We start from the raw sequence: 55,788 nt of genomic DNA, 5'->3' as shown, positions 1-55,788 counted from the left end.
GACCAGCAGTTCACGCCGCAGCCCTTTGGCACACCGGCGCAAAACACTGTCGTGACCCGTGATTTCGTTCCACAAGTGCGCGTCACACAGGATGAAATCGGCACGGGCGAAGGGCCGAACCTGTTTGTTTATGCCCTGTCCACGCGCCACAATGTTGGCGAACAACGCCATACGCGCCGCCACCCGTTGCGCTGGCAGCGTTGGGAAGCGGCCTGTTCGCAATTCGCAACGCAGGATCTGGCGCAGGACGCATTCCTGATGGCAGGGGGTCCGGAACGTGACCCCAACCATCTGGACCCTGACGGCGACGGATTTGCCTGTTGGTGGGACCCAAGGCCCTTCCGTCAGGCCGCAACCTCTGTGCGTGCACGCCAGTAGCGCGCGATGGGCGCGCAGTGGCACCCTTCACCGAATTTCGGACCGCGCCGCAATGGATTGCGCCCTGAACTTCTTGTGTTGCATTACACCGGGATGGCCAGCACAGATGCCGCGTTGGCGCGGCTGTGCGACCCTGCATTCGAAGTGTCTGCCCATTACCTGATTTCACCCGAAGGGCATATTATCCAGATGGTGGCCGAAGATCAGCGTGCATGGCATGCCGGGGCCGGGCAGTGGTGCGGCAAGGGGGACATCAATTCCCGCTCTGTCGGGGTTGAGCTTGCAAATCGTGGGGATGGCCCGTTTCCCAACCCGCAAATGACCGCGCTTGAGGGGCTGATGCGGCAGGTCATGGCGCGTTGGGGGATTGCGGCGGTGAATGTGATTGCCCATTCCGACATGGCCCCCGACCGCAAGGAAGACCCCGGCGCGCGGTTTGACTGGCGGCGTCTGGCCCTGCAGGGGCTGGCGCTGTGGCCAGAGGGGCTTGGGCAGGACCGCCCACTTGACGAAAGCCTTGATGCGATTGGTTACCCAAATGCGCTCGCTGACAAGCGCCTGCAGGCGTTTCGCTTGCGGTTTCGCCCGTGGGGTCAGGGGCCGGAATCCGCGCAGGACCGGATGCGCGCAGCGGCTGTGGCGGAAGGGGTTTTCGCGGCGCGGTGTCAGGCGACCGACAGTGCGGGCCAGTCGGCGCAATAGCGGGGCGGCGCCTATGGGGCCGCGGCTGATGTGGTGATGGCCTTTTGCGGAGATTGGGAATGTCCCAAGGCGCGGAATCAAGGGCGTAGCCCGCCGCGCCATCGGCGGGCCGTCCCGCGGCCTGCCGATGACCTGAAGGCGTGCCAAGCGCTTGAAGTCAGGAATATGCCGCGTGGATAAACTGCATCCCTATAACGCCGGATCGGCAGACCCCGGCCCGCCGATAGCGCGGGCTTTATCCATGTGCGAGGGACAGTTTCAGGCCAGATCCAGACAAATGCCCATCCGGCCCGGTCTGCTCGTCCTAGCGCAAATGACGCAAGGCGCGTGACAGGTCGTCATGCAATATTGCGCGTTCTTCCGGGCTAAGGAAACGCCCCAGTTCCACTTCACGCCCCGCACCGCGCAAGGTCAGGTAATTTTCCACCGGACCGCCCTTTTCCTTAAGCGACAGCTGCACCCAGAACGGGTTGGCCTGCCAAGTTTGCGGTGGGGTGCGGGGGGGAATATGGGTCAGTTCGATCTGCTCTCGGGTCAGGTGCAGGACTTCGCGCAGCGCCTCGCGGTCCGTGCGGTTGCGCATCAGCGCATACCACAGCGCCCACAAGGCCAGCCCCAGAAACGGCAGCAACCCCCATAAAACCGGCGTGCCCAAAACCCCGATCAAAGGCAGCGCCAGAAACAGCGCGCTTAGGCTGATGACGCGAACAAACCCGCGATTGCCCATAGAGATGTTGGGCCGAAGGTCCAGCCTGTAATGCGCTGACCCTGTTGTGGACAAGCCAAAGGCCCCGGGGGCAGTGCCCGGGGCCTTTGGTGTTATCGTCCATGATGCTGGCATGGTTTATGCTGCGTTAATGCGCGGGTTGCTTGTCCCAGTCCGCCCGCTTTGGAAGCTGCTCGAACGTATGCTCGGGCGGGGGCGAGGGCAGGGTCCATTCCAGCGTGTCCGCATGCTCGTTCCAGTAGTTCTTTTCGGTGATGCGGCGGCCATATTTCAGCGTGTAGACCACGATCCCGATGAAGAACAGGAACGACGCGAAGCTGATGAACGCCCCGATGGAACTGATATAGTTCCACAGCGCATAAGCTTCAGGATAGTCGATATAGCGGCGTGGCATGCCCTGTCGGCCCAGGAAATGCTGTGGGAAGAACGTGATGTTCGCACCGATGAACATTGCCCAGAAATGCAGCTTGCCGGCCCATTCGGGGTATTGCCGCCCCGACATTTTGCCCATCCAGAAATAGATGCCCGCAAACAGCGCGAACACCGCCCCCAGCGACATCACATAATGGAAATGCGCCACAACATAGTAGGTATCATGGTAGATGCGGTCGATTGGCGCCTGTGACAGAACCAGCCCTGTCACCCCGCCCACGGTGAACAGGAACAGGAAGCCAAAGGCCCACAGCATGGGCGTTTCAAACGACACTGACCCGCGCCACATGGTGGCAATCCAGCTGAAGATCTTGATGCCGGTGGGCACCGCAATCACCATTGTGGCCATCATGAAATAGGTCTGCTGCGTCAGCGACATGCCCACTGTATACATATGGTGTGCCCAGACGATGAAGCCCAGAACCGCGATCGCAATCATCGCCCAGACCATCGGCATATAGCCAAAGATCGGCTTGCGCGAGAAGGTTGCAATCACATGGCTGATGATGCCGAAGCCGGGAATGATGATGATATACACTTCCGGGTGGCCAAAGAACCACAGGATATGCTGATACAGAATAGGGTCACCACCGCCCGATGGGTCAAAGAAGGTGGTGCCGAAATTCCGGTCGGTCAGCAACATGGTAATGGCACCGGCCAACACCGGCAGCGCCAGCAAAATCATCCATGCCGTGATGAAGATGGACCATGCAAACAGCGGCACCTTGAACAAGGTCATCCCCGGTGCGCGCATGTTCAGGAATGTGGTGATGATGTTGATCGCCCCCAGAATGGAGGATGCGCCCGACACATGGACCGCGAAAATCGCAAGGTCCATGGAATAGCCCGCTTCATTGGTGGACAGCGGCGGATACAGAACCCAGCCCACGCCCGACCCCAACTGCCCGTTGCCGCCCGGCGACAGGACCGATGCGACCGCGAGTGCGGACCCGGCAACGAACAACCAGTAGCTCAGGTTGTTCAGGCGCGGAAACGCCATGTCCGGTGCCCCGATATGCAGCGGCATGAAGTAATTGCCGAAACCGCCAAACAACGCCGGAATCAGCACGAAGAACATCATCAGGATGCCATGTGCAGTGATCAGCACGTTCCAGATATGGCCATTGGGGGTGCAGTCCGTCTGCGCGGTGAAGCTTGCACCTTCCATGCACATGTATTGGACGCCGGGTTCCATCAACTCCATGCGCATATAGATCGAAAAAGCGACCGCGATGAAGCCGACTATACCGGCGGTAAAGAGATACAAGATCCCGATATCTTTATGATTCGTAGACATGAACCAACGGGTGAAGAACCCGCGGGTGTCTTCATGCCCGTGATCATGGGTGGCTGCGTCGGCCATTGGCTACTCCAGTTCCCGGTTCCTGTCGCGTTGTCCGCGACTGCTTTCCTTCGTAAGCGGGAAGAAAACCCCGCCCGCATGTGTGCCGATCATGCGCAGTCAGACAGTCCCGACCGCGCGCAAGCGGTATATGATGGTTTTAGAATGTGACATGCCTTTGGGCAACGTCAATATGTCGCAATTCCGGGATTTTTTGATCTGGATCAATGGGCCTGTGACATGTTGCCGCGCCGAATCAGCGACATTTCAGGGATGTATCGCCAAACACCTGCACGAAAGACTGTTGCAGCGCCACATCCACATCTTCCAGCGTGACCGGCAGGCCAAGATCAACCAGCGATGTGACCCCGTGATCACGGATGCCGCAGGGGATGATTCCGTCGAAATGGCCCAGATCGGGTTCCACATTGATGGACAACCCGTGAAAGCTGACCCAGCGGCGCAGTTTGATCCCGATGGCGGCAATCTTGTCTTCGCGCAGGGTGCCGTCGGGATTGGGGGCCTTGTCGGGGCGGGTCACCCATACGCCCACACGCCCCGCGCGCCGTTCGCCGCGAATGCCGAACTGGTCCAGTGTGGTGATGACCCAGCTTTCCATCTGGTGGACAAAACAGCGCACGTCGCGCCCGCGCCGGTTCAGGTCCAGCATCGCATAGGCCACCCGCTGGCCGGGGCCATGATATGTATATTGCCCGCCGCGCCCTGCATTGAACACCGGAAACCTGTCTGGTGCAGTCAGGTCCTGGGGGCGGGCGCTGGTGCCTGCAGTATACAGGGGCGGGTGTTCCAGCAGCCACACGCCTTCGGGCGCTGTGCCTGCCGCGATTTGGGCAACACGGTCTTCCATGGCGCGCAGCGTCCGGGCGTAATCCGCAAGGCCGGGCAGGGTGCGCCATTCAACAGTGGAACTGGTCATGCGGTCCTCTTGCATTTGCTGCAAAAAAAGATGGGCCTGACGGAAAGCTCGCGCTAAAGTGAAGTGACGTTATTTGAAGCAGGAGCATTCCAATGGGTGTCAGATACAGTTTAATCGTTGCGCTGTCCATCAGCGTTGCGGCTGCGCCGGTGCAGCAGGCGCATGCGCAAGAAGGCATTGTCGGCGGTATTATTGGCGGTATTATCGGGGGTGCGATTGCCAACGACCAGCGCAACCGCCAGCAGCGCGCGCAGCCCCAGCGCACTGCCCCGCGCCCGGCGGTGAACACGGCCCAACGCGAACAGAACCGTTCCGTGCAGACTGCGCTGAACCATTTTGGCTGGAATGTCGGCACGCCGGACGGGGCCATCGGGCCACGTTCGCGCGCGGGGATTTCGGAATATCAGGTGTTTCTGGGCTTCGCGGGAACCGGCCAGTTGTCGGAATTTGAACGCAACATCCTGTTGACCGCGCATCAGCGCGCCATTTCCGGCGGCCCGCAGGTGGCGCAGACGGTGTCCAGCCACCCCAATGGTTTGCGCGGTTTGGTCATGGTGGTGCGCGACGAAATGTCGGGCCGCAGCCCGGCCCAAAGTGCAGGAAATTACGGCCTGCCCGCAGCAGTGGCCAGCGCGGTGGATGAAATCGCGGCCTCCTCCGATCCCAGCGCGATGCAGCTTGTCCAGCGCGCGGGCTTCATCCAGCTTGCGGACATGAACGGGGACGGGCGCACAGATTACATTCTTGACACCTCGGTGACGGGTAGCGCGTTCTGGTGCAGTGCGCAGGCCTGCACAGTGCAAGTGTTCGTGTCCACCCCCGAAGGGTATGTGCGCAACGATTTTCAGGCGTTCAATGTGACCCCCGCAATGTTCTCGTGCACGCGCGGAACCTGCGAACTGGGTGCCACGCAAGCGCCGGTCACGGTGGCCGCGCCGCAACCTGCCGCGCCTGTTGCGCCGGCCCCCACCACCGAAGTGGCGCTGTCGGTCCCATCGGCGCAACCTGCCGCGCGCAACCCGGACGCAGGCGCGTCCACACCCGCCGCCGCGCCGGGCCTGCCCAATTTCTTTGGGGGTGGCGCACAGGCCGTGCGGTCGCTTGCATCGCATTGCGACCGTGTGAACCTGCTGACAAATGCCAATGGCGGGTTCACTACGCGCGACACCATGACCGACCCCGCGCAAGTGCTGAACGAACAATTCTGCCTTGCGCGCACCTATGCCATGGCCGATGGCGAGGAATTGATCGCGCAGGTGCAAGGCGTCAGCGCGGCGCAGATTGCAGAACAATGTCTGGCGTTTGCGCCATCGCTGCAGCCTTTTGTTTCGGCGTTGTCCGTTCAGCCGCAAGACGAGGTGATGCGCGGGGTCAGTGCGTTCGTGCTGCAAACCGGCATGAGTCCGCAACAACTGACCGATACAGCGCGCATTTGTCTGGCCGTGGGGTATCGTCAGGACAATATGGATGTGGCCGTGGGCGCGGCGCTTTTGCTGGCCACACTGGGTGAGCGTGCCTATGGCGAATTGATGGGCCACCACCTGATGCAGGGCTTTGGCACTGTCAAGCGCGATGATCTGGCGCTGGCATGGTATGAACTGGGGTTTGACCCTGCCAAACGCGCTGTCTTCGCGCCGCTGCAGCCCGAACGTGACAGCCTGCTGCGCGATGCGGTCTTCGGTCAGGCCACGCCACAAGATACCGCCACCCCGCAAGCAGCCGTGCCGGTCTTCGCCCTTCCAAAACAGTGATCGGGCATAACCCGCTGGCCAAAGTGACGGGCGCGCATTCCCCCGCGCGCCCGTTGTCGTTTGGTCCCGGCAGCTTGTTGGCGGTTTCGTAAGTTTGGCGCGTTTTCCCCCTTCACAAGTGCCGGTTGACCAGCTAATACCGCGCCACCAAGTCATGTGCGGTCGTGGCGGAATTGGTAGACGCGCAGCGTTGAGGTCGCTGTGGGGTAACTCCCGTGGAAGTTCGAGTCTTCTCGACCGCACCATTTTTTCCGATTTGAAGCGTTTTGAGCCTGTCAGATTGTAGTCTGTCTGATGAATTTCCGTTTTCCTTGGCGGTCATATTGCGCGCAAAGCCTGTTTTTTGCAGCCTATCTGCCTTGTAGTGGCGCAATTGGCCGGAAATACTACTGAAGTTGGGGCTAATCGCCATGCTTGCCGACTTACAGGTTGCAATATAGGGGTTCGTTGGTTTTACTGGTGTCATGAAAAGAGCGGAATACCGCCGACACACGGGGAGATCAGCGTGAGCGCATCTGAAAAGCGCGACGGATTTGTCGTATTTGATGGCGTCCAGAAAAGCTATGATGGCGAGACATTGGTGGTCAAGGACCTGAACCTGTCTGTTGGGCGGGGGGAGTTTTTGACCATGCTTGGCCCGTCGGGGTCGGGAAAGACAACCTGCCTGATGATGCTGGCAGGGTTTGAAACGGCCACACATGGCGAGATTTTGCTGGATGGAAGCCCAATCAATTCCGTGCCGCCGCATAAGCGCGGCATTGGAATGGTGTTTCAGAATTATGCCTTGTTCCCGCATATGACGGTGGGGGAAAACCTGTCCTTCCCGCTGGAAGTGCGCGGGCTGGGCAAGTCCGAGCGCGAAAAGAAAATCATGCGGGCGCTGGACATGGTGCAGATGGGTGCGTTTGCCAACCGCAGGCCCGCGCAGCTTTCAGGCGGGCAGCAGCAGCGCATCGCGCTGGCCCGCGCGTTGGTGTTTGAACCCGAACTGGTGCTGATGGATGAACCGCTGGGCGCGCTGGACAAGCAATTGCGCGAACATATGCAGTTTGAAATCACACGCCTTGCGCATGAATTGGGCATCACTACGGTCTATGTCACCCATGACCAGACCGAAGCCCTGACCATGTCCGACAATGTGGCCGTATTCGATGACGGGCGTATCCAGCAGCTTGACCCGCCAGATGTGCTGTATGAAGCGCCCTGCAACAGCTTTGTTGCGCAATTCATTGGCGAAAACAATACGTTGGACGGCGTTGTTAAAGAGATTAAGGGCGAAACCTGCATCGTGGAACTGGACGGTGGCGAGGTGATTGACGCCAAGCCCGTCAATGTCACCAAAGTTGGCGACAGAACCACCGTGTCCATTCGCCCCGAACGGGTCGAAGCCAACAAGGACCGGCTGGACCCCGAAGCCCACACCATCAAGGCCGAGGTGAAGGAATTCATCTATATGGGTGACGTGTTCCGCACCCGCCTGAAGGTCGCGGGCAATGAGAATTTCATCATGAAGACCCGCAACGCACCCGATCAGGTGCGCCACAAGCCGGGCGATATGATCGAAATCGGCTGGATGCCGACAGATTGTCGTGCGCTTGACCACGCCTGAGGGCAGCGCGCGACCAACACTTGCATGGACCGGGGACGGGACAGCTTGAAACACGTCAGGCGCTGTCTGACGCAATAAACCAACCAAGGAGGTTATCTATGTCATCGACGAAAAAACTGTTCGGTCTAAGTGCCGCGGCCAGTGTTCTGGCGCTAAGTGCGGCTGCCCAAGACCCGGTTTCGCTGACCATCGTATCATGGGGCGGGGCCTATACCGCCAGCCAGCAACGCGCCTATCATGACCCGTTCATGGAAATGAACCCCCATGTCACAATCAACAATGATGACGGGTCCGCGAATGCGCTTGCCGGTCTGCGCGCCCAATCGCAGGCGGGCAATGTCACATGGGATCTGGTCGACATGCTGCCATCGGATGCACAGCTTGCCTGTGACGAAGGGATCATCATGCAGATCGACCCTGACGCAATGCTGGCCCCCGCGCCCGATGGCACCCCCGCCAGCGAAGATTTCCTGCCCGGCAGCCTTGGGGAATGCTTCATTCCGCAGATCGTGTATTCCACCGTTCTGACCTATCGTCCGGGGGCCTTCCCTGATGACGCGCAGCCCAGCAGCATTGCTGACATGTTCGATGTCGAAAACTTCCCTGGCCGCCGCGCGCTGCAGGACCGTCCGGGCACGAACATGGAATGGGCGCTGTATGCCGATGGCGTGGCCCCCGAGGATATCTATGATGTCCTGAGAACACCTGAAGGTGTGGACCGCGCCTTTGCGAAGCTTGACACCATCAAAGAGCACATCATCTTCTGGACCGAAGGCGCGCAGGCCCCGCAATTGCTGGCGGATGGCGAAGTTGCCTTTGCCACCGGCTATAACGGCCGGATGTTCGAAGCCATCGAAGTGGAAGGCATGGATGCGGACATCATCTGGGATGGTCAGGTTGTCGAATGGGATGGCTGGGTCGTGCCCGCCGATGGTCCGAATGTCGATCTGGTGATGGAATACCTGTATTGGGCGACTGACACGCAGCGCCTGGCCGATCAGGCGAAATTCATCAGCTATGGTCCTGCCCGTGCGTCATCGGCACCGCTGGTCAGCACACATGCCGATCTGGGTATCGAAATGGCACCGCATATGCCCACCAACCCGGACAACTACTTTGCGCCAATCGTTCTGGATAACGATTTCTGGGTCGATTACGGCGATGAAATGCGCGAGCGTTTTGCAAACTGGATGCTGCAGTAATCCCGCAGCCTGATCAAACCGGGCGCGCCATCGCGCGCGCCCGGTCATTCGTGACTGACCGGACTATCCTGCCTTTGCTGCAAGGGAATTACCTATGTCTCAGGCCGATGCGACAAACCCTTCGCCTGCCCGCCGCGAAAAACTGGTGACCGCTGATGGCACCCCCCTTCGCAGGGCGCTGGAACGCGCGAACCGCCGCCGCAAATTGACCGCGCTGGCCTTGGTGGCGCCGCTTCTTGCCTTCATCCTGATTTTCTTTGCATTCCCCATTGCACAGATGATGTGGCGGTCGGTGGACAACCCCCAGATTGTCAATGCATTGCCGCGCACCCTGCAAGCGCTGGAGCGCTGGGACAGGCAGGGCATACCGGATGAACCCGTTTTTGCCGCGCTGCATGCGGACATGATGGAAGATCTGGACCGCCCGCGCCGGGAACAGGCCATTGGCCCGCTGGGCATACGGCTGAATTATGAGCTAAGCGCCGCGCGCAGTGCCATTTCGCGCACTGCCCGCGCTGTAGAAGATTTTGAGGCCCCCTATGCCGAGGCCTTCATAGACGCCCATCGCCTGTGGGGGCAGCCGGAATTGTGGCGCATCATCCAGCGCGAAGGGCGTCCGCTGACGGCATCCTATTATGTTGCAGCGCTGGACCGCGAATATGACGAGGCCGGCAATATCGTTCAACGCGACGAAAACCGGCGCATCTATGTGTCGCTGTTCGGGCGCACATTGGGGCTTAGTCTGGCCATCACCTTCATGACCTTTGCGCTTGGGTTTCCGATTGCCTATTTCCTGGCAAACCTGCCCATGCGCTACGCCAATTTGCTGATGATTGCGGTGTTGCTGCCGTTCTGGACATCGCTTCTGGTGCGCACCTCTGCGTGGATTGTGTTGTTGCAGCAACAAGGCGTCATCAATGAATTGTTGGTCAATATCGGGCTGATATCGGATGAAAACCGAATAAGCATGATCTATAACCAGACCGGCACCATTATTGCCATGACGCATATTTTGCTGCCCTTCATGGTGTTGCCGCTCTATTCCGTCATGCGCACCATTCCCGTCAGTTACACGCGCGCTGCCAAAAGTCTGGGGGCCACACCCTGGACCGCGTTCCGCCGTGTGTATTTCCCGCAAACCTTGCCCGGCATCGGGGCAGGGGGGGTGTTGGTGTTCATCATTTCCATCGGGTATTACATCACGCCCGCGCTTGTGGGCGGGCAGTCGGGGCGGATGATTTCCAATGAAATCGCGCGCCATATCCAGCAATCCCTGAACTGGGGTCTGGCGGCGGCGTTGGGCAGCATGCTTCTTGTGGGCGTTCTGGTGCTGTATTGGTTGTATAACCGGCTTGTCGGCGCTGACAGTCTGAAACTTGGGTAAGGGGGCAACGACATGGCACTTCCCGCATATTACACCACCAAGGACAAGCTGTGGCATTACGGGTTCCGGGTGATCTGCTTTGCGATCTTCTTTTTCCTGCTGGCGCCGATCCTGATCATGATCCCGCTAAGTTTCAACGCGCAGCCCTATTTCACCTTCACGCGCGAAATGCTGACGTTGAACCCCGAAGGGTACTCGCTGCGCTGGTATCAGGATTTTCTGGGGTCTGACAGCTGGATGCGGTCCATTCGCAATTCCTTCGGGATCGGGATTGCGGCCACGTTGGTGTCCACCTTTCTGGGCACGCTGGCGGCGCTGGGGTTGTCACGCGCCGAAATGCCCGCGAAGGGGTTGATCATGGGTATTCTGATTTCCCCCATGATTGTGCCACTGATCATTTCGGCGGCGGGGATGTTCTTCTTCTTTTCCAGCATCAATATCGCGCAAACCTATCTGGGGGTTGTGCTGGCGCATGCGGCGCTTGGCACGCCTTTTGTGGTCATCACGGTGACAGCCACATTGGTGGGGTTTGACCATTCGCTGACGCGCGCCGCGGCCAATCTGGGGGCGTCGCCCACGCGCACCTTCTTCAAGATCACCATGCCGCTGATCCTGCCGGGGGTGATTTCGGGCGCCTTGTTTGCCTTTATCACGTCATTTGATGAAATTGTCGTGGTGCTGTTTGTGGCCGGTGTGGAACAGCGCACCATTCCGCGCGAAATGTGGTCGGGTATCCGCGAAGATATCAGCCCCACCATTCTGGCGGTGGCGACCATTCTGGTCATGGTGTCAATTGCGCTGCTGACAGTGGTGGAATTGCTGCGCCGCCGGGGCGAGCGGATGCGCGGGTTGACGCCGCAATAGGGGTGCAGCATCGCACAACACGATAGTCAAAAGGGGGCGGTCGCGCCCCCTTTTGTGTTTGAAAATCGCGCAGTTCTGAATTCTACTGCAGGCGCAGGGGTCGCCCCTGATTTGCGCTGAAGGTTCCGTATGGCGATTTTGCAATCACACCTGCCCTATGCCCCATGGATGCAGCCAGCGGCGCGCAAATTGCCCGGTGTTATGCCGCTTGCGCCAGATGAGTGGTTGTTTGTCGATGACGCCTATGGCGCGCAAATGGCCGAACGCGCACGCCTTCTGGCCACGCAGGAAGGTGACGTGCTGGCATGTCTGCCCTGCGCAAGCGATGCGGCGCGCGAACTTCTCGACCTTGTTCTGGCGCATTTGCCGCAATATGGGTTCAGCGCGAAAGGGGGCGGTTTCCAGCGCCCGGACGGGCTGCGCTTTGTGCCCGACCCCGCGCGCCCGCTATGGTCATTGGGACATTTGCTGCAGGCGGATTTCTGCATCCTGCAAAAACCGCGCGATGGGGATGAACATGTGCTGACCGGCGCGGTGCTGTGCTTCCCCTCCAGTTGGACACTGGCCGACAAGCTGGGGCGCGCGTTGGGGCGCATTCATGCGCCGGTGGACAGCTATGATGCGCAGATGGGCGCAAGGGTGCAGCGCATGTTTGACATGATACGCCCCGAACAGCCGCTGTGGCGGGCCAATCTGCTGCGCTATGAAAACCCCGCATTGTACCAGCCGCGCCGCGAATTCGCCCCCAAGGACAAGCGCAGGGACGGGGTGTATATCCGGTCCGAACGGCAGGTTTTGTCGCGCCTGCCCGAAAGCCGCGCGGTGGTTTTCGCCATTCATACGGCTGTTGTGCATATTGACGCCCTGACCCCCGAGCAGCGCCAGATTGTGGACGCGCAGATGACGCATGTGGGCTAGCGCGTGCCGCGTTCATTCGCATTCACGCGACCCACTCTAACCTTATGGTGTCGCATGTCTTTTGGTGCAAAAACCGGGTCCCAGTTGTGCGCGACATGCCCTAGCGCAGCGCGGCACCTGCTGCGCGCATGCTTTCGCCTTGCGGTCCTGCAATCACGGGGCCGCGCAGCCGTGCGGCGCGGGCGCGCAGGGCATTTGCGCGGTCGTCGGGGGCTGTGGCGGTCAGAAGCGTGGCATTTGGCCCGTCTTCTGTCTGGCGCAGAACCTCGGTTATAGGCAACAGCGCAGGCGCGGGACCGCCGGCTTGCGGGGGGCGCGCGGGCATATCCGGCCCTGTGGCGCAGCCCGCCACACCCAGCACCAGCACCAGCGCGAAACTGCCCCTGACTTTGCGTTCAAACCGATACGTCGCCATAAATTGCCGCCCATACACTGCCCGTCACAGAATGCGTCGTTTCCCGGCCCGGTGCAAGGCCCCGATGTGACAGACGCGCCTGCGGGGCGACAGTTGCGCTTGCACTTTGGCGGGGTTTGGGGCCAAAACCAGCGCATGGCCCGCAAGAAGAATTCCTCGGCAGAAGTGACCGGCCCGCGCATTCGCGCGGCCGCGCAACGCCTGTTTGCCCGCCACGGCTATGCGGCCGTGTCCATGCGCCAGATCGCGGCCGAAGTGGGGGTGCAGGCGGGCGCGCTGTATATGTATACGCCTGACAAGCAAAGCCTGCTGTATGATATGATGCATGACCATATGGCGGATTTGCTGCAAAGCCATGCGGCATTGCCCGACTGCCCCGACCCGCTGGCCGCGCTGGAACAGTTCACGCGGTTCCATATCCGGTTTCATTCTGCCCGCAGTGACGCGGTGTTCATTGCCTATATGGAATTGCGCAATCTGGAGGGCGAGAATTTCACGCGGATCGAAGCGATGCGCCGCAACTATGAGGCGCGGCTGCAAGATGTGCTGCAACGCGGCCATGGCGCCGGGGTGTTTCGTTTGCCCGATATCAAGCTGGCCACCTATGCGGTGATCGCCATGTTGACAGGGGTGAATACATGGTATCGTGAAGGGGGCAGGCTAAGCCTGTCGCGGGTGGAAGATATCTATTGGGATATGGTGCGCAAATCCGTGGGCGCCTGAACGCGGTATCGTGATTCAAAATTGCCTGTTTTTTGCGCAAGTTTGGGGCGTTTCGTGTTTCTTAATCATTTTAACGTGTTATCGTTGCTGAAAACCGGCGCAGCGCGGCCTGCGCAGATGCTAAGGAGAGCATGACCATGCTGGACGTCAAGGAACCGGGCTTTCGTGAAAATGTGGATTTGATGTTCCGCCGCGCAGTGGCGCATCTGGACCTGCCCCCCGGACTGGCCGAGAAAATCCAGATTTGCAATTCCACCTATACAGTGCGTTTCGGTGTGCGGTTGCGCGGCAAGATCGAAACTTTTGTGGGCTACCGCGCCGTGCATTCCGAACATATGGAACCCGTCAAGGGCGGCATCCGCTACGCGCCCGAAGTCCACCAGAACGAGGTTGAGGCCCTGGCCGCGCTGATGACCTATAAATGTGCGCTGGTCGAAACGCCCTTTGGCGGGGCCAAGGGGGGCTTGTGCATTGACCCGCGCAAATATGAAGAACATGAACTGGAACAGATCACCCGCCGCTTTGCCTATGAACTGGCCAAGCGCGACCTGATCCACCCCGCCCAGAACGTGCCCGCCCCCGATATGGGCACGGGCGAACGTGAAATGGCGTGGATTGCCGATCAATATGCGCGCATGAACACAACTGACATCAATGCGCGCGCCTGCGTGACCGGCAAGCCGTTGAATGCAGGCGGCATCAAGGGCCGGGTAGAGGCGACGGGGCGGGGCGTGCAATATGCGCTGCGCGAATTCTTCCGCCACCCTGATGATGTGAAGGTCACAGGGCTAAGTGCGGGCCTGTCGGGCAAGCGTATCATTGTGCAGGGCTTGGGGAATGTGGGGTATCACGCGGCAAAATTCCTGCGCGACGAAGATGATGCGCTGATCGTGGGCATTATCGAACGTGACGGCGCCATTGTGAACCCGTCGGGGCTGGACCCTGACGCGGTGCGCGACTGGATTGCCCGCAACGGCGGCGTCAAAGGGTTCGAGGGCGCGGAGTTCGTTGCCGATGGTGCCAGCGTGCTGGAAGCGGATTGCGACATCCTGATTCCGGCGGCGCTGGAAGGGGTGATCAACATCAATAACGCCGCGCGCATTCGCGCGCCGCTGATCATCGAAGCGGCCAATGGCCCGATCACGGCAGGCGCGGACGAGATTCTGCGCGAAAAGGAAATTGTCATCATCCCCGATCTTTACGCCAATGCTGGCGGGGTGACTGTGTCCTATTTCGAATGGGTCAAGAACCTAAGCCATATCCGCTTTGGCCGCATGCAGCGGCGCAACGAAGAAGCGCATGCGCTGTTGCTGGTGCAGGAACTGGAACGCCTGTCTGCGGACCGGCAACTGGGCTGGGAACTGGCCCCTGATTTCAAGCGCCGCTACCTGCAAGGTGCCGATGAATTGCAACTGGTCCGGTCGGGGCTGGATGATACGATGCGCACGGCCTATCAGTCCATTTCCAAGGTCTGGCATGAACGCCCCGACGTCAAGGATTTGCGCACCGCCGCCTTTATTGTGGCCATCGAACGGGTTGCGGCCAGTTACCGCGCCAAGGGGCTGTGATCTGGCTGCAGGGCGTTTTCGCGCGTCATGACATATTGGCGCGCGAAGGCGGATTGCCTGTCGGCCAGCCCCAGCAGGTTTGACACAAGACGCATCAGCCCGTCTTCGTTGTCATGGCGGCCCCCGTCGGCCAGAATGACGCGCCACAAATCCTCCAACAGGGCAGGGCGGTCCTCCAGCGCAACAAGGTCCTTGATGGGGCGTGTCAGATGCACAGTGTCGCCTGCGCGCGCTTCAAGCGCTGCGCCGCGCAGGCGCAGCGCATCGGCCTCTTGCAGGGACATGGTGAAACGGCGCGCCAGAATTGCATCGATTTGCGCGATCTGGCGGTCGTCATACACCTCGCTTGCGCGGGCTGCGCGCACCAGAAGCGCGGCAAGGGCGTGTTTGCCATCAGGGATGCTGGGCGCGGGCCGGTCCGCCCCGGCGGTCAATGATTGCAAAAGGTTTTTAACGATATTAAGCACTTACGGGAAGTCCTTCAACAACACCTGTTTCATCGGGGGTAAATGTCATGGCCAGCCCGTTGATACAATGCCGCCGCCCTGTGGGTGCGGGCCCATCGTCAAAAATATGGCCCAGATGCCCGCCGCAATTGCTGCAATGTTCCTCGGTGCGGACCATGAAAAACAAGGATCGGTCAACCTGTGTGCCGGTCGCGCCGTCCATCACATCCCAGAAACTGGGCCAGCCGGTGCGGCTGTCATATTTCGTTTCCGACCGATACAGCGCCTGCCCGCAGCCCGCGCAATTATAGGTGCCCGCGCGTTTCTCATTCAGCAAGGGGGACCGTTCGCCCAGCAACCTGTTGCTGAATGCTTCTTCGGTGGCGTGGTCGCGCAGCACGGCATATTGTGCCGGTGTCAGGCGCGCGCGCCACTCCTCAGGGGTCAGGGTCAGCGCGAAGCGCTGCTCTTGTGCGCCAAGCGCCCGCCCCGAAAGGGCCGCTGCTGTTGCAATCATGAATCCGCGTCTGCCGAACATGGCCATCCTCCTGTGGTTTGTGCAATATACGTCGCAACACCTGTTTCGGTTTCAACACATAGCGCAAAGGCGTATCATCCCTTCAACAAAGCTGCGTGATCTGCCATTATACCCGTCATGAGTCTGCCCCCCGGTTTTCTTGATGAACTGCGCAATCGTGTCTCGATCTCCTCGGTGGTCGGGCGCAAAGTGACATGGGACATGCGCAAATCCAATCAGGCCAAGGGTGATTTTTGGGCACCCTGTCCATTTCATCAGGAAAAATCCGCGTCTTTTCATGTGGATGACCGCAAGGGGTTTTACTACTGCTTTGGCTGCCATGCCAAAGGGGACACGCTGAAATTCCTGTGTGAAACCGAAAACATGGAATTCATGGAAGCGGTCGAGGTGTTGGCGCGCGAAGCGGGAATGACACTGCCCGCCCGCGACCCGAAAGCCGCCCAAAAGGCCGACAGGCTGTCAGAGCTGGCGCAGGTGACGGAACAGGCCGTGCGCTATTTCCGGCTGCAACTGAACACCAATGCCGCCGCAAGCGCGCGCGATTATCTGGCCGGCCGTGGCCTGAATGCGCAGGCGCTGGACCGGTTCGAGATTGGGTTCGCCCCCGACGCGCGACAGGGGGTGTGGGCGCATCTGACGGGGGCGGGCGTGGCCCCTGACAAGATTATCGATGCCGGACTGGCCGCGCGCCCTGAGGGTGGCGGCGCGCCCTATGACCGGTTCCGCGGGCGTATCATCTTTCCCATTCGGGACATGCGCGGGCGGTGCATAGCGTTTGGCGGGCGGTCCATGGACCCTGAGGCCCGCGCCAAATACCTCAATTCCCCTGAAACCCTGCTGTTTGACAAGGGGCGGTCGCTGTATAATGCAGGCCCTGCGCGTGCGGCGGTGGGCAAGGACCACCCGCTGATCGTGGCCGAAGGATATATGGATGTCATTGCCCTTGTGCAGGCGGGGTTCGATGCGGCTGTGGCCCCGCTTGGCACGGCCATAACCGAAGACCAGTTGCGCATGATCTGGCGCCTTGCCCCCGAACCCGTCATTGCCCTTGACGGGGACAGGGCGGGGTTGCAGGCGGGCTACCGGCTGATGGACCTTGCTTTGCCGTTGTTAAGTGCCGAACAATCGCTGCGGTTCTGCCTGCTGCCCGAAAAAATGGACCCTGATGATGTGTTGCGCAGCGGCGGCGCGGGGGCCATGCGCAAATTGATTGACGGCGCGGTGCCGCTGGTGCGGTTGCTGTGGCAGCGCGAAACCGAAGCGCAGGTGTTCGACAGCCCCGAACGCCGCGCGGCATTGGACAAACGCCTGCGCACCGCGCTGGGCAAAATTGCCGATCAAAACCTGCGCGCCCATTATGCCGAGGAACTGAAAACCCTGCGCGCGGGGATTTTCCGCGCAGCAGGCCAGCCCAAACGCGGCCCATGGCGGGCAGGCGGCAAATGGCAACCGCCCCCCGCAACCGCGCTGGCCGCCACGCGCAACACGCTTCTGGCCAGTGGCGAAGGCACTGCAATTGCAGAAAAAATGCGCGAGGAGATCATTCTGGCCATCTTGTTGCGCCACCGCAGCCTTGTGCGCGAATTCGAGGCCGATCTGGAACGCGCGGATATGCGCGATGCGCGCAATAACGGGTTGCGCAGCGCCTTGCTGTCGGGAAATCCGGCCCCTGACCCCGAAAACGTGTCCGCGCTGATGGAATTGGGCCATGTGCGCATTGCGCCGCCCGTGCGCAATGATGACATTGACCTTGCGCGCCTGTGCCTGCGCGAGGAATTCGCCAAGCTGTTGTCGCGTCGCGGCGCTGATGCCGAATTGCGCGACGCAGTCGAGGATCTGGCCCATCTGCCCGATGAGGGGCTGACATGGCGCCTGAAACAGGCGGCGGAATTGCGCAACCGTTCGGAACGATCAAGCCTGTCGGATTCCGCCGATCTGGGCGAGGATCGCGCCGCACTTTCCGGGCAGTTGAGCCAGTTCATCGAATCACAAGTCTGGATTAAACAGAAAAAGTGACCGAATCGTTGCAGATGCGCACGGTTTGGCCGGTCAAAATGCGGTTGGGAACTGGAAAATCGGGTTTCTTTTCCCTACATGAAGAACAGTCCGCGCAGGCAATGTGTGATTCGTCGAATCGATTCGCAGTTTAGCATGCCTCGCCTTAGTTTTTCGGGAGCTTTCATGGCCGCCAAAGATACCGACGACACCAGACCCGATGATCAGGATAGCGAAGGCGGGCAGATTGTCAGCCAGGCCTCGATCAAACGTATGATCGCGCAGGCCAAGGAACGTGGCTACATCACATATGAGCAGCTGAACAAATCACTGCCGCCCGAACAGGTCGCGTCTGAACAGATCGAAGATGTTATGTCGATGCTGTCGGAAATGGGTATCAATGTTGTCGAGGATGACGAAGAAGGCGACGAACCGGAAACCAAGGGCGGTGAGTTGGTGGAAACCGGCGGGTCGCGCGAAGTGGCGGTGTCGTCAGGGTCAGGCAGCGAAACGCTGGACCGCACAGATGACCCTGTGCGCATGTATCTGCGCGAGATGGGGTCTGTCGAACTGCTGTCGCGCGAGGGCGAAATTGCAATTGCCAAGCGCATAGAGGCAGGCCGCAACACGATGATTCTGGGCTTGTGCGAAAGCCCGCTGACATTTCAGGCCATTACCATCTGGCGCGACGAGCTTCTGAACGAAGATGTGCTGTTGCGCGATGTGATCGACCTTGAAACCACCTTCGGCAATGCGCTTGACGAAGAAGAAGGTATTCCCGTGGCCGAAGGCATGCCTGACGCCAGCGCCGCCGCCCCCAAGCGCGAACGCAGCAACGAGCCGGAACTGGACGCGGACGGAAACCCGATTTCGTCCAATGATGACGATGAAGATGACGACGAACAGTCCAACGTGTCGCTTGCGGCCATGGAAAGCGCGCTGAAACCGCGAGTCCTGGAAACGCTGGACCGGATCGCGCAGGATTTCGAATTGCTGTCGGAAATGCAGGACCAGCGCATGAACGCCACCCTTCTGGAAGAAGGGCGGTTTTCTGACGTGCAGGAAGAAAAATACCAGAAACTGCGCGCCGAGATTGTGGAAATGGTGAACTCGCTTCACCTGCACAACAACCGGATCGAAGCGCTTGTTGACCAGCTGTATGGCATCAACCGGCGCATCATGTCGATTGACAGCGCCATGGTGAAACTGGCCGATCAGGCCCGCATCAACCGGCGCGAATTCATTGACGAATATCGCGGCGCGGAACTGGACCCCACATGGTGCGACCGCATGATTGAAAAGGGCGGCCGCGGCTGGCAAGCCCTGATGGAGCGGTCGCGCGACAAAGTGGACGAATTGCGCAACGACATGGCGCAGGTCGGCCAGTATGTGGGCGTCGACATTCAGGAATACCGCCGCATCGTCGGTCAGGTGCAAAAAGGTGAAAAGGAAGCCCGTCAGGCCAAGAAAGAAATGGTCGAGGCGAACTTGCGTCTGGTGATTTCGATTGCCAAGAAATACACCAATCGCGGTCTGCAATTCCTTGATCTTATTCAGGAAGGCAATATTGGCCTGATGAAGGCCGTGGACAAGTTTGAATACCGTCGCGGCTATAAGTTCAGCACCTATGCCACATGGTGGATCCGGCAGGCCATCACGCGGTCCATCGCGGATCAGGCGCGCACCATCCGCATTCCGGTGCATATGATCGAAACCATCAACAAACTGGTGCGCACTGGCCGCCAGATGCTGCATGAAATCGGGCGTGAACCCACGTCTGAAGAACTGGCCGAAAAGCTGCAAATGCCACTGGACAAGGTGCGCAAGGTGATGAAAATCGCCAAAGAGCCGATTTCGCTGGAAACCCCCATCGGGGATGAAGAAGACAGCCAGCTTGGCGATTTCATAGAGGACAAGAACGCGCTTCTGCCGCTGGATTCGGCCATTCAGGACAATTTGCGCGAAACCACCACGCGCGTTCTGTCATCGCTGACCCCGCGTGAAGAACGGGTTTTGCGCATGCGGTTCGGGATTGGCATGAATACCGACCACACGCTGGAAGAAGTCGGCCAGCAGTTCAGCGTCACGCGCGAACGTATCCGCCAGATCGAAGCGAAGGCGCTGCGCAAGCTCAAACACCCCTCGCGCTCGCGCAAGCTGCGCAGTTTTCTGGACCAGTAGACGGCACTGGCCCCCCCCTCCTGTCGTCGGGGGGGGGGCGCATGTCTACGACTTTAGTCTAAGATCATATTGCATTTTTACACATGTCTTGATGTTTGTGTGCGTCCTGCCTAATTTCGATTCATTCTTAATCGACGACTGGGTATAGAACATACAGATACATGCATTTGTGAAGACGAGTATTTGATGACCGAATTGGAAAGCGAATCTGAAGTTTTTCGTAAGAATCTTTTACATTACATGAAGCTGCGCGGCTTTTCCGCTGCTTCTTTGTCGCGCAAGGCGGGTTTGAATAGCCGCGCCGTCAAGGATATCGAAGAACGGCGCACCGGAAGCCCGCGAATCTCAACCGTGTTCAAGCTGGCGCGTGCGCTGGAACTTCCGCCAGAAGTGCTTCTTGGGTTGCGCGACCCGTCATCTGATACGCCCGTGTCAGGGGCAAGCGTGCCTGTGGTCAACGGATTTCTGTCATCTCTTTCTCAATCAGAGAGAGAATATCTTTTAGATTCAATTCGTAACCTGATTCAGTCAGGGCGGTAACCAGCGCATAGAGAACCCACAACTCTAGCGGGTTCCACTGGGGTGGCCAGTCTGGCCCATGGGTTATTTCACACATATTTTTCTTGCTTTATTTGCTGCATTCGCGTTGACTGTACGCTGTAACGCGCATCTTCAGTGCTGGTTCCGCGAATTTTCTACGATACTCGCATCAGGCGTTACAACCTTAGGTTTATTTCAGTTTCATCACATAAAGCTTTATCACACACTTTTAGGTTGAAAATGTGTTAATTCACATGTTATAAACAGAACATGGAAGTGGTCCAGCCAGGCACCTTGCTTCTGCAACCCTAAGTGAAGGATGGCACTCATGTATGATTATGGAAACGATATGAGTATCCCCCCGATCCCGCGTTTTGATGGGGTTGCTGCGGCGTTTATGGGCTTCACGGACGAAACACAGGATATGCAAAATTGGGTCTATGACCTGCTGCGTGTCAATATCATGGCGGTGTCCTATTCCGATCGGGCATTGGAATGGCTGACGAACAGTGCGATCCCGCTGGATTTCGTGATCGTCGATGTCGAGCATCTGGGGGGCGTGCACAAGGCGCTTAATTTCTGTCTGGCCATCCGTAAGGCCCTGCCGGATATGAGGATTATTCTGATTTCCGATGAAGTGGGCGGCGATGATTTCGGCAGCGAGCGCAAGCCTGTGTGTGACGGCACATTGATGAAACCCATTTCCCAGACGCGCCTTCTGGACGCGATTCTGATTTGCAGCAAGAAGCAAAACAGCCGTGCGGTAATCGAATACGCCTGATATACCTGCGGGTTTGAAATGCGGTCCCCAATAGAAAATGCGCCCATCACAGGGCGCATTTTGCGTATCGCGTGGCAGGGGCCGCGCCGGGGTCAAGGCCCCGGTCAGGCGTCTTGCGATTCGTCTTCTTCTTCTTCGTCATCGATGCTGGCGGCCAGATCATCTTCGGAGGCTTCGACCCACAGGCCGTCCATTTCTTCGCCGACTTTCACGAACTGGTCATCCACCAGTTTGTATTCCGCGATTTTCTCGCCGTCAGCGTTCTGGATATTCACCTGATTGACGCTGTTCAGCTGCAGATCATTGTCGGACAGGAACGCCAGCGCCTGCTCATAGGCGTCGTCCAGCGTGAAGTCGTCATCGCCTTCGGGCGCTTGAATTGTCAGGAAATAGTTGGTTTCGGCGGGGCCCATATCCTCGACATTCAGGAAGAATTTCACGCTGTCGGTGCCTTCGGGCAGTTTGGTTTCTGTGGTGTCATCACCACCGTCATCAACCACATCATCCTCTTGATCATCATCCATGTCGTCATCGGACGGATCATCGTCTTTTTGCAATTTTTCGCGCAGCAGGTCAGCTTTCGCTTTCAGCTTGTCAGCTGCACATTCCAGCGCAAAGGCTTTCTTTTCGCCGATGGTTTCCAGCAGGCTGGCTTTCTTGTCGCCCAGGGCGCTGAATTTTGCGGCGAATTTGTCGCCCAGACGACCACCTTTGCACGAATAGAAATCCGCTTTCTTTTCATACAGGTCGCGAATCCCGTCCGCTTTGTCCTGATAATGGTCGCGCACGCTGTCGGCTTTGGCGTCCAGCTTGGCGGCTTTCGCTTCCAGTTCCGCGATTTTCTTATGGATCAGATTCTCGCGCGCCGCGTCAATGTTGCAAACTTTGTTGACAGGGGCAGGTTTGACGACGGGCTTGAACGCTGCAGCTTTTGCAGCTTTGGCCGCAATAAGTTTCTTCAAAAAAGACATGGTCCACCTCACACAGAATTGTATGGGGTTTGTTGTAAACGAAGTCTTAATTTTCACAATTGACTGAAATGGAAACAATCGGTTTCTGACAGCAGGGGTAATTATGGCCATTATGCGGCCTGTTTCGGGGCCGTGAATTTGCATTCAGCATTTTATATAATCACATAAAATCAGTCTGTTGTGGTGTTTTCCGGTGTCGCGTCCTTCAGGCCCGTCTGGTAGGACAGCGCGCCACTGCGCCGGTCAAATACCAGCAAGGACTGATCCTCGGTCAGCACGATAACCCAGTCGCGCGACAATGTGACAGCTGCCGCACGCGCCCCTTCGGGCAGGGAAATCGTATCAGGCAACCCGACAGGGCCGGGGGTGCGGGCTATCTGGGTGACAACCAGCCCGATGAGGATTATGACGCCAAGGATCATCACGCTGGTCAACACGACAACCAGTCGTTTGACCAAACGCACGTCAGGGGATTGTCCTTCTGGCGGGGGCATGTCCGGGGGCTGGGTCATGGCAGAAACGCCTTTTACACAATTGCAGGTCATTATCGGGCCGAACCCGCCTGCGCGCCTTGATAAGGCCTTGGCGCGCGATGTGCCAGAGCAAGCGGCGCTGTCGCGGTCGCGGCTGATGCGCATGATTGCCGATGGCGCAGTGCGGCGCGATGGTGCGGTGCTGGACAGCCCCCGCGCCCAGGTGGCCGAGGGGGATGTGTTGGTGTTGCATGTCGTCCACGGCGCCGAGGTGGAAACAGTGGCGCAGGACATAACCCTTGATGTGCGGTTCGAAGATGATGACCTGATCGTGATCAACAAACCTGCGGGCATGGTGGTTCACCCCGCGCCCGGGTCGCCTGACCAGACGCTGGTGAATGCGCTGTTGCACCATTGCGGCGACAGCCTGTCGGGGGTGGGCGGCGAAAAGCGCCCGGGCATTGTGCACCGGATCGACAAGGACACAAGCGGCTTGCTGGTGGTGGCGAAAACCGACCGCGCCCATCACGGGCTGGCGGCCCAGTTTGAACGCCACAGCGTGAACCGGCGCTATCTGGCGCTGGTCTATGGCTGCCCCGATGCAGGCGATCCGCGTTTGCGTGGCGCGCGCGGGGTCAGTTTCGAATCTGCCAATATCATGAAAATCACCAGTCAGCTTGCGCGCCACCGCACCGACCGGCAGCGTCAGGCTGTGGTCTGGTCGGGGGGCCGGCACGCGGTCACGCGCGCGCGGGTGCTGCAGTCTTTTGGCGCACCGTCGCAGCTTGCCTTGGTGGAATGCTGGCTGGAAACCGGGCGCACGCATCAGATACGGGTGCATATGACACATGCGGGACATGCGCTGGTGGGCGATCCGGTCTATGGGGGGGGGCGGCGCAAATTGTCGCCCAAGGCCCTGCCGGACGCTGCGATTGCGGCCTGTGCGGGGTTCGGGCGGCAGGCGTTGCATGCGGCAACATTGGGGTTTGTTCACCCCGTGACAGGTGACGCGCTGGAATTTGCGGCCCCCTTGCCGGATGATTTCGCCACCTTGCTGGACGTGTTGCAATCCTCATCAAATGACACAACCAGGTGAGGAATGTGTCAAACCCTCGCCTTGGGGCGTTTACCTGATAGAAACGATTATCGGGCAGGTTGCTTGAAACCACGCGGTGTCACGCATATCTGCCTTCGGTCGCAATAAGGGGATGTTCCATGAGCAGCTATGCCAATCTTCCGGCGCCAAGCCCTGAACAGGGGCTTAACCGTTATATGCAGGAAATCCGCCGGTTTCCCATGCTGGAACCGGAAGAGGAATTCATGCTGGCCAAGCGCTGGGTGGACCATCAGGACACGGACGCCGCGCATAAACTGGTGACCAGCCATCTGCGGCTGGCCGCGAAAATTGCGATGGGGTATCGCGGCTATGGCTTGCCGCAGGCCGAAGTCATATCCGAAGCGAATGTCGGCCTGATGCAGGCGGTCAAACGCTTTGACCCTGACAAGGGGTTCCGGCTGGCCACCTATGCCATGTGGTGGATCAGGGCCAGCATTCAGGAATATGTGCTGCGGTCCTGGTCCTTGGTGAAGCTGGGCACAACCAGCGCGCAAAAGAAGCTGTTTTTCAACCTGCGCAAGGCGAAATCCAAGATTGGCGCATTGGAAGACGGGGATTTGCGGCCCGAAAACGTGGCCCAGATTGCCCGCGACCTGAACGTGACCGAGGGTGAGGTGATCGACATGAACCGCCGCCTGTCGGGCGGCGACAGTTCACTGAACGCCACCATCGGCAGCGAGGAGGGGGCATCAAGCTGGCAAGACTGGCTGGAGGATGAGGACGCCAATCAGGCCGAAGATTATGCCGAACGCGATGAATTGGAACTGCGGCGCGAATTGCTGGTGGAAGCCATGGACGCATTGAATGACCGCGAGCGCGATGTTCTGACCGCGCGCCGCCTGAGCGAAGACCCCGTTACCCTTGAGGATCTGTCCCAACGATTCGAGGTCAGCCGAGAGCGTATTCGCCAGATCGAAGTGCGCGCCTTTGAAAAACTGCAGGCCCGCATGCGCACGCTTGCACGCGACAAGGGCATGGCCGTTCCGGTCAATTGATCGTCGCATGCGGGCGGGCAAGCTGTTGGAGGGCGGCGTGGTCATGCACAGATTGGCCGGTGCTGGGGTTTGATCCCATCATAATTTTACGCTCGCGGGCGGGTTTTGGCCTGAAGGGGACGTTCGCGGGAATGACCCAGTGCGGAATCAAGGCCGCAGGCCGCCGCACTATCGGCGGGCCGTCCCGCGGCCTGCCGATGACCTGAAGGCGTGCCAAGCGCTTGATGTCAGGAATATGCCGCCTGGATAAACTGCATCCCCATAACGCCGGATCGGCAGACCCCGGCCCGCCGATAGCGCGGGCTTTATCCATGTGCGAAGGACTGCTTCACCGCCAGACGCGACCTGAGCCTGTGACTATTCGCAGACACCGTTCGAAAGTGTCGGTGCCCCGTCCTCACGCTACAAAAGCCCGCCCTGATTGGCACAAAGCGTGTTGCGCAAAAGTGGGAACCGGTTTTGCGCGAAACAACACGCGACCACAAAAGGGCAAAGCGTGTTGCGCAATAGTGGGAACCGGTTTTGCGTGGAATAACACCCGATCGTCACGGGTTAGAGTCGGTGGCGTGAAGGCCAATCAACGCGCCACATTCTAGAAATCCACCGCAATTCCCTTCTTCTCCCAATCGCCATAGCGCACGGGTTCCGGCCCTTTGCGCCCGCCCAACTCTCGCGGGCGTTCGGGGTCGGGCATGGCGGCTTTGCGCGCTTCGGCTTCGGCCAGTGCGCGTTGCGCCGCAGGGGGCAAGGTGGCGCGACGCGCTGCCTCGGTTTCAGGGTCGGCGGGGGTGTTTGTGTCAATCCGGGGCATAGGGGGCCTGCTTGTCATATCACTTTACCTGATATACCCCGATTGCACCAAAGGACAAGAAACCGTTCATGCCACATTCTGCCACACTTGCCCCGCGCGCTGCCGCGCTGGACCTGATCGCCGCCGTGTTCAACGACCGCCGCAGCCTGTCTGAAGCGCGCCTGTCCCCGTCAGGCGGCCTTGCGGCGCTGCCGCCTGACACGCGCGCGCGCGCGGCGCGGCTGGCGCAGGACACGCTGCGCCACGCGGGGCGGGCCGATCATCTGTTGCGCCGGGCGTTGCGCAAATCCCCGCCAGACACGGTTATGTGGGTCTTGCGGCTGGCCAGTGTTGAAATGTTGGGTCTTGGCGCACCTGCGCATGGGGTTATCAATGATGCAGTGGCGCTGACGCGGGGCTGGGCGGGGGAACCCAAACTGACCGGGCTGGTGAATGCGGTTTTGCGCCAGATGGCGCAGCACAGCGCACAGGACTGGGTGCAAACCCCGGTGCCGCGCCTGCCTGCATGGTTGCGCGGCGCGTTGCAAAACGCCTATGGCACCCAGATCACCCAAGCGCTGGAGGCCGCGCATCTGGTCCCTGCGCCCCTGGACCTGACCTTGCGCGATGGGGCTGTTACGCCCGACGGGCTGGACGGGCAGGCCCTGCCCACCGGCAGCTTGCGGGTGCATCAGGCAGGGCAGGTCAGCGCCCTGCCGGGATATGACGCTGGCGCATGGTGGGTGCAGGACGCCGCCGCCAGCCTGCCTGCGCGGTTGCTGGGCAATGTGCAGGGCGTGCGGGTGCTGGACATGTGCGCCGCACCGGGCGGCAAGACGATGCAGCTTGCCGCTGCGGGCGCGCAGGTCACGGCGCTGGACATGTCCGGCCCGCGGCTGGTGCGGTTGCGCGAAAATCTGGCGCGCACGCGGCTGCAGGCGACCATTGCGCAGGGCGATGCGCTGCACTGGACGCCGGACACCCCGTTTGACGCCATCTTGCTGGATGCGCCCTGTTCGGCCACCGGCACCATCCGGCGCCACCCCGAAGTGCCCCATCTGCGCAACCGCGCGGATGTGAAGGCGCTGTGCAGCCTGCAGGCGCAGCTTCTGGACCGCGTGCTTGACCCTGCGCGCGGGCTGTTGCGGGCGGGCGGGCGCGTTGTGTACTGCACCTGTTCCCTGCTGCCAGAGGAAGGCGAGGCTCAGGCCAGTGCCGCCATGGCCCGCCACAAGGTTCAGGCCCTGCGGGTTGATGTGCCCGGCCTGCCCGACGTGTGGCGCACTGCTGAAGGGGGCATTCGCACACGGCCTGATTATTGGCCGGACGCGGGCGGGCTGGACGGGTTTTATATGATAGTTTTGCAACATATGGGGTAATTTGCGCTGTCCCCCGCAAGACAGGCGCGCAAGTGCTGACATCGGGTTTGCATATGCGCTATTCTGCGCCGCAACACGCCCCGCCGCAGTTTCCACACAGGACCAGTTCCCAGTGACGCAGTTTTCCAAGACAGGCAGTTTTCCGGTCAGTTTTCTGGACCGGCTTGCGGCGCGTTTGCTGGCCCGTGGCCAACCTGTCACGGCGCTGATCGCGCATCCCCAGCCGCGCGGGACAGGGCAATTCGCGCGCGGAAAGCAAATGCTTGCGGGCAATTTCGTCATGGCGGGCGAGTTGTTGAACGCGGATGGGACAGTGCCGTTTCAGGCGGGTTCGGGGGCGGCGACAGATGCGCTGCACGGGTTCGACTGGCTGGATGACCTGGCCGCAGTGGGCGATCAGAATGCGCGCAGGCTGGCGCAGACCGGCCTTGCCGACTGGCTGGCGCGCTATGGGCGCGGGCGTGGGCCGGGATGGGGGGCTGGGGTCGCGGGGCGGCGGCTGATGAACTGGCTGACCCATGCTGTTATGCTGATGCAAGGGCAGGAAAAACCCTTTCAGGACCGTTTTTTGCGCGCGCTGGCCCATCATGCGGCATTTCTGGCGCGGCGCGCGGGCCATGCCGCGCCGGGCCTGCCGCGTATTACGGCGCATGCGGGGCTGTTATTTGCCGCCCTGTCGCTGGAAGGGTGGGAACGGCGCATCGACCCGACCGCCAAGGCCCTGATTGCCGATTGTGACCGCCAGATTGACAGCGGCGGCGGGGTGGCCACGCGCAGCCCGGAAGATTTGCTGCATATCTTCGTGCTGATGACATGGGTGGTGCAAACCCTGCAGGATCGGGGCCGCCCCGCAGATGCGCGGTTACTGGGCCTGCTGGGGCGGGTCGCGTCGGCGCTGCGGGTGTTGCGCCATGCCGATGGCGGGCTTGCGCGTTTCCATGGGGGCGGGCGCGGCAATGAAGGGGACCTGCTGGCCGCGCTGGCGGTGCATGACGCGCTGAACGCCACGCCCGTCAAGGCCCCAACTGGGCAGGTCATGGGCTTCGCGCGGCTTTCGGCAGGGCGCAGCACTGTAATTGTTGACGCAGCCCCCCCGCCTGTGGGCGCGGCGCCCGCGCGCGCGCATGCGTCTACGCTGGCGTTCGAGTTGACCTCGAACCGGCGTCCGGTGGTGGTGTCTTGTGGCGATGGCACCAGTCTGGGGGTGGACTGGCAGCGCGCCAGTCGCGCCAGTGCGTCGCATTCCACCTTGTCGATTGACGGCTACTCCTCGGCGCGGTTTACGGGCACGGACCGCAACCGCCTGAAGCTGACGGACGGGCCGCGCAATGTGGGCTGCGAATTTCGCCACACATCCTATTCGCGCGCGGTGGCTGTGTCGCATGACGGCTATCTGGACACGCACGGGCTGGAACATACGCGCTTTCTGGACCTGTCGGCAGATGGCCGCGTGTTGAGTGGCGAGGATATGCTTATTTCCGGCGGACGCGCGGCGCGCAAACGCTTTGACGATGTGCTGGCGCGCACGCGCGGGGCGGGCATTGCCTATAGCCTGCGGTTTCACCTGCACCCCGAAGTGGATGCCTCTGTCGATATGAACGGCACGGCAGTGTCCATTGTGCTGCGGTCGGGGGAAATATGGGTGTTTCGCGCAGATGGTCATACGCTGACGCTGGCCCCGTCTGTCTATCTGGAAAAAGCCCGCCTGAAACCGCGCGCAAGCCTGCAGATCGTGTTGTCCTTGCGCGCACAAGACTATACCAGCCAGATCAACTGGGTTCTTGCAAAAGCGCAGGACACCCCGATTGCCCTGCGCGATACTGTGCAGGAAAACCCGCTGGCTGTGCCGGAATTATAAGAATTGACCAAGGATACCACGCCCCATGACTGACCTTGCCCCGCTGAAACGCGCGCTGATTTCCGTTTCCGACAAGACCGGCCTGATTGATCTGGCCAAGGCACTGGCCGCGCGCAAGGTCGAGCTTGTCTCGACTGGCGGCACGGCGCGCGCCTTGCGCGAAGCCGGGCTTGCGGTGCAGGATGTCTCGGATTTGACGGGGTTTCCCGAAATGATGGACGGGCGCGTGAAAACCCTGCATCCGGGCGTGCATGGCGGCTTGCTGGCGCTGCGCAATGATGAAGCGCATGTGGGCGCCATGGTGGCGCATGGGATCAAGACCATCGACCTGCTGGTGGTCAACCTGTATCCGTTTGAAGCCACAGTTGCGCGCGGCGCAAGTTACGGCGATGCCATCGAGAATATCGACATTGGCGGCCCGGCGATGATTCGTGCCGCCGCAAAGAACCATGATTTCGTCACTGTTGTCACCGACCCCGAAGATTACCTGCCGCTTTTGTCAGAAATGGACGCGCAGGATGGCGAAACGCGGCTGTCCTTCCGGCGCAAGCAGGCGCAACGCGCCTATGCGCGCACCGCTGCTTATGACGCGGCCGTGTCCACATGGATGGCGGGTGCCATTGACGATGCCGCGCCGCGCCGCCGCGCCTTTGCGGGGACATTGGCGCAAACCCTGCGCTACGGCGAAAACCCCCATCAGGGCGCGGCGTTTTACCGTGACGGGTCCGACAGGCCCGGCGTGGCCACCGCGACCCAGCATCAGGGCAAGGAACTAAGTTACAACAACATCAACGACACCGATGCCGCGTTCGAGTTGGTGTCCGAATTCCTGCCATCAGACGGGCCGGCCTGCGCGATCATCAAACACGCCAACCCTTGCGGTGTGGCGCGCGGGGCGACATTGGCCGAAGCTTACGGCCGCGCCTATGATTGTGACCGCACATCGGCCTTTGGCGGGATTATCGCGCTGAACATGAAGCTCGATCTGGACACTGCCAAGGCGATTACCGGCATTTTCACCGAAGTTGTCATTGCACCCGCCGCTGATCAGGCCGCGATTGACCATTTCGCCACCAAAAAGAACCTGCGCCTGCTCACAACCAAGGGGCTGGCCAATCCGGCCCTTGGGGGGCTTGCCTTCAAGCAGGTCTCGGGCGGGTTTCTGGTGCAGGACCGCGACAATGGCATGATTGCGCCCGGTGACCTGAAGGTGGTGACAAAACGCGCCCCCAGTGATGCGGAACTGGCCGATCTGCTGTTTGCGTGGAAAGTGGCCAAGCACGTGAAATCCAATGCCATTGTCTATGTCAAGGATGGCGCGACCGTGGGCGTGGGCGCGGGCCAGATGAGCCGTGTTGATTCCACCCGAATCGCTGCGCGCAAGGCGCAGGACATGGCCGAGGTGCTGGGGCTGGACATATCCCCCACCCAAGGGTCGGTTGTGGCGTCCGATGCGTTCTTTCCCTTTGCGGACGGCTTGCTGACCGCCGCCGCCGCAGGGGCGCGCGCCATCATCCAGCCGGGCGGGTCCATGCGCGACGATGAGGTGATTGCCGCCGCCGATGACGCAGGTCTTGCCATGGTGTTTACCGGCCAGCGCCATTTCCGGCACTGAAGGGGCAGATATGCGCGTTGCAATCGGGGTTATGGCACTTGTTCTTGTGGCCGATCAGGCCAGCAAATGGGCCGTTGTGGAGGGGATGGGCCTGAAGCAGCGCCTGTTCATCCCGGTTTTCGACCCCTATCTGAATTTCGCAATGGCATGGAACACCGGCATCAATTTCGGCTTGCTGAGTTCCGGAAGCTGGGCGGCGCGCGCTGTGCTGATAGCGGTTGCGCTGGCCATTTGTGGCTGGGTCTGGATATGGGTGCGCCGCGATGGGGCGCGCAAATGGATGCAGCTGTCCGCCGGTTTGCTGATCGGGGGCGCGCTGGGCAATGTGATTGACCGGCTGCGTTGGGGGGCAGTTGCGGATTTTATCAACATGTCTTGTTGTGGCGTGCAAAATCCGTATGCTTTCAACATTGCCGATATTGCGGTTTTCGCCGGTGCCTTCGGGCTGATCCTGTTCTCGGGCCGCACTGACACAGGCAGCGGCACAGGCAAGGATGCGCCCTGAGGCTTGAATTTCAGCCCTGCCTTGTGACAGGGCGTGACGTTATGATTGGAATGCGCTAAGACCATGCGCAACGTAGTGGAATGAAGGGGGTAGGGCGATGGCAGTCAGGCAAGTGATATTCGCAGCCCTTGGCGTGTCGATGCTGGCACTGGGCGCATGTTCGGATGCGGGCGATCCCATCTTGATGCATGCGGGCGCGCAGAATCGCGGCCCTGATGAATTTGCCATCCTTCCGACCCGACCGCTGGAAATGCCCGACGATCTGGCCGCGTTGCCTGCGCCCAACCCCGGTGGCGGCAACCGTGTTGACCCCCAGCCGCGCGCAGATGTCGCGCGCGCCCTTGGTGGCAATCCCGCCGCCGCGCTTGCGGGCGGCGGCATGGATGGCGGTATTGTGAACTACGCCAGCCGGTTCGGGCGCAGCGGCGATATCCGCGCCCAGCTTGCCGCCGAGGATCTGGAACACCGGCAGCGCAATCGCGGGCGGTTGCTGGAACGTGCGTTCGGTGTGAATGTCTATCACAATGCCTATCAAACCATGTGGCTGGACAAATACAGCGAACTTGGCCGGTGGCGGCGTGCCGGTGTGCGCACCCCCACAGCCCCCCCCCAGGAACTGCTGGACAACTGACACTGCACATCGGGTCGCGGGGAACATCGGGTCTCGGGGCATCGTCGTGTCGGGGCGCGCAGGATACGCCGCAGGGCAATAGCGGTCACAAGCGCGTTTGCCCCCTTGAACCCGCGCCTGCTGGCAGTAACTGTCCATGACAGTTTGATATGTCTGACCAAAGGTATGCGCCCCTCATGTTTTCCCGTCTGACCGTGCTTGTCGTGATAGGCTTGCTGGCGCTGCGCGCCGCGCAGGCCGACCCCGTAACCCATACCAGCCTTGACAACGGGCTGGAGGTTGTCGTCATCGAAGACCGCCGCGCGCCGGTTGTCGTGCATATGGTGTGGTATCGGGTGGGCGCGGCGGATGAACCCCCGCTGCAATCGGGCATCGCGCATTTTCTGGAACACCTGATGTTCAAGGGCACCGACACCATGGACGCGGGCGAATTTTCCAGCGTGGTCGAAGCCAATGGCGGGCGCGACAATGCCTTCACCAGTTGGGATTATACGGGTTATTTCCAGCGCGTCGCATCTGACCGGCTGGACCTGATGATGCAGATGGAAGCCGACCGCATGGCCAACCTGTCCTTCACTGAAGATGACTGGTTGCCCGAACGCGCCGTCATTCTGGAAGAACGCGGGCAGGTGCTGGAAAGTCGCGTGGGCGGGCAGTTCAACGAAAGCATGATGGCCGCGCTGTATAAATCGCACCCTTACGGCATTCCCATCATTGGCTGGCGCCATGAAATGGAAACCCTGACCGGCCAGAATGCGATGGATTTTTATGCGCAGCATTACGGGCCAAATAACGCGGTTCTGGTCATCGCGGGGGATGTGGACACGGCGCAGGCGCTGGAATTGGCGCGCCAGATTTACGGCCCCGTGCCGCCCAACCCTGCCATTGCGCCCGTGTCGCGCGCCAGCGAACCCCCGCATCTGGCTGAACGCCGCCTGCGGTTTGAAGATGCGCGCGTGGGCACACCCTATGTCAGTCGCATGTATCTGGCCCCTGTGCGCCGCGCGGGCGAGCAGTCACAGGCGGCCGCGCTGCAAATGCTGGCGGCATTGCTGGGCGGCAGTTCCACGACATCGGTTCTGGAACGGGCGCTGAACTTTGAGCAGGGCGTGGCGCTGTCGGCATGGGCGGGGTATAATGGCATGGCGCGCGATTACGGCACCTTCACCCTTGGGATTGCGCCAGTTGACGGGGTGTCGCTGGAAGACGCCGAAGCGGCCCTTGACGCGGTGGTGGCGCAGTTTCTGGAAGATGGCGTTGATCAGGCGCAGTTTGACCGCGTGCGCCGCCAGATCCGCGCCTCGGAAATTTACGCGCTCGATGATGTTCAGGGCCGCGCGCGCCAATATGGGGTCGGGCTGTCCATCGGGCTGGGCGTGGATGACATTGACGGCTGGGTGGACGCGCTGGATGCCGTGACCCCCGACGATGTGATTGCCGCAGGCCAGTTCCTGCTGGACCGGCGCAATGCGGTCACCGGCTATCTGACCCAACCCACCACCGCGACTGCATCGGAGGGCGCACAATGACCCGTTTTCTGGCCCTTGCTGCTGGCCTGTTCATCACCCTTGTCGCCCCCCTGCGCGCCGAGGTATCGATAACCCCTGTCACATCAGCGTCCGGCCTGCAGGCATGGCTGGTCGAGGAACGCTCCATCCCTATTGTGGCGCTGGACCTGATTTTTGCGGGCGGGGCCAATCTGGACAGTGACGCCACCGCAGGCGCAACCAGTCTGATGACCGCACTTTTGTCCGAAGGGGCGGGGGACATGGACGCGCAGGCCTTTGCGGCGCGCACCGAAGACCTGGCCGCGCGTATCAGTTTCGATGCGGGGCGCGACACTGTGTCGGTCTCCGTGCGGTTTTTGACCGAAGATGCGGACGAGGTGATTGACCATGTGCGCGCGGCGCTGACCGATCCGCGCTTTGATGACGATGCCATTGCGCGGGTGCGGGGGCAAATGCTGTCAAAGCTGCGCCGCGATGCGCTGGACCCCAACACATTGGCCAGCCGCGCATTTGCGCAGGCGGCCTATGGGGACCACCCTTATGGGCGTGTCAGTGATGGCAGTGTGGAAACTGTGACCGCGCTGGACCGCGCAGCGCTGGTTGCCGCCCATCAGGGTGCGATTGCACGCGACCGTGTGTTCATTGGCGCGGCGGGCGATATTGATGCGCCCGAACTTGCGCGCCTGATCGACCGTTTGTTTGACGGAATACCCCAGCAAGGTGCGCCCATCCCTGACCGCGCCACCTTCGCCGCCACACCGGGCGTGGAGGTGATTGCCTTTGACGGGCCGCAATCGGTGATCGCCTTTGGCCATGACGGCATTGCCCGCGATGATCCTGATTTCCTGACCGCCTTTGTTGTGAACGAAGTGTTTGGCGGCGGACGGTTTGGCACAAGGCTGATGGAAAGCCTGCGCGTGCAGCGGGGCCTGACCTATGGGGTGGGCAGTTTTCTGGCCTCTGGCCTGTTGGGCGAAAGCTATCAGGGGCGCATGTCCACCGACAACGCCAATGCGGCGGCTGCGATTGAGCTTTTGCGCGAAGAATGGGCACGCATTGCACAGGACGGCATTTCCGCCGATGACCTGTCGCGCATTCAAACCTATCTGACAGGGGCCTATCCGCTGCGTTTTGACGGGAATGGCGCGATTGCGTCCAGCATGGCGTCGATGCAGTATCAGGGTTTTGACATTGATTATGTCAATATCCGCAATGACCTGATTGAGGCCCTGACGCTGGATCAGGTCAATGCCATGGCCGCGCGCCTGTTTGATGCGGATGCGCTGCATTTCGTGGTGGTGGGCCAACCCGAAGGGCTGGAATAGCCGCTTGGCAGTGGCGCGGGTGGCATGCTATATTCTGTGGTATGAACACCGCGCACCGCAATATCCGCCCCGAAATTCGCCAGCTTGACGAAGCCTGCGCCAACCGCATTGCGGCGGGCGAAGTGGTGGAACGCCCGGCCTCTGCTGTCAAGGAACTGGTGGAAAACGCCCTTGATGCGGGCGCCACCCGTATTGATGTGGCGTATGCCGATGGTGGCAAAACCCTGATCCGGGTGCGCGATGACGGGCATGGCATGGCCCCTGAGGACCTGCCGCTGGCGCTGTCGCGCCATGCCACATCCAAGATTGACGGGACAGATTTGCTCAATATCCGGTCCTTCGGGTTTCGCGGTGAAGCGCTGCCCAGCCTTGGGGCGGTGGGGCGGCTGTACATCACCTCGCGCACGCAAGGCGGCGATGGCGCTAGCATTACCGTGAATGGGGGCCGTATGGGGCAGGTCAGGCCAGATGCCGCGCAACAGGGCACGCTGGTGGAATTGCGCGACCTGTTCCATGCCACACCGGCGCGGCTGAAATTCATGCGCTCTGACCGCGCCGAGGCGCAGGCGATTGCAGATGTCCTCAAACGGTTGGCCATGGCCGAACCCTATGTCAGTTTTACCCTGTCGGATGTGTCCAATGACGCCCCGCGCCAGATTTTCCGCGCCGATGCCGCCCAAGGCGCGCTGTTTGACGCGCTGGAAGACCGCATGGCCAGCATTCTGGGGCGCGAGTTTACCGATAACGCCATCCGCATTGATGCCGAACGCGACGGGCTGCACCTGACGGGGCTGGCGGGCCTGCCCACCTATTCGCGCGGGGCGGCGGTGGCGCAATATCTGTTCGTCAATGGTCGCCCTGTGCGCGACAAACTGCTGATCGGGGCGTTGCGCGCGGCCTATATGGATTTTCTGTCGCGTGACCGTCACCCTGTTGCGGCGCTGTTTATCACTTGCGCGCCTGATCTGGTGGATGTGAATGTCCACCCTGCAAAATCCGAGGTGCGCTTCCGCGATCCGGGGCTGGCGCGCGGGCTGGTGGTCAGCGGGTTGCGCCATGCGCTGGCAAATGCGGGGCACCGCGCGTCCAGCACAGTTGCGGGCGCAATGCTGGGGGCCATGCGCCCGCAGGCCCCCCCCCCTTATGCGGGCTATCAGATGGACCGCCCGTCACCGCAGGCGCGCGCGGCCAATTACCAGTTACAGGCCCCCGCCCAGATGCAGGACGCGCCTGCCTTCTGGACGGGTGCGCAAGCCATTTCTGCGCGCCATGACAGCCCCGATGCCGCCCCAAGCGTGCCCGATGATGCCCCCCTTGGGGCTGCGCGCGCGCAATTGCACCAAAACTACATCGTGGCCCAGACCGCGCGCGGCATGGTTATTGTGGACCAGCACGCGGCGCATGAACGGCTGGTCTATGAACGCCTGAAACGCCAGCGCGCCGAAAACACCGTGGCAGGGCAGGCGCTGCTGATCCCCGAAATCGTGGAACTGCCCGAAGCGGATGCCGCGCAACTGCTGGCCCTGTCGGGGGACCTGGCCGCGCTTGGGCTGGTGATCGAAGCTTTTGGCGGCGGGGCGATCATGGTGCGCGAAACCCCCGCGCTTCTGGGGGTGGTGGATGCGCGCGCGCTGATCCGCGACATTCTGGATGACCTGGCCGATCTGGGCCAAAGCCAGAACCTGCAGGCGCGCATTGATGCCGTGTTGTCGCGCATGGCCTGTCATGGGTCCGTGCGGTCGGGGCGCGCCATGCGGGTGGAAGAAATGAACGCCCTGCTGCGCGAGATGGAGGCAACGCCCCATTCCGGCCAGTGCAACCATGGGCGGCCCACCTATGTGGAACTTGGCCTTGATGAGATCGAAAAGCTGTTTGGCCGCAAATGAACCTTGATAGCGTTGATCCGCTGCTTGTTGCGCTGGCGCTTGGCGTGGTGGCGTTATTGGTTTTGTGGCGTGTGCTGCGGGCCGTGTCTGGCCTGTCGGGGCTGCATGACCGGCTGTCGGGCCTGTCGGACCATCAAAACCAGCTTGCAGGTGGGCTGGCGCATGTGGCCCAAAGCCAGACGCAGGTCATCAGTCTGGTTGAAGCGCGGCTGGCAGATATGGGGCGCTATATGGGCGATACGCTGGCAGGCAATGCCCAGACCACAGCGGCCAGCATGGGGGCCTTGCGCGAACGGCTGCAGGTGATTGACGCAGCACAGGCCAAGATCGAAGCGCTGTCAGGCAATGTGTTGTCCTTGCAGGATATTTTGTCCAACAAACAGGCGCGCGGTGCCTTTGGCGAAGTGCAGCTTGAAGCGCTGTTGTCGGACGCGCTGCCGCCTGATGCGTTCAGCCTTCAGTCCAGCTTGTCGAACGGGCGGCGGGTGGACGCACTGATCCATATGTCACAGCCACTGGCGGTGGATGCAAAATTCCCGCTGGAAGCGTATCAGGCCCTGATGCGCGCCCCCGATGACGCGGCGCGCATGGCCGCACGCCGCGCGCTGGCGCAGGCGTTGCGCGCGCATATCAAGGCAATTTCCGAACGCTATATCCTGCCCGGTGAAACCGCCGATGGCGCGCTGATGTTCCTGCCATCAGAGGCGATTTACGCCGAACTGCACGCCAACCTGTCCGATGTGGTGCGCGAAGGGTTCGTGGCCAAAGTCTGGATTGTGTCGCCCACCACCATGATGGCCACACTCAATACCTTGCGCGCGGTGATGAAGGACACGCGCCTGCGCGCCGAAGCGCGCGCCGTGCGCCGCGAAGTGCAATTGCTTGTTGAGGATGCCGAACGCCTTGGGGTGCGTGTGGCCAAGCTGGAAAGCCATTTTGCGCAGGTCCAAAATGACCTGTCGGGAATTCGCATTTCCGCCGACAAGATCATCCGGCGTGGCGCGCGGCTGGATGAGTTTGATTTCACCAAATCCCCGGAATGAAAGCGCCCGGCCGCGATTGATCCGGGCGCGCGTCACGCTAGCTTCGCCCCGAATGCAATAAGGTCAGGGCGCAGGGCAGATGCACTATCAGGACGCGACACGCGCCGCAGGCGAGGCACGCATGGCGGCTTTCATCCCGCGCATGGGGCGCCACTACGCAGCGCGGCGAAATTTTGACCACGGGCCGGACCAGCACCGCGATGTATCGGGCCTGTCGCCCTATCTGCGCCGCAGGCTGGTGCTGGAAGAAGACGTGGTTGCGGCTGCGCTGGCCGCGCATGGGCCGGAACAAGCGGAAAAATTCATTCAGGAAGTGGTCTGGCGGGGCTATTTCAAGGGCTGGCTGGAACGCCGCCCCGGTATATGGGCCAGTTACCGCGACGGGGTGGCGCATGACATGGCCGCGCTGGAGCGTGACCGCGCATTGCGCGCATCAGTGGCGCAGGCCGAAGCAGGCACCACGGGGCTGGCCTGTTTCGACGCATGGGCGCGGGAACTGACGCAAACGGGGTATCTGCACAATCACGCGCGCATGTGGTTTGCATCCATCTGGATATTCACGTTGCAGTTGCCGTGGCGGTTGGGGGCGGATTTCTTTTTGCGCCATTTGCTGGACGGGGACCCTGCGTCAAACACGCTGGGCTGGCGTTGGGTGGCCGGGTTACATACGCGGGGCAAGCCCTATGTCGCGCAGGGCTGGAATATCGCACAATTCACCAGTGGGCGTTTCACCCCGCTGCAGGGGGAACTCTGCGCCAGCGTGCAGGGGCTGGAGGCGACAGAACCTGACGGCTTGCCCCCTGTCACGCCGTTGCGCCAGCCCCTTGCCCCCGATCCCGCCCGCCCTGCGGCACTGTTGATCACCGAAGACGATTGCCGCCCGGAGGATTTTGACATGGCCGCGCTGGACATTCGCGCAGCCGCGACATTGGGCGCGTCGCACTTACGCTCGCGCAGGCCCGTTGCGCCGCATGTGGTGGCGTTTGACGATGGCGCCTTGCAAGATGCCGCGCGCCGCGCAGGTTGGCAGGCACTGGCCTTGCGCGCCCATGCCCCAAGCGATCTGGCACAATGGGCCGCCAAGGCCGGCGCGCGCCAGATCATCACGCCCTATGTGCCACAAGGCCCGCTGCGCGACTGGCTGCAACAGGCCGCCCCCGCGCTGGACGCGGCGGGCATTGCGCTTTGCGAATGGCAGCGCCCTTGGGACAGCGCGATCTGGCCGCATGCGACAGCGGGGTTTTTCAAGGTGAAGAAGAAAATTCCCCAGATCATCCACCAGCGGAACCTGTTGTAGCAGGGGCAAGGAAGGGGGGCAGGGTGCACGCGATATCTATTGCAAGCCTTCGCCCTTTGCGCGACACTTGATCCCGACCAAAAGGAGGACGCTATGCTTGCAATCAGCCCGCGCAAGATTGTTCACATCATTTATCTGGCCCGCGAAGGGACCACGGGCGCGGCACAGGTTCATGCCTTCATTGACGGGTTGAATGAAGATGAGCAAGCCAGCCTGACCGCCGTTGCATGGGTGGGGCGCGGTGCCTTCGAACCTGAAGATTATGACGAAGCTGTGGCCACCGCCATGGCCGAAGCCACCACGCCCACGGCAGATTACCTGCTGGGCATGCCGCATGTGGCAGAACACCTTGAAAACGGGCTGGAAGCGCTGGGCATTGATGTGACGGGCGAGGAAGAGGATTTCCTGAAACAAGGGTCCTGAGGCGCGTCACGCGCTGCCCTGTTTCCATTCGGCCAAGGCGGGATTGTCGGTTTGCGCTGGCTGTTGTGTTGGCACAGCCGGGGCGGGGGGGGGTGTTTTGGTGCATCTGATGTGATGGGCTTCGCGCGCGCCGAAATAGAATGCCACAACCGCGCCCAGCAACCACCACAAGGGTTCGGGAACGCCTGACAGGGCCTGCATGCGCCGCGCAAACCCGTCCGGGTCGGTCATGGCATAGACAAACAGCGCCAATGTGCCCAAGGCCAGCAGCGGGCGGGGCAGGCGGTTCAGCCCGTTGACCGCCGAATCAAACCAGCCCCCGCGCCCGAACTGGAATTCCGCACTGTGGCTGGCATGGGCGGCCTTATAGGCATCATGGCCCAGCTCCATGGCGCGGGTGGCATTGGGGCGGAACACTTCGGCCACGGATGTGACGGTCTGCCCCAGCGCGCGGGCTTCGCGGGCCCCGCCAAACAGCAGGCCGAACAGGGAACGTATCATGGGATTGGTCCTTCTGGTGGGTGTGGGGTTCAAGAAATGGTGTGGTGGGAAAGTGGCCTTTTGCGGCCATTCGCGCTTGGACAAAGCCCGCGCTATCGGTGGGCCGGGGTCTGCCGATCCGGCGTTTTAGGAATGCACTTTATCCAAGCGGAATATTCCTGACTTCAAAGGCTTGAGGTAACCTTGGGTCATCGGCAGGCCGCGGGACGGCCCGCCGATGGCGCGGCGGCCTGCGGCCTTTGCTCCGCGCCTTGGGGTATTCCCAATGTCTGCTTAAGGCCAATACCCGCCGCTACCCCCAGCCGCGCACACGGTCACGGTGCTGCGCATCTGTCAGGTGAAACCTTGCGCTGATGAATTCTTCCGCGCGGGTGATCCAGCCGCCCTTGCCGCCATCGCGCCTGCGGGCGAATTTGCGGCTGGCGGGGCGCTGGTCTGCGATCCGGTAGTAATAATCGCGCCGCGCAATGCCGTAGGCATCGACCAGATGCGACGGGGCCATGTCATAGGCACGATGCGCCGCAGCAATGGTTTGCGGACCGATCACGCCGTCGCTGACCACATCCAGCCCCATTTGAACCAGCAGGCGTTGCAAAAGCCGCACAGCATTGGCGCCCGCATTCACATACATGTCAAACACCGTGGGCCACAGCGGTTCGGGCAATTCGGAAATGCGCGGGCGGGTGAAATAATGCTCCACATAAATCTCGATCGCCTGATCGCGCGTCAGGGCGCGCACATCGTCCACTGTGACGCGCGCCCCCGGACGCAGGCGGCGCAATGTGTGGATGGTCACCCCGAAATTCGTGGCCCCGCCCGGATCATCGGGGTCATTGACGAAGCCGCCTTCGCGCGCGACAATTTCCGCAGCAAGTTGGGATACAGTTTTCATGGGCGCACCTGTTGCAAGTCCTGTGAAGGGACAATTTGCCAGCAGGGCGCAAATATCTTGCTAGCACAGCGTGCGTTGCGTGGCGTTCGCGTGACCCTTTGCCCCTTTTCCCGCCGCCATCTTTGGGCTATCTGGCCCAATACCGAAGCGAAGGATAGCCCGCCATGACCTATGACACCCCCGGCGAGGTTGAGCAGAACTGGCGCGACGCCATCTCGACCATCGAAGAGATCATTGATGAGGCTCGCAATGGCCGCATGTTCATCCTTGTGGACCACGAAGACCGCGAAAATGAAGGGGATCTGGTGATCCCCGCGCAGATGGCCACGCCCGAGGTGATCAATTTCATGGCGACCCATGGCAAGGGCCTGATCTGCCTGACGCTGCCGGGTGAACGGATTGACCAGTTGGGCCTGCCGCTGATGGCGTCCAGCAATTCATCGCGTCATGAAACGGCCTTCACTGTGTCGATTGAAGCGCGCGAAGGGGTGTCCACGGGCATTTCCGCCTATGACCGCGCGCGCACGGTCGCAGTGGCGATTGACCCTGCCAAGGGCGCGGCCGATATTGCCACCCCCGGCCATGTATTCCCGCTGCGCGCGCGCGATGGCGGCGTGTTGGTGCGCGCGGGCCATACCGAAGCGGCGGTGGATATTTCGCGTCTTGCGGGGTTGAACCCGTCAGGCGTGATTTGCGAAGTGATGAAAGAAGATGGCGACATGGCCCGCCTGCCGGACCTTGTGGGGTTTGCGCAAAAACACGGCCTGAAAATCGGCACAATTTCGGACCTGATTGCCTATCGCAGGCGGCATGACAACCTTGTGCGTGTCATGCAGGAAGAAACCATCGTATCGGAATTTGGCGGCGACTGGGTGATGCGGGTGTATTCCGACACCACCCAAGGGGCCGAACATGTCGTGCTGATCAAGGGCGACATCACAACACCAGACCCGGTTCTGGTGCGCATGCATGCGTTTGATCCGCTGCTGGATATGGTGGGCACGGGCGGCACGGGGCGGGCGGGCGAATTTTCCGATGCCATGCGCCTGATTGCCGCTGAAGGGCGCGGGGTGGTGGTGTTGCTGCGCGACACGCATATGAAAATGTCCAGTTCCGACAGTTCACCGCAAACCTTGCGCCAATACGGGCTGGGCGCGCAGATTCTGTCATCGCTGGGGTTGCAGGACCTGATCTTGCTGACCAATTCGGCAACGCCGCGGGTGGTGGGGCTGGATGGCTACGGCCTGTCCATCACGGGCACGCGCAAAATTCCGCCTGCGAAAGGGGCCTGATATGGCTGGACATGAAACACATTATACCCTGCCGCGCCCCGAATTTGACCGCGCGCCCAAATTGCTGATTGTCGTGTCCCCCTATTACAAGGACATCACCGACCAGCTTCTGGCCGGTGCCCGCACCGAGATTGAGGCCGCAGGCGGCACCCATGACACTGTGGAAGTGCCCGGCGCGCTGGAAGTGCCCACTGCCATAGGGCAGGCGTTGCGCATGTCCAATTTCGACGGGTTCGTGGCGCTGGGCTGTGTCATACGCGGGGAAACCACGCATTATGACACGGTGTGCAATGACAGTTCGCGCGCAATCGCGCTGCTGGGGTTGCAAGGGGCCTGCATTGGCAATGGTATCCTGACAGTGGAAAACCGCGCGCAAGCGCTGGTGCGCGCCGATGCGGGCGGCCAGAACAAAGGCGGCGGTGCGGCGGCGGCTGCGCTGCACCTGATCGCGCTGGCGCGGCGCTGGGGCGGGGCAAAACGGTCCGTGGGGTTCCTGCCCGAACGCACGGAATTTGACATTGCGGGCGGTAACGGAAACCCTGTGGCGTGATGATGACAATGAACAAGAAATCCCCGACAGTCGAAGAAAAGCGCGCCCTGCGGGGTGCGGCGCGGTTTTATGCCGTGCAGGCCCTGTTTCAGATGGAAGCGTCTGATCGCGGGGTTGAAGAAACCCTGCGCGAATTCGAGGCGCACCGCATCGGGGCGGAAACCGAAGACGAAACCTGGGCCGAGGCCGACATCAATTTCTTTCGTCGTCTTGTCGATGGGGCGGTGGACCGGCAGGGCGCGATTGACCAGATGACCGACCGCGCCCTTGTTGCGAAATGGCCCATCGCGCGCATTGATCCCACCTTGCGCGCGCTGTTTCGTGCGGCAGGGGCGGAATTGCTGACGGCGCAAACGCCGGCGCGGGTGGTGATCAGCGAATTCGTGGCCCTTGCGGGCGCGTTCTTTCCCGAAAGCCGCGAACAGAAATTCGTGAATGCGGTTCTGGATCATATGGCCCACGAGGCCCGCGCCGCAGAATTCTGACGCGGCCATGCAGCCGCGACTGAGTGCAGACATATTGCTTCAGGCGTATCGGCAGGGCGTGTTTCCCATGGCCGAAAGCCGCGATGATGACCGGCTGTATTGGTTTGACCCCGTTTTGCGCGGCATCTTGCCGCTGGACGGGTTTAACATGTCACGCTCGCTGGCGCGGCGCATTCGCACAACCCCGTTTCAGGTGACACTGAACCACGATTTTTCGGGTGTCATGAGCGGGTGCGCGGCGCGTGAAACGACATGGATCAACGCCGAAATAACGCGCCTGTTCCATGACTTGCACCGCAAGGGCCACGCCCATTCACTGGAAGTCTGGGACGGGGCGGACCTTGTGGGCGGGGTGTATGGTGTGGCGCTTGGCGGGGCGTTTTGCGGCGAAAGCATGTTTTCGCGCCGCAAGGATGCGTCAAAAATTGCGCTGGCCTATCTGGTCACGCATTTGCGCGCCTGCGGGTTCACGCTGTTTGACACGCAATATCTGACAGACCATCTGGCCAGCCTTGGGGGGCAGGAAATTTCGCGCAACCAGTATCGGCGCAAGCTGGCGCGGGCCTTGATGGAAGACGCCAATATTGGGCGCCATCTGCTGCCATCCGCTCAGGATGTCTTGCAGTTGAGAACCCAAAGATCGTAGCGCGCGTGATCCAGTGCGTTCAGCGCAGGGCTGGACGCAATCATCCAGCCTGCAAACAGCGTTTCTTCGGCGCGGGTGTCATACACTTCGATCCAGGCATAGGCTTCGGCGGCGGGGTTGTCCGCCGGGTAGCGGCATTCCTTCAGCATGGCGACAAGGTGGCCGATACGCGCATCGCGCCCTTGGCCGACCTCGAAATCGACACTGGTTCCCGCCACGCGGTCCAGTCCCCGAATCACAGCGCTGTCAGATTGTAAAATATGTTCACTTGCGCCGGGAACGGAAATGCCCTGCGCGCCTGCGCCTTGCACGGCCAGCGCTGCACTGAAGAAAACTGTCACTGTAAAACTGGCGATTGCGCAACGCATCCTGACCCGCCCTGTCCAAAACGACCTGTTGGCCGCAGCTTATGCACGACCCGGCCCCCAATGACCAGCGCGGCGCGGTCATCTTTGCTTGATCGGGGGCGCGGGCTGGTCGGCGGCGTGGCCCCTATTCGGGGGTCCATGCCTCGTAATCAGTGCGGGTTTTGGGCAATTGCCGCCGGATGGACCCTTTGGGCGCATAGGCCAGCATTGTGCCGGTCAGGTTTTCCTGATGCGGGATTTCCCAGTCCTTATGCGCCAAGGGCCGTTCGCTGGGCAATTCGTCCCATGTGTGATGCAGCCATCCATGCCAGTCAGGGGAAATGCGGCTGGCTTCGGATTCGCCATTATAGATCACCCAACGTTTCTTGCCGTCATGGGACCTGTAAAAAATATTGCCCTGAACATCCTCGCCGACCTTCACGCCCTGGCGCCAGGTGAAAAAGGCTGTGTTCAGCGTTGAATAGTTCCACCAGGTCACGAAGCGAAGCAGGAATTTCATTGGACACCCTAATCTGTTGCCGCATGGCGTTGCGCCCTTATGCACCAGTGATACGGGGAAATCCAGTGCCAAGCGTCCGCTTGCAGGCGCGCGGTTGCGCATGCTGCCACCCTTTGACATGGAAACTGCGCCGCGCGCGCCTATATGCTGCGCAGACCCTTAACAGGAGGTGCCGATGCCCCGCTATGAACGCCGCCCCGAAATCATCGCGGCGCTGTCGCCCGAACAATACCATGTAACGCAGCAAAACGGCACGGAACGCCCGTGGTCCGGTGTCTATAACGACAACAAGCGCGCGGGTATTTATGTGGACATAGTGTCGGGAGAGCCGCTTTTCGCGTCTGCCGACAAATACGAGTCCGGCTGCGGATGGCCCAGTTTCACCAAGCCCCTTGTCCCGGCCCATGTTACGGAATTGCGCGACACCAGCCACGGGATGATGCGCATCGAAGTGCGCTCGCGCCATGGTGACAGCCATCTGGGCCATGTCTTCCCTGACGGCCCCCCCGATCGCGGCGGCTTGCGCTATTGCATCAATTCCGCATCGCTGCGCTTCATCCCCAAAGACGAAATGGAGGGCGAAGGCTATGGTGAGTTTCTGGATCAGGTTGACGGCTGATCGGGCTGGATTGCGTCGGCGATGACGCGCGTGCTTGCAGGTGGTTCTGGGCCTGAAGGGGACGCTCGCCCTTGGACAAAGCCCGCGCTATCGGCGGGCCGGGGTCTGCCGATCCGACGTTTTAGGAATGCAGTTTATGCAGGCGGCATACTCCTGAGTTCAAAGGCTTGGCGTGGAACTGGCGAAATCGGCAGGCCGCGGGACGGCCCGCCGATGGCGCGGCGGCCTGCGGCCTTTGCTCCGCGCCTTGGGGCATTCCCAGTGTCCGCAAAAGGCCAAAAACCGCCAACGCCCCCTCGCGCGGACACACGCCATCCGAAGGGGGGGCTGGATCGCCCGCGCCGAAGGGCTTAGATCATAGCCCGACGCGCCAAAAAACACGGATACCACCATGCCCCTGACCCTTGATCACAGCTATGCCCGCGACTTGCAGGGCCTTTATGTCCCGTGGCAGGGGCAGGACTGGCCAGACCCGCAGATCGTGCTGCGCAATGACGCTTTGGCGCACCGTCTGGGGCTGGACGTGGCCGCGCTGGATGCAGGGCTGCTGACCGGCCATGCGCTGCCCGCCACTGCGCGCCCGCTGGCCATGGCCTATGCGGGCCACCAGTTCGGCGGGTTTTCCCCGCAACTGGGCGACGGGCGCGCGATCCTGCTGGGCGAGGTGGTGGACAATGACGGCGCGCGCTGGGACATCCACCTGAAAGGGTCGGGGCGCACCCCCTTTGCGCGGGGTGGGGACGGGCGCGCAGTGCTGGGTCCGGTGCTGCGCGAATACCTGATATCGGAAGCGATGGCCGCGCTGGGCGTGCCCACCACCCGCGCCCTGGCCGCCTGCACCACAGGCGACCGCGTGCTGCGCCAGAACGGGCTGGAACCGGGCGCTGTGCTCGCGCGCATCGGCGCAAGCCATCTGCGCGTGGGAACGTTCCAGTTTTTCGCCGCCCGTGGCGAAGCGGATAAATTGCGCCAGCTGGCAGATTACGCCATCGCCCGCCATGACCCCGACCTGACCGGCACGCCGGATTGCTACGTCCGGTTCCTGCAGCGCGTGGCCGCGCGTCAGGCGCAGACTGTGGCGCACTGGATGGGGCTGGGGTTTGTGCATGGGGTGATGAATACCGACAACACCACCATTTCCGGCGAAACCATCGACTACGGCCCCTGTGCGTTCATGGACCGCTATGACCCCGCCACAGTCTTCAGTTCCATCGACCATCAGGGGCGCTACGCCTATGGCAACCAGCCCGCAATCATCTTCTGGAACCTTGCGCGGCTGGCCGAAGCGCTTTTGCCCCTGATCGACACGACGCAAGACCGCGCCATCGCGCGCGCCTCCGATGTGATCGCGCAGGCCCAGGACCACTACCGCGCCGCATGGCTGGACGTGTTCGCGCGCAAACTGGGGCTGGCCGCCCCTGACGCCGCGCTGATCGAGGATATGCATCAGCTCTGGTCCGGGCAGGGGGTGGATTTCACCAGCTTCTTCCGCGCCCTGCCGGACGCGCTGCGCGGTGATCTCACGCGCTTGCGCGCCCTGTTTGACGATGCAGCCGCGCTCGACCCGTGGCTTGCCACCTACCGGACGCTGGCTGATGCCGACACCCCCGCCCGCGTGACAGCCACCAACCCAATCTATATCCCGCGCAACCATCTGGTGGATGCGGCGCTGAACGCGGCCAATGGGGGTGACATGGCCCCGTTTATGGCGCTTCTGGCGCGGGTTCAGGCCCCCTTCACACCCATTGACGGGGCAGAGGACTACGCGCAACCCGCCCCGCGCGACACCCCCGAACTGGTCACATATTGCGGCACATAGAGGGTTTCATCTTGCCAAAAATACTCAATCCTGCGCTTCGGTCCCGCCCAACGCACAGATGATTTCCCATTCCTGCGCGGTCACCGGCTGGACCGACAGGCGCGATGATTTCACCAGCGCCATGTCTTGCAGGCGGGCGTCTTGTTTGACCATGGCCAGCGTGACAGGGCGCTTGAAGGGCTTGACTGCGCGCACATCCACGCAGTCCCAGCGGGGGTCGTCGGTGGTGCTGTCGGGGTGGGCGGTGGCAATCACCTCGCATATTCCCACCACCGCCTTGTCAGATTGCGAGTGATAGAAAAACGCCAGATCGCCCTTTTCCATCGCGCGCATAGTGTTGCGCGCCTGATAGTTGCGCACGCCGTCCCATTCCTCGCCCGCTGCCCCTTTGGCCACCAGATCGTCCCAGCCAAAGGCGTCGGGTTCCGATTTCATCAACCAGTAGCGCATCAGCCGATGACCTTTTTCCATTCCTGCACGCGCACGTTGTCAAACAGCCCGGCTTGCGCATAAGGGTCTTGCGCGCCCCATGCGGTGGCGGCGGCCATGTCGGGCAGGTCCAGCACAATCAGCGACCCTGCCATCTCGCCCGCATCATCCAGCAGCGGGCCGGCCATCTGCACGCAGCCGGTTTGTGCGATATACTCCAGATGCGCCTGCCGGTTGGCCTTGCGAATATCCAGTGCACCTGCCTTGTCGGTGCAGACCATCATGTATAGCGGCATATTTCCCTCCTCCTTCGGTTAGGGGTTATTCTTCAATCAGGGGGCGGGCCAGCAGCGCATCGCGGGCCTCGGTCACGGTTAGATAGCCCTCAATCATGGCGGCCACCATGTGGGTGATGGGCATGTCCAGCCCGCGCGATTGCGCCAGCCGTGCGACCGCGCGCGCGGTCGCGGCCCCTTCCACTGTGGTTGTGGTGTCGAATTCCACGCCGGACCCCAGCGCAAACCCGTAGCGGAAATTGCGCGATTTGTCCGATCCGCAGGTCAGGATCAGGTCGCCCAGCCCCGACAGCCCGGCCAATGTGTCGGGCTGCGCGCCCAGTGACAGCGCCAGCCGCTGCATTTCCGCATAGCCCCGCGCCATCAGGGCCGCGCGCGCGGATTCGCCCATTTCCGCCCCGATCACCATGCCTGCGGCAATGGCGATCACGTTTTTCAGCGCCCCGCCCAGTTCCGCGCCCGTCACATCGGTATTGCGGTACAGCCGCAAGGCGTTTGTGGACAAGTCTTGTTGTAATGCCTTGCCCAATCCCGCATCCGCGCAGGCCAGCGTCAGGGCCGTGGGCAGGCCGCGCGCAATGTCATGGGCAAAACTCGGGCCTGTCAGCAGGGCCGCGCGCGCATGGGGCAGGGTTTGGGTAATCACCCCCACAGGGCCAAGCAGCAGGTCCAGATCCACCCCTTTGGAACAGGCGACCAGAATGCGGTCGGTCACAAAGGCCGTGTTTTCGTGCAAAAACCCGCGCAGGGCCTGCATGGGCATGGCCAGCAACAGGGTTTGTGCGTCGATACTGGCCAGATCATGGGTGACATGCACGCCATCCGTCAAGGGGATGCCGGGCAGGCGGCGGGTGTTTTCGCGCGCGCGTGCCATCTCGCGCGCGTGGTCTGCGTCGCGGGTCCAGAGCGTGGCCTGACCGCCATTGTTCTGGCCCAGTGCACAGGCAAGTGCTGTGCCGAATGCGCCTGCGCCCAGAATTGCAACGCTCATGCCTTTGCCCCTTTCTTGCCTGATCCCAGCATGGGGGCGGCGCTTTCATCCAGTGGCCAGCGTGGCCGCGCGGCCAGCGTCATGTCGTCGCGTGCGCCCATGCGCAGCCGCTCCAGCCCGGCCCAGGCGATCATGGCCGCGTTATCGGTGCACAGCGCCAATGGCGGCGCGATGAACTGCACGCCCATATCCTGCGCCAGCCCTTCCAGCCCTGCGCGCAGCACAGTATTGGCCGCAACCCCGCCTGCCACGGCGAAAACCGGCATTTCCGGCCCAAGCGCCAGATAGTGCGCCAAGGCGCGGCGGGATTTGACGACCAGCACATCGGCCACGGCCTGTTGAAACCCTGCGCACAGGTCGGCGCGGTCGCGCGCGCGCAAGCCGCCATGTTCGGCAATCAGGCTGTCACGGGTGCGCAGCACAGCGGTTTTCAGGCCCGAAAATGACATGTTGCAATCGTCGCGGTCCAGCAGCGGGCGGGGCAGGGCGAATCGCGTGGGGGTGCCCGTGGCGGCCTGTGCCTGCACGGACGGCCCGCCCGGTTGGGGCAGCGCCAGCAGTTTGGCGGTTTTGTCGAATGCCTCGCCCGGCGCATCATCAATGGTGCCGCCAAGACGGGTGAAGCGGTCAGGGCCATGTGCGATCAGGAACTGGCAATGTCCGCCCGACACCAGCAGCATAAGATAGGGAAAACCCACCCCGTCGGTCAGGCGCGGGGTCAGCGCGTGGCCTGCAAGGTGGTTCACGCCAATCAAGGGCAGGCCCGTTGCCGCCGCCAGCCCCTTGGCCAGCATGACGCCCGACAGAACCCCGCCAATCAGCCCCGGCCCGGCGGTGACGGCAATGGCATCCACGCCCCCCAATGTCAGCCCCGCCTGTTCAAGGGCCGCTTCCACGGCCAGATCCAGCTTTTCGGCATGCGCGCGCGCGGCCAGTTCGGGCACCACCCCGCCAAAGGCCGCGTGCAATTCGGTCTGGCCCATCACGACATTGGACAGAATTTCCGCGCGTGCAGGTGGCGCATGGCGGATGATGGCTGCGGCGGTGTCGTCGCAACTGCTTTCAAGTCCCAGAACCGTCAGGGGCATGTCAGGGGTCATTGTCGCTCCGGTTGCCATGGGGCATGGTTTCCCGCTACCACTTGGGGCGGGTGCGCACAATCCCGCAGCCGGTATCAAGGACATATGGCCCGATGACTGCCACGCTTTTACTCACCCGGCCGCAGCAGGCCGCGCAGGATTTCGCGCAGGCGGTCACTGTTGCGGGCTGGACAGGGGCGGTCATGGTGGCCCCGCTGATGCGGATTGTCCTGCGCCCGCCTGACCCTGCGGCGCTGGCGGGGGCGGGGGCGGGAACGCTGGTGTTCACGTCCCATCATGGGGTCGGCGCATGGGTGGCCGCGGGCGGGGATGTCACTTTGCCGGTGTGGTGCGTTGGGCCGCGCACCGCGCAGGCCGCGCGCGACGCGGGGTTTCGCGCCATTGTGCAGCCCCCCGGCGGTGATGCGGTGTCGCTGCGCGCAGCCTTGCTGGCCGCGCGCCCGGTGCCGCCGGTTGTGCATTTGCGCGGGGAACACGCGGCCATGGCGCTGGCGCAGGAACTGACGGGCGCGGGCCTGCCCGCCCGCGAGGTGGTCGTATATGACCAGCGCAACTGCGCCTTGCCCGATGTTGCGCGCGACCTGTTGTCGCGCCCCGGCCCTGTGGTGGTGCCGCTGTTTTCGCCCCGCTCGGCGCGGTTGTTTGCCGCCGAACTGGGGAAACTGCGCAATCCGGGGGCGCAATTGCATGTCATCGCCATTTCATCCGCCTGTGCCGGCGCGCTGGATGGCGGGAAATGCAGCACATTGCGAATAGTTGACCACCCCGATGGTGGCGCAATGCGCAATGCCGTGCTGCAGGTGCAAGCCGAACTTGAGGATCATGAAAAGCCGCGATAAGGTGGCAGGTGTAAATGCAGTGGCAGCGTAAGCTGCGTGAAAGGTGGGGGTTGGATTTTGGCGCGTAACACGACCAGCAAGGGGACGTCTTCCCGCACACGGAAACCCAAATCCGCCAGTGATGACACCGCACCCCAAGCCACCGAAGCCACCCCTGACAAGATCACGCCCACCCCGACCACTGCGCCCGATGCGGCCCCGGATGCAGGCGTGACCACAGCCGCTGAAATGCCTGCGCCTGACGCGCCTGTGCCCGCAACGCCTGCGCCTGACACCCAAAGTGCGGACGCAACGCCCGCTGAACGTGCTGCACCCGCCCAACCCGACCCCGCCCAACACGACTCCGCGCAGTCTGAACCTGCCCACCCCGAGAGTGACCAGACCCAGACAGCGCAAGGCCCCGCAGACGCGCCTGTATCAGGCGCCGATCCGGCGGCAGAAGGTGACGCCGCGCCCGCTGATACAGGCACTGGCGCAGCGCCAGCACCCGATGCCCCCGCCGCAGGGCCTGTGGCGGGCAATACACAACATGCACAAGCCGCAGCGTCAAAACCCGCGTTCCTGCCCTTGCTGCTGGGCGGGGTGCTGGCCGGTGGCATAGGGTATGGCGCGCATTTCCTGACCAATGACAGCGCGTCGGTTCAGGCGGAACTGGCGGTGCTGCAATCTGAAATGGCGCAATTGCGCAGTTCCGTGGGGGCAGCGCCCGATCTTGCACCGCTGGAAGGGCAGGTGGAGCAATTGCGCGCCGCGCTGGAACAGATGACCGGCACCGCCCCCGAGACGGGGGATCTGGACGCCTTGCGCGCGCAGCTTGACAGCCTGACCACCCAGACCCAGACGCAGGCGGAAGCATTGCAACAGGCGCAGGACCAGATTGCCGCTGATCTGGCGCAGGTGCGCGAGCTTGCCGAAAACCGCATTGCCAGCGCCGAAGCCGCGATTGACGCAGCGCTGGCGCAATCGGGGCTGGATTCGATTCGCGCCGCGCTGGAAACCGGCCAACCCTTCAGCGATGCGACAGACCGGATTGCGCAGGGTGGGTTTGCCGTGCCCGATATGCTGGCTGCGAACGCGGCCACGGGCATTCCCACACTTGAACAGCTGCAACAGCGCTTCCCGGATGCGGCGCGCGCGGCAATCCGCGCCAGCCTTGGTGCCGCGCCTGCCGAAACCGCTGGCGAACGGGTCGTCAATTTCTTGCGTGCGCAAACCGGCGCGCGCTCTACAGTGCCCCGGCAGGGTGATGACCCCGACGCCATCATGTCGCGCGCCAGCGCTGCAGTGGAAGCCGGTGATCTGGACCTTGCGCTGACGTTGCTTGATGATTTGCCAGATGCCGGGCGCGCAGCCTTGTCCGACTGGCACAGCGCCGCCACCGCACGGCAGGCCGCTATTGGACAAACTGATGCATTGGCCCAGATGATTACGAAGGAATAAGGACGCAAAGATGTTTTGGACGCTTTTTAAGATCCTTGCCTTCGTGGCCGTGGTCATCGGCCTTGCTTTCGGGGCAGGGCAGTTGATGGATAGCGGGCAGACTGTTGGCCTGCGCATTGTCGACATGGAATTCGAACTTGGCCCGGTGCAGGCGGTTATAGCGCTTGTGCTGTTGGTGCTGGCCGTGTGGCTGGGGCTGAAGCTGGTGGGCCTGTTGGTGGCGGTGCTGCATTTTCTGAATGGCGATGAAACTGCCGTGCGCCGCTATTTCGCCCATAACCGCGAAAAACGTGGGCTGGATGCGCTGCTGGGCGCATTGCTGGCGCAGGCTTCAGGGGATGGGAAAACCGCCGTCGCCAAGGCAGAAAAAGCGCATAGCCTGCTGAACCGGCCCGTCATTACCAGCCTGCTGATTGCCCAGGCCGCCGAACTGAAGGGCAACCGCCCCCTGGCCGAGGAGCATTACAAACGCCTGCTGGAAGATACCCGCAGTCGCTTTGTCGGGGTGCAGGGCTTGATTCGGGCCAAGCTGGAAGATGGGGACACCGAAAAGGCCCGCAAACTGGCCCAAAAGGCGCTGGACATGCAGCCCGCCCATGAAGCCACGCAAAACACGCTGCTCAAACTCCAGACCGAGGCCGAGGATTGGCAGGGTGCGCGCAAAACACTGCAGATCAAGAAATCCAGTGGCCACCTGCCGCGCGATGTCTATCGCCGCAGGGATGCGCTGCTGGCACTGCAAGATGCCGATGCGCTGGCGGCAGCCGATAACATGGCGCGCGCGCGCGATGCTGCGATCGAGGCAAACCGCCTGTCGCCGGATTTGTTGCCCGCCGCCGTTGCCGCCGCCCGCGCATTGGTCGCGCAGGGCAAGGGCAGCTACGCCGCCAAGGTCATCAAGAAAGCGTGGAAAGTGCAGCCGCACCCCGAACTTGCCGCTGCCTTCGCGGCCATCGAACCCGATGAAACGCCGTTGCAGCGCGTGCAGCGCTTTCGCAAATTGCTGGCCATGCACCCTGATCATGCCGAAACCCGTATGCTGAAGGCAGAATTGCTGATTGCCGCCGAAGATTTCCCCGCCGCGCGCCGCGCGCTGGGCGATCTGGTGACAACCGCGCCGACATTGCGTGCCCTGACGATCATGGCCGCAGTGGAACGCGGCGAAGGGGCAGATGACGCGGTGGTGCGCGGCTGGCTGGCGCGCGCATTGACCGCCAGTCGCGGGCCGCAATGGGTGTGCACCAAATGCCAGCATGTGCACGCAAGCTGGCAGGCCATCTGCGACAATTGCGGTGCATTTGATACGTTGGAATGGCGCGATGCGCCCGACAGCGCCGGCCCGTCGGCCACGCAAACCGAATTGCTGCCGTTGATTGTCGGCCAGCTTCCCACCGGTCGCACCCAAGCCCATGACGCCGATGTGGTGACGGGCGAAGTGGTCGATGCAGACAACGCAACCGCGCCATCCCCCGCCGACCCCAAACCCGCCTGACATGGCAAAAGCGCCAGATGCGGCAGGGCCCACCCTTTGGAATGCCCCGCCGCACTGATTTTTTGGCCCGGCGCAGTGAAATTGGGTCTGGTCTGTCCTTGGAACGGGTGCTAAAGACGGCGCCACGGTGCCGCTGTAGCTCAGCTGGTAGAGCACGTCATTCGTAATGATGGGGTCGGGGGTTCGAGTCCCTTCAGCGGCACCACTTTGATGTCCAAAATGATACGGTGACATCCAAAATCCCTTGTTTTATAATGGTTTTGCGATGTCTTTTGTCCGATGATGTTCGGCACGGTCCGATAGGATGCCCCCGGTTTGGGGGCATCTGCGGGGGCTTCGCGAGTGATGCAGCAAAGCGATGCCCCCAAATGCCATTGACCGATACTCAGATTCGAAGCCTGAAATCCAAAGACAAACCCTACAAGGTCTCTGACTTCCAAGGGCTCTATGTGACGGTTGCTCCGTCTGGCTCGCGCCTGTGGCATATGAAGTACCGGATCGATGGCCGCGAGAAGCGGTTGTCCTTTGGCGCCTACCCGGCGGTCTCTCTCGCACAGGCAAGAAAACTGCGCGACGATGCCAGAGCACGTCTTGCCGCCGGTGAAGATCCCGCTGAGGTCAAGAAAGAAGACAAGCGTCAGAAACTGCTTTTGCAGGAGACGACCTTCGAGAAGCTTGCGGATGCCTACAAGGCCAAAGCCGAAAAGGAAGGGCGCGCGGATGCCACCAAGACCAAGACCGAATGGCTGTTGGGAATGGCAATTGATGCTTTTGGCCACAAGCCTATCGCAGAAGTGACATCGCCCATGGTTCTCGCCTGCCTCAGGAAGGTCGAGGCCAAGGGTAACCACGAAACCGCCAAGCGACTGCGTGCCAAGATCGGCGCGGTCTTCCGCTATGCTATCGCTTCAGGTGTCGTTGAAAACGATCCCACCTTTGCGCTGCGGGATGCTCTCATTCGCCCCAAGGTTAAATCCCGTTCTGCCATAACCGACCCCAACAAACTGGGAGGGTTGCTCCGCGCGATCGACGGTTTTCAAGGGCAGGTGACGACACGGATCGCATTGCGGTTACTTGCTATTCTCGCCCAGCGACCGGGTGAGTTACGACAGGCGACCTGGGCAGAGTTTGATCTTGAAAAGGCGATATGGTTGATCCCTGCTGACAGGATGAAGATGCGAGTGCCGCATTCAGTCCCACTGTCCGCGCAGGCTGTGGCTTTGCTGAAGGATCTGAAGCGTATCACCGGCAATGGCGTCTTCCTGTTCCCCTCGTTGAGGTCGGTGTTTCGTCCGATGAGTGAGAACACTCTGAACGGCGCACTCCGGCGTTTGGGCTATGATGGCGAGGAGATGACAGCGCATGGTTTCCGCGCAACATTCTCAACCTTGGCCAATGAAAGCGGCCCGTGGAACCCTGATGCTATTGAACGGGCCTTGGCCCATGTTGATGGAAACAAGATCCGCAGGATCTATGCCCGTGGCGAGTTCTGGGAAGAACGTGTTAGAATCGCCGACTGGTGGGCTGGATATTTGGATGAGTTGGAGGCAGGATCGCCCATCTAAGGTTAGAAGGGTGGTCATGTGTCAAACGAACCGTCGCGGGCTTACATTACGAATAAGGTCTTGCAACGTCGCTATGGTAAACTCCTAAAATGGAGAAAACCTGTGATCCACAACATCAGGGGTCCGTACCATCCGGACGTCTTTGGTGGCTTCGCTTTTGATTTGGCCCTTTCAATCCAAGTCTGTAAGGAAACCTTGCAGGACATGACGGACGAAGAGTTTTTCGAGCGCTTCGACCTAAGGGGAGAGGTCAGCAACGAAGAACATACTGTGTCAGAACGCCTCACGCTCGCTGAGCTGAGAGCGGTGTTCAGACAGGCCCCGGTCTGGTTTGCGGGCGGTTTCGGTGTGGAAGGCCGCGAAGCAGATGTGCAGCACTCGGCAAGAATGCAAAAATGGTCCCTGGACGAAGCAGTCGCTCTTTCCATTGGATTTGAACCCTGTGGCGACTTGCTGGAGGGGACCGACGGGATGCCGGTTCAGAGTGACGTTCTCGCTTACTACCTTAAAAGAAAAGCTCTGATCGAAGACAACTTTGATTGGGGCAGTGTCGCCGCGCCAATCAGAAAAAGTGTCCCGGACGTGGTACGTTGGTTCGATCAGGTTGAGCTTGACGTGCCGGAACAACTTTTGGCGGCGGCTGACAAATACCATGCTCTTGACATTGGGAAGAAATCAAAGCTGGGTCGATCAAATGCCGCAGACCACAAACCTTT

At 61.4% G+C, this 55,788-nt stretch carries 56 protein-coding genes and 2 tRNA genes (1 of these 58 only partly in view); 41 read left to right on the top strand and 17 right to left on the bottom strand.

The window, feature by feature from the left end:
- Positions 1–378 carry the 3' end of a hypothetical protein gene (locus tag ACTZWY_RS08045; RefSeq protein WP_444790175.1) on the top strand. It extends 402 nt beyond the left edge of the window, so 378 of the gene's 780 nt are visible here — the last part of the coding sequence; its start codon lies off the left edge, out of view; the stop codon is at positions 376–378.
- A gap of 6 nt (positions 379–384) precedes the next feature.
- Positions 385–1,080: an N-acetylmuramoyl-L-alanine amidase gene (locus ACTZWY_RS08040; RefSeq protein ID WP_444790174.1), complete on the top strand. Its 696-nt coding sequence runs from the start codon at positions 385–387 to the stop codon at positions 1,078–1,080.
- 304 nt (positions 1,081–1,384) lie between these two features.
- Here the strand turns inward: ACTZWY_RS08040 and ACTZWY_RS08035 are convergent, their stop codons facing one another.
- The 3 genes from ACTZWY_RS08035 to lipB all read right to left on the bottom strand — a co-directional run bounded on the left by ACTZWY_RS08035 (position 1,385) and on the right by lipB (position 4,533).
- Positions 1,385–1,861, bottom strand: coding sequence for a DUF2244 domain-containing protein (locus ACTZWY_RS08035; protein WP_444790173.1), 477 nt, complete (start codon positions 1,859–1,861; stop codon positions 1,385–1,387).
- Between the two features lie 73 nt (positions 1,862–1,934).
- On the bottom strand, positions 1,935–3,602 hold the full coding sequence (gene ctaD / locus ACTZWY_RS08030; RefSeq protein ID WP_444790172.1) for a cytochrome c oxidase subunit I: 1,668 nt from the start codon (positions 3,600–3,602) through the stop codon (positions 1,935–1,937).
- A 235-nt stretch (positions 3,603–3,837) separates the two neighbouring features.
- Positions 3,838–4,533, bottom strand: coding sequence for a lipoyl(octanoyl) transferase LipB (gene lipB, locus ACTZWY_RS08025; protein ID WP_444790171.1), 696 nt, complete (start codon positions 4,531–4,533; stop codon positions 3,838–3,840).
- 77 nt (positions 4,534–4,610) lie between these two features.
- Between lipB and ACTZWY_RS08020 the strand changes: the two genes are divergently transcribed.
- The 7 genes from ACTZWY_RS08020 to ACTZWY_RS07990 all read left to right on the top strand — a co-directional run bounded on the left by ACTZWY_RS08020 (position 4,611) and on the right by ACTZWY_RS07990 (position 12,246).
- Complete coding sequence (locus tag ACTZWY_RS08020) at positions 4,611–6,269, top strand: peptidoglycan-binding domain-containing protein (RefSeq protein WP_444790170.1); 1,659 nt, start codon at positions 4,611–4,613, stop codon at positions 6,267–6,269.
- Between the two features lie 158 nt (positions 6,270–6,427).
- Positions 6,428–6,514 (top strand) — tRNA-Leu (locus ACTZWY_RS08015).
- A gap of 260 nt (positions 6,515–6,774) precedes the next feature.
- Positions 6,775–7,878 carry an ABC transporter ATP-binding protein gene (locus tag ACTZWY_RS08010; RefSeq protein ID WP_444790169.1) on the top strand — a complete coding sequence of 368 codons (1,104 nt, stop codon included), beginning with the start codon at positions 6,775–6,777 and terminating at the stop codon, positions 7,876–7,878.
- Positions 7,879–7,976: 98 nt separating this feature from the next.
- A complete protein-coding gene (locus ACTZWY_RS08005; protein ID WP_444790168.1) occupies positions 7,977–9,080 on the top strand; it encodes an ABC transporter substrate-binding protein in 1,104 nt (367 codons plus the stop codon).
- Positions 9,081–9,174: 94 nt separating this feature from the next.
- On the top strand, positions 9,175–10,464 hold the full coding sequence (locus tag ACTZWY_RS08000) for an ABC transporter permease (protein ID WP_444790167.1): 1,290 nt from the start codon (positions 9,175–9,177) through the stop codon (positions 10,462–10,464).
- A gap of 12 nt (positions 10,465–10,476) precedes the next feature.
- Positions 10,477–11,328 (top strand): ABC transporter permease, encoded by an 852-nt coding sequence (locus ACTZWY_RS07995; protein WP_444790166.1) that lies wholly within the window; start codon positions 10,477–10,479, stop codon positions 11,326–11,328.
- Positions 11,329–11,457: 129 nt separating this feature from the next.
- Positions 11,458–12,246, top strand: a complete 789-nt coding sequence (locus tag ACTZWY_RS07990; RefSeq protein ID WP_444790165.1) for a heme-dependent oxidative N-demethylase family protein — start codon at positions 11,458–11,460, stop codon at positions 12,244–12,246.
- 100 nt (positions 12,247–12,346) lie between these two features.
- On the opposite strand, the gene ACTZWY_RS07985 is transcribed toward ACTZWY_RS07990, so the two are convergent.
- The gene (locus tag ACTZWY_RS07985) at positions 12,347–12,661 is read right to left on the bottom strand and encodes a hypothetical protein (protein ID WP_444790164.1); all 315 of its coding nucleotides are present in this window, start codon (positions 12,659–12,661) and stop codon (positions 12,347–12,349) included.
- Between the two features lie 135 nt (positions 12,662–12,796).
- On the opposite strand from ACTZWY_RS07985, the gene ACTZWY_RS07980 reads away from it, so the two are divergent.
- Both ACTZWY_RS07980 and ACTZWY_RS07975 read left to right on the top strand, forming a co-directional pair.
- A complete protein-coding gene (locus tag ACTZWY_RS07980) occupies positions 12,797–13,384 on the top strand; it encodes a TetR/AcrR family transcriptional regulator (RefSeq protein WP_444790163.1) in 588 nt (195 codons plus the stop codon).
- Positions 13,385–13,521: 137 nt separating this feature from the next.
- Positions 13,522–14,952, top strand: a complete 1,431-nt coding sequence (locus ACTZWY_RS07975; RefSeq protein ID WP_444790223.1) for a Glu/Leu/Phe/Val family dehydrogenase — start codon at positions 13,522–13,524, stop codon at positions 14,950–14,952.
- Here the strand turns inward: ACTZWY_RS07975 and ACTZWY_RS07970 are convergent.
- Both ACTZWY_RS07970 and msrB (ACTZWY_RS07965) read right to left on the bottom strand, forming a co-directional pair.
- Complete coding sequence (locus tag ACTZWY_RS07970; RefSeq protein ID WP_444790162.1) at positions 14,931–15,419, bottom strand: tellurite resistance TerB family protein; 489 nt, start codon at positions 15,417–15,419, stop codon at positions 14,931–14,933. The two genes, ACTZWY_RS07975 and ACTZWY_RS07970, sit on opposite strands and share 22 nt — an antisense overlap.
- The gene (gene msrB / locus ACTZWY_RS07965) at positions 15,412–15,936 is read right to left on the bottom strand and encodes a peptide-methionine (R)-S-oxide reductase MsrB (RefSeq protein ID WP_444790161.1); all 525 of its coding nucleotides are present in this window, start codon (positions 15,934–15,936) and stop codon (positions 15,412–15,414) included. The genes ACTZWY_RS07970 and msrB (ACTZWY_RS07965) overlap by 8 nt, the downstream gene beginning before the upstream one ends.
- 117 nt (positions 15,937–16,053) lie before the next feature.
- Here msrB (ACTZWY_RS07965) and dnaG point away from each other — a divergent pair, with 117 nt between their 5' ends.
- The 4 genes from dnaG to ACTZWY_RS07945 all read left to right on the top strand — a co-directional run bounded on the left by dnaG (position 16,054) and on the right by ACTZWY_RS07945 (position 21,433).
- A complete protein-coding gene (dnaG, locus tag ACTZWY_RS07960) occupies positions 16,054–17,952 on the top strand; it encodes a DNA primase (protein ID WP_444790160.1) in 1,899 nt (632 codons plus the stop codon).
- Positions 17,953–18,117: 165 nt separating this feature from the next.
- Complete coding sequence (gene rpoD / locus ACTZWY_RS07955) at positions 18,118–20,112, top strand: RNA polymerase sigma factor RpoD (RefSeq protein ID WP_444790159.1); 1,995 nt, start codon at positions 18,118–18,120, stop codon at positions 20,110–20,112.
- Positions 20,113–20,298: 186 nt separating this feature from the next.
- Positions 20,299–20,652 (top strand): helix-turn-helix domain-containing protein, encoded by a 354-nt coding sequence (locus ACTZWY_RS07950; protein ID WP_444790158.1) that lies wholly within the window; start codon positions 20,299–20,301, stop codon positions 20,650–20,652.
- Positions 20,653–21,001: 349 nt separating this feature from the next.
- Positions 21,002–21,433, top strand: a complete 432-nt coding sequence (locus ACTZWY_RS07945) for a hypothetical protein (protein WP_444790157.1) — start codon at positions 21,002–21,004, stop codon at positions 21,431–21,433.
- A gap of 104 nt (positions 21,434–21,537) precedes the next feature.
- On the opposite strand, the gene ACTZWY_RS07940 is transcribed toward ACTZWY_RS07945, so the two are convergent.
- Complete coding sequence (locus tag ACTZWY_RS07940) at positions 21,538–22,404, bottom strand: hypothetical protein (protein WP_444790156.1); 867 nt, start codon at positions 22,402–22,404, stop codon at positions 21,538–21,540.
- A gap of 170 nt (positions 22,405–22,574) precedes the next feature.
- Positions 22,575–22,916, bottom strand: a complete 342-nt coding sequence (locus ACTZWY_RS07935; protein ID WP_444790155.1) for a DUF6476 family protein — start codon at positions 22,914–22,916, stop codon at positions 22,575–22,577.
- On the opposite strand from ACTZWY_RS07935, the gene ACTZWY_RS07930 reads away from it, so the two are divergent.
- Both ACTZWY_RS07930 and rpoH read left to right on the top strand, forming a co-directional pair.
- Complete coding sequence (locus ACTZWY_RS07930; RefSeq protein WP_444790154.1) at positions 22,915–23,973, top strand: RluA family pseudouridine synthase; 1,059 nt, start codon at positions 22,915–22,917, stop codon at positions 23,971–23,973. The two genes, ACTZWY_RS07935 and ACTZWY_RS07930, sit on opposite strands and share 2 nt — an antisense overlap.
- A 119-nt stretch (positions 23,974–24,092) precedes the next feature.
- Positions 24,093–24,989 carry an RNA polymerase sigma factor RpoH gene (gene rpoH / locus ACTZWY_RS07925; protein ID WP_444790153.1) on the top strand — a complete coding sequence of 299 codons (897 nt, stop codon included), beginning with the start codon at positions 24,093–24,095 and terminating at the stop codon, positions 24,987–24,989.
- Between the two features lie 592 nt (positions 24,990–25,581).
- Here rpoH and ACTZWY_RS07920 read toward each other — a convergent pair.
- On the bottom strand, positions 25,582–25,800 hold the full coding sequence (locus ACTZWY_RS07920) for a DUF1674 domain-containing protein (protein WP_444790152.1): 219 nt from the start codon (positions 25,798–25,800) through the stop codon (positions 25,582–25,584).
- Between the two features lie 68 nt (positions 25,801–25,868).
- Between ACTZWY_RS07920 and ACTZWY_RS07915 the strand changes: the two genes are divergently transcribed.
- The 11 genes from ACTZWY_RS07915 (at position 25,869) to ACTZWY_RS07865 (ending at position 39,249) form a co-directional block, all read left to right on the top strand.
- Positions 25,869–27,158 carry an RsmB/NOP family class I SAM-dependent RNA methyltransferase gene (locus ACTZWY_RS07915; protein ID WP_444790151.1) on the top strand — a complete coding sequence of 430 codons (1,290 nt, stop codon included), beginning with the start codon at positions 25,869–25,871 and terminating at the stop codon, positions 27,156–27,158.
- Positions 27,159–27,270: 112 nt separating this feature from the next.
- Positions 27,271–29,016 (top strand): heparinase II/III family protein, encoded by a 1,746-nt coding sequence (locus tag ACTZWY_RS07910; RefSeq protein WP_444790150.1) that lies wholly within the window; start codon positions 27,271–27,273, stop codon positions 29,014–29,016.
- A 25-nt stretch (positions 29,017–29,041) separates the two neighbouring features.
- The gene (gene purH, locus ACTZWY_RS07905) at positions 29,042–30,631 is read left to right on the top strand and encodes a bifunctional phosphoribosylaminoimidazolecarboxamide formyltransferase/IMP cyclohydrolase (RefSeq protein ID WP_444790149.1); all 1,590 of its coding nucleotides are present in this window, start codon (positions 29,042–29,044) and stop codon (positions 30,629–30,631) included.
- A gap of 10 nt (positions 30,632–30,641) precedes the next feature.
- Entirely contained in the window at positions 30,642–31,136 is a 495-nt protein-coding gene (gene lspA, locus ACTZWY_RS07900; protein WP_444790148.1) for a signal peptidase II, read from the top strand.
- 97 nt (positions 31,137–31,233) lie between these two features.
- Positions 31,234–31,767, top strand: a complete 534-nt coding sequence (locus ACTZWY_RS07895) for a DUF3035 domain-containing protein (protein ID WP_444790147.1) — start codon at positions 31,234–31,236, stop codon at positions 31,765–31,767.
- Between the two features lie 149 nt (positions 31,768–31,916).
- Positions 31,917–33,296, top strand: a complete 1,380-nt coding sequence (locus ACTZWY_RS07890; RefSeq protein WP_444790146.1) for a M16 family metallopeptidase — start codon at positions 31,917–31,919, stop codon at positions 33,294–33,296.
- A complete protein-coding gene (locus ACTZWY_RS07885) occupies positions 33,293–34,600 on the top strand; it encodes a M16 family metallopeptidase (RefSeq protein ID WP_444790145.1) in 1,308 nt (435 codons plus the stop codon). Before ACTZWY_RS07890 ends, ACTZWY_RS07885 begins: the two co-directional genes overlap by 4 nt.
- A gap of 41 nt (positions 34,601–34,641) precedes the next feature.
- Positions 34,642–36,486: a DNA mismatch repair endonuclease MutL gene (gene mutL / locus ACTZWY_RS07880; RefSeq protein WP_444790144.1), complete on the top strand. Its 1,845-nt coding sequence runs from the start codon at positions 34,642–34,644 to the stop codon at positions 36,484–36,486.
- Positions 36,483–37,529: a DNA recombination protein RmuC gene (locus ACTZWY_RS07875; RefSeq protein ID WP_444790143.1), complete on the top strand. Its 1,047-nt coding sequence runs from the start codon at positions 36,483–36,485 to the stop codon at positions 37,527–37,529. Before mutL ends, ACTZWY_RS07875 begins: the two co-directional genes overlap by 4 nt.
- 79 nt (positions 37,530–37,608) lie before the next feature.
- Positions 37,609–38,826 carry an FAD-binding domain-containing protein gene (locus tag ACTZWY_RS07870; RefSeq protein ID WP_444790142.1) on the top strand — a complete coding sequence of 406 codons (1,218 nt, stop codon included), beginning with the start codon at positions 37,609–37,611 and terminating at the stop codon, positions 38,824–38,826.
- A 93-nt stretch (positions 38,827–38,919) separates the two neighbouring features.
- Positions 38,920–39,249, top strand: coding sequence for a DUF3775 domain-containing protein (locus tag ACTZWY_RS07865; RefSeq protein ID WP_444790141.1), 330 nt, complete (start codon positions 38,920–38,922; stop codon positions 39,247–39,249).
- Between the two features lie 6 nt (positions 39,250–39,255).
- On the opposite strand, the gene ACTZWY_RS07860 is transcribed toward ACTZWY_RS07865, so the two are convergent.
- Positions 39,256–39,750: a holin family protein gene (locus ACTZWY_RS07860; RefSeq protein ID WP_444790140.1), complete on the bottom strand. Its 495-nt coding sequence runs from the start codon at positions 39,748–39,750 to the stop codon at positions 39,256–39,258.
- Between ACTZWY_RS07860 and ACTZWY_RS07855 the strand changes: the two genes are divergently transcribed.
- The gene (locus ACTZWY_RS07855; RefSeq protein ID WP_444790139.1) at positions 39,749–39,880 is read left to right on the top strand and encodes a hypothetical protein; all 132 of its coding nucleotides are present in this window, start codon (positions 39,749–39,751) and stop codon (positions 39,878–39,880) included. The two genes, ACTZWY_RS07860 and ACTZWY_RS07855, sit on opposite strands and share 2 nt — an antisense overlap.
- Before the next feature lie 162 nt (positions 39,881–40,042).
- Here the strand turns inward: ACTZWY_RS07855 and ACTZWY_RS07850 are convergent, their stop codons facing one another.
- Positions 40,043–40,642 (bottom strand): holin-associated N-acetylmuramidase, encoded by a 600-nt coding sequence (locus ACTZWY_RS07850; protein WP_444790138.1) that lies wholly within the window; start codon positions 40,640–40,642, stop codon positions 40,043–40,045.
- 164 nt (positions 40,643–40,806) lie between these two features.
- On the opposite strand from ACTZWY_RS07850, the gene ribB reads away from it, so the two are divergent.
- Genes ribB through aat form a run of 4 tightly spaced genes read left to right on the top strand, consistent with a single transcriptional unit; the run spans position 40,807 to position 43,615 of the window.
- The gene (gene ribB, locus ACTZWY_RS07845) at positions 40,807–41,934 is read left to right on the top strand and encodes a 3,4-dihydroxy-2-butanone-4-phosphate synthase (protein ID WP_444790137.1); all 1,128 of its coding nucleotides are present in this window, start codon (positions 40,807–40,809) and stop codon (positions 41,932–41,934) included.
- Position 41,935: 1 nt separating this feature from the next.
- A complete protein-coding gene (locus ACTZWY_RS07840) occupies positions 41,936–42,484 on the top strand; it encodes a 6,7-dimethyl-8-ribityllumazine synthase (RefSeq protein WP_444790136.1) in 549 nt (182 codons plus the stop codon).
- A gap of 2 nt (positions 42,485–42,486) precedes the next feature.
- Positions 42,487–42,969 carry a transcription antitermination factor NusB gene (nusB, locus tag ACTZWY_RS07835; protein ID WP_444790222.1) on the top strand — a complete coding sequence of 161 codons (483 nt, stop codon included), beginning with the start codon at positions 42,487–42,489 and terminating at the stop codon, positions 42,967–42,969.
- A 7-nt stretch (positions 42,970–42,976) separates the two neighbouring features.
- A complete protein-coding gene (gene aat / locus ACTZWY_RS07830) occupies positions 42,977–43,615 on the top strand; it encodes a leucyl/phenylalanyl-tRNA--protein transferase (protein WP_444790135.1) in 639 nt (212 codons plus the stop codon).
- Here aat and ACTZWY_RS07825 read toward each other — a convergent pair.
- Positions 43,579–43,983 carry a DUF2155 domain-containing protein gene (locus tag ACTZWY_RS07825; RefSeq protein WP_444790134.1) on the bottom strand — a complete coding sequence of 135 codons (405 nt, stop codon included), beginning with the start codon at positions 43,981–43,983 and terminating at the stop codon, positions 43,579–43,581. The genes aat and ACTZWY_RS07825 overlap by 37 nt on opposite strands.
- 124 nt (positions 43,984–44,107) lie before the next feature.
- Positions 44,108–44,482, bottom strand: a complete 375-nt coding sequence (locus ACTZWY_RS07820) for an NADH:ubiquinone oxidoreductase subunit NDUFA12 (RefSeq protein ID WP_444790133.1) — start codon at positions 44,480–44,482, stop codon at positions 44,108–44,110.
- Between the two features lie 175 nt (positions 44,483–44,657).
- Between ACTZWY_RS07820 and msrB (ACTZWY_RS07815) the strand changes: the two genes are divergently transcribed.
- On the top strand, positions 44,658–45,101 hold the full coding sequence (gene msrB / locus ACTZWY_RS07815) for a peptide-methionine (R)-S-oxide reductase MsrB (RefSeq protein ID WP_444790132.1): 444 nt from the start codon (positions 44,658–44,660) through the stop codon (positions 45,099–45,101).
- A 391-nt stretch (positions 45,102–45,492) separates the two neighbouring features.
- Entirely contained in the window at positions 45,493–46,920 is a 1,428-nt protein-coding gene (locus ACTZWY_RS07810; protein WP_444790131.1) for a protein adenylyltransferase SelO, read from the top strand.
- A 24-nt stretch (positions 46,921–46,944) separates the two neighbouring features.
- On the opposite strand, the gene ACTZWY_RS07805 is transcribed toward ACTZWY_RS07810, so the two are convergent.
- The 4 genes from ACTZWY_RS07805 to tsaD are packed head-to-tail and all read right to left on the bottom strand — an operon-like array spanning position 46,945 to position 49,736.
- Positions 46,945–47,370 carry an EVE domain-containing protein gene (locus tag ACTZWY_RS07805; protein WP_444790130.1) on the bottom strand — a complete coding sequence of 142 codons (426 nt, stop codon included), beginning with the start codon at positions 47,368–47,370 and terminating at the stop codon, positions 46,945–46,947.
- On the bottom strand, positions 47,370–47,645 hold the full coding sequence (locus ACTZWY_RS07800; protein WP_444790129.1) for a YciI family protein: 276 nt from the start codon (positions 47,643–47,645) through the stop codon (positions 47,370–47,372). The genes ACTZWY_RS07805 and ACTZWY_RS07800 overlap by 1 nt, the downstream gene beginning before the upstream one ends.
- A gap of 25 nt (positions 47,646–47,670) precedes the next feature.
- Positions 47,671–48,636, bottom strand: coding sequence for an NAD(P)H-dependent glycerol-3-phosphate dehydrogenase (locus tag ACTZWY_RS07795; protein ID WP_444790128.1), 966 nt, complete (start codon positions 48,634–48,636; stop codon positions 47,671–47,673).
- The gene (gene tsaD / locus ACTZWY_RS07790) at positions 48,633–49,736 is read right to left on the bottom strand and encodes a tRNA (adenosine(37)-N6)-threonylcarbamoyltransferase complex transferase subunit TsaD (protein ID WP_444790127.1); all 1,104 of its coding nucleotides are present in this window, start codon (positions 49,734–49,736) and stop codon (positions 48,633–48,635) included. The genes ACTZWY_RS07795 and tsaD overlap by 4 nt, the downstream gene beginning before the upstream one ends.
- Positions 49,737–49,828: 92 nt before the next feature.
- Here tsaD and ACTZWY_RS07785 point away from each other — a divergent pair, with 92 nt between their 5' ends.
- From ACTZWY_RS07785 to ACTZWY_RS07760, 6 genes are all read left to right on the top strand, one after another.
- Positions 49,829–50,575 (top strand): uroporphyrinogen-III synthase, encoded by a 747-nt coding sequence (locus ACTZWY_RS07785; protein WP_444790126.1) that lies wholly within the window; start codon positions 49,829–49,831, stop codon positions 50,573–50,575.
- A 57-nt stretch (positions 50,576–50,632) separates the two neighbouring features.
- Entirely contained in the window at positions 50,633–52,015 is a 1,383-nt protein-coding gene (locus ACTZWY_RS07780; protein ID WP_444790125.1) for a hypothetical protein, read from the top strand.
- A 10-nt stretch (positions 52,016–52,025) separates the two neighbouring features.
- Positions 52,026–53,507, top strand: a complete 1,482-nt coding sequence (locus tag ACTZWY_RS07775) for a heme biosynthesis protein HemY (RefSeq protein WP_444790124.1) — start codon at positions 52,026–52,028, stop codon at positions 53,505–53,507.
- 129 nt (positions 53,508–53,636) lie between these two features.
- Positions 53,637–53,712, top strand: a tRNA-Thr gene (locus ACTZWY_RS07770).
- Positions 53,713–53,875: 163 nt separating this feature from the next.
- Positions 53,876–55,072 (top strand): tyrosine-type recombinase/integrase, encoded by a 1,197-nt coding sequence (locus tag ACTZWY_RS07765; protein WP_444790123.1) that lies wholly within the window; start codon positions 53,876–53,878, stop codon positions 55,070–55,072.
- Between the two features lie 102 nt (positions 55,073–55,174).
- Positions 55,175–55,788, top strand: a 614-nt coding sequence (locus ACTZWY_RS07760) for a hypothetical protein (protein WP_444790122.1), incomplete at its 3' end; no start/stop codon positions are given.

This window comes from Roseinatronobacter sp. NSM (genome assembly GCF_052379845.1).
Taxonomy (GTDB): domain Bacteria; phylum Pseudomonadota; class Alphaproteobacteria; order Rhodobacterales; family Rhodobacteraceae; genus Roseinatronobacter.
This window is presented reverse-complemented; position numbering and strand designations above follow the sequence as displayed.

Excerpts from the sequence above, each read along its gene's own strand:
- ACTZWY_RS08040 (WP_444790174.1), top strand. The coding sequence starts at position 385 with ATGGGCGCGCAGTGGCACCCTTCACCGAATTTCGGACCGCGCCGCAAT.
- ctaD (WP_444790172.1), bottom strand. The coding sequence starts at position 3,602 with ATGGCCGACGCAGCCACCCATGATCACGGGCATGAAGACACCCGCGGG.
- lipB (WP_444790171.1), bottom strand. The coding sequence starts at position 4,533 with ATGCAAGAGGACCGCATGACCAGTTCCACTGTTGAATGGCGCACCCTG.
- ACTZWY_RS08020 (WP_444790170.1), top strand. The coding sequence starts at position 4,611 with ATGGGTGTCAGATACAGTTTAATCGTTGCGCTGTCCATCAGCGTTGCG.
- ACTZWY_RS08005 (WP_444790168.1), top strand. The coding sequence starts at position 7,977 with ATGTCATCGACGAAAAAACTGTTCGGTCTAAGTGCCGCGGCCAGTGTT.
- ACTZWY_RS08000 (WP_444790167.1), top strand. The coding sequence starts at position 9,175 with ATGTCTCAGGCCGATGCGACAAACCCTTCGCCTGCCCGCCGCGAAAAA.
- ACTZWY_RS07995 (WP_444790166.1), top strand. The coding sequence starts at position 10,477 with ATGGCACTTCCCGCATATTACACCACCAAGGACAAGCTGTGGCATTAC.
- ACTZWY_RS07990 (WP_444790165.1), top strand. The coding sequence starts at position 11,458 with ATGGCGATTTTGCAATCACACCTGCCCTATGCCCCATGGATGCAGCCA.
- ACTZWY_RS07985 (WP_444790164.1), bottom strand. The coding sequence starts at position 12,661 with ATGGCGACGTATCGGTTTGAACGCAAAGTCAGGGGCAGTTTCGCGCTG.
- ACTZWY_RS07980 (WP_444790163.1), top strand. The coding sequence starts at position 12,797 with ATGGCCCGCAAGAAGAATTCCTCGGCAGAAGTGACCGGCCCGCGCATT.
- ACTZWY_RS07975 (WP_444790223.1), top strand. The coding sequence starts at position 13,522 with ATGCTGGACGTCAAGGAACCGGGCTTTCGTGAAAATGTGGATTTGATG.
- msrB (WP_444790161.1), bottom strand. The coding sequence starts at position 15,936 with ATGTTCGGCAGACGCGGATTCATGATTGCAACAGCAGCGGCCCTTTCG.
- dnaG (WP_444790160.1), top strand. The coding sequence starts at position 16,054 with ATGAGTCTGCCCCCCGGTTTTCTTGATGAACTGCGCAATCGTGTCTCG.
- rpoD (WP_444790159.1), top strand. The coding sequence starts at position 18,118 with ATGGCCGCCAAAGATACCGACGACACCAGACCCGATGATCAGGATAGC.
- ACTZWY_RS07950 (WP_444790158.1), top strand. The coding sequence starts at position 20,299 with ATGACCGAATTGGAAAGCGAATCTGAAGTTTTTCGTAAGAATCTTTTA.
- ACTZWY_RS07945 (WP_444790157.1), top strand. The coding sequence starts at position 21,002 with ATGAGTATCCCCCCGATCCCGCGTTTTGATGGGGTTGCTGCGGCGTTT.
- ACTZWY_RS07940 (WP_444790156.1), bottom strand. The coding sequence starts at position 22,404 with ATGTCTTTTTTGAAGAAACTTATTGCGGCCAAAGCTGCAAAAGCTGCA.
- ACTZWY_RS07930 (WP_444790154.1), top strand. The coding sequence starts at position 22,915 with ATGGCAGAAACGCCTTTTACACAATTGCAGGTCATTATCGGGCCGAAC.
- ACTZWY_RS07935 (WP_444790155.1), bottom strand. The coding sequence starts at position 22,916 with ATGACCCAGCCCCCGGACATGCCCCCGCCAGAAGGACAATCCCCTGAC.
- rpoH (WP_444790153.1), top strand. The coding sequence starts at position 24,093 with ATGAGCAGCTATGCCAATCTTCCGGCGCCAAGCCCTGAACAGGGGCTT.
- ACTZWY_RS07920 (WP_444790152.1), bottom strand. The coding sequence starts at position 25,800 with ATGCCCCGGATTGACACAAACACCCCCGCCGACCCTGAAACCGAGGCA.
- ACTZWY_RS07915 (WP_444790151.1), top strand. The coding sequence starts at position 25,869 with ATGCCACATTCTGCCACACTTGCCCCGCGCGCTGCCGCGCTGGACCTG.
- purH (WP_444790149.1), top strand. The coding sequence starts at position 29,042 with ATGACTGACCTTGCCCCGCTGAAACGCGCGCTGATTTCCGTTTCCGAC.
- lspA (WP_444790148.1), top strand. The coding sequence starts at position 30,642 with ATGCGCGTTGCAATCGGGGTTATGGCACTTGTTCTTGTGGCCGATCAG.
- ACTZWY_RS07895 (WP_444790147.1), top strand. The coding sequence starts at position 31,234 with ATGGCAGTCAGGCAAGTGATATTCGCAGCCCTTGGCGTGTCGATGCTG.
- ACTZWY_RS07890 (WP_444790146.1), top strand. The coding sequence starts at position 31,917 with ATGTCTGACCAAAGGTATGCGCCCCTCATGTTTTCCCGTCTGACCGTG.
- ACTZWY_RS07885 (WP_444790145.1), top strand. The coding sequence starts at position 33,293 with ATGACCCGTTTTCTGGCCCTTGCTGCTGGCCTGTTCATCACCCTTGTC.
- mutL (WP_444790144.1), top strand. The coding sequence starts at position 34,642 with ATGAACACCGCGCACCGCAATATCCGCCCCGAAATTCGCCAGCTTGAC.
- ACTZWY_RS07875 (WP_444790143.1), top strand. The coding sequence starts at position 36,483 with ATGAACCTTGATAGCGTTGATCCGCTGCTTGTTGCGCTGGCGCTTGGC.
- ACTZWY_RS07870 (WP_444790142.1), top strand. The coding sequence starts at position 37,609 with ATGCACTATCAGGACGCGACACGCGCCGCAGGCGAGGCACGCATGGCG.
- ACTZWY_RS07865 (WP_444790141.1), top strand. The coding sequence starts at position 38,920 with ATGCTTGCAATCAGCCCGCGCAAGATTGTTCACATCATTTATCTGGCC.
- ACTZWY_RS07855 (WP_444790139.1), top strand. The coding sequence starts at position 39,749 with ATGGGATTGGTCCTTCTGGTGGGTGTGGGGTTCAAGAAATGGTGTGGT.
- ACTZWY_RS07860 (WP_444790140.1), bottom strand. The coding sequence starts at position 39,750 with ATGATACGTTCCCTGTTCGGCCTGCTGTTTGGCGGGGCCCGCGAAGCC.
- ACTZWY_RS07850 (WP_444790138.1), bottom strand. The coding sequence starts at position 40,642 with ATGAAAACTGTATCCCAACTTGCTGCGGAAATTGTCGCGCGCGAAGGC.
- ribB (WP_444790137.1), top strand. The coding sequence starts at position 40,807 with ATGACCTATGACACCCCCGGCGAGGTTGAGCAGAACTGGCGCGACGCC.
- ACTZWY_RS07840 (WP_444790136.1), top strand. The coding sequence starts at position 41,936 with ATGGCTGGACATGAAACACATTATACCCTGCCGCGCCCCGAATTTGAC.
- nusB (WP_444790222.1), top strand. The coding sequence starts at position 42,487 with ATGACAATGAACAAGAAATCCCCGACAGTCGAAGAAAAGCGCGCCCTG.
- aat (WP_444790135.1), top strand. The coding sequence starts at position 42,977 with ATGCAGCCGCGACTGAGTGCAGACATATTGCTTCAGGCGTATCGGCAG.
- ACTZWY_RS07825 (WP_444790134.1), bottom strand. The coding sequence starts at position 43,983 with ATGCGTTGCGCAATCGCCAGTTTTACAGTGACAGTTTTCTTCAGTGCA.
- ACTZWY_RS07820 (WP_444790133.1), bottom strand. The coding sequence starts at position 44,482 with ATGAAATTCCTGCTTCGCTTCGTGACCTGGTGGAACTATTCAACGCTG.
- msrB (WP_444790132.1), top strand. The coding sequence starts at position 44,658 with ATGCCCCGCTATGAACGCCGCCCCGAAATCATCGCGGCGCTGTCGCCC.
- ACTZWY_RS07810 (WP_444790131.1), top strand. The coding sequence starts at position 45,493 with ATGCCCCTGACCCTTGATCACAGCTATGCCCGCGACTTGCAGGGCCTT.
- ACTZWY_RS07805 (WP_444790130.1), bottom strand. The coding sequence starts at position 47,370 with ATGCGCTACTGGTTGATGAAATCGGAACCCGACGCCTTTGGCTGGGAC.
- ACTZWY_RS07800 (WP_444790129.1), bottom strand. The coding sequence starts at position 47,645 with ATGCCGCTATACATGATGGTCTGCACCGACAAGGCAGGTGCACTGGAT.
- ACTZWY_RS07795 (WP_444790128.1), bottom strand. The coding sequence starts at position 48,636 with ATGAGCGTTGCAATTCTGGGCGCAGGCGCATTCGGCACAGCACTTGCC.
- tsaD (WP_444790127.1), bottom strand. The coding sequence starts at position 49,736 with ATGACCCCTGACATGCCCCTGACGGTTCTGGGACTTGAAAGCAGTTGC.
- ACTZWY_RS07785 (WP_444790126.1), top strand. The coding sequence starts at position 49,829 with ATGACTGCCACGCTTTTACTCACCCGGCCGCAGCAGGCCGCGCAGGAT.
- ACTZWY_RS07775 (WP_444790124.1), top strand. The coding sequence starts at position 52,026 with ATGTTTTGGACGCTTTTTAAGATCCTTGCCTTCGTGGCCGTGGTCATC.
- ACTZWY_RS07765 (WP_444790123.1), top strand. The coding sequence starts at position 53,876 with ATGCCATTGACCGATACTCAGATTCGAAGCCTGAAATCCAAAGACAAA.